51 protein-coding genes and 1 tRNA gene (2 of these 52 running past the window's edge) are annotated in these 57,671 nt (G+C 60.0%); 29 read left to right on the top strand and 23 right to left on the bottom strand.

Features of this window, described 5'->3' with window-relative positions; all coding sequences use genetic code 11:
• The 5 genes from OH720_RS01300 to OH720_RS01280 all read left to right on the top strand — a co-directional run.
• Positions 1-536, top strand: the 3' portion of a protein-coding gene (locus tag OH720_RS01300; protein WP_008058481.1) for an ABC transporter permease. Its footprint begins 160 nt before the window's first position; only the last 536 of its 696 coding nucleotides appear in the window; its start codon lies beyond the left edge, outside the window; the stop codon is at positions 534-536.
• Complete coding sequence (locus tag OH720_RS01295; RefSeq protein WP_272604270.1) at positions 533-1,222, top strand: ABC transporter permease; 690 nt, start codon at positions 533-535, stop codon at positions 1,220-1,222. The genes OH720_RS01300 and OH720_RS01295 overlap by 4 nt, the downstream gene beginning before the upstream one ends.
• Entirely contained in the window at positions 1,203-2,432 is a 1,230-nt protein-coding gene (locus OH720_RS01290) for a methyltransferase (RefSeq protein ID WP_272604269.1), read from the top strand. Before OH720_RS01295 ends, OH720_RS01290 begins: the two co-directional genes overlap by 20 nt.
• Before the next feature lie 315 nt (positions 2,433-2,747).
• Positions 2,748-3,275 (top strand): serine acetyltransferase, encoded by a 528-nt coding sequence (locus OH720_RS01285; protein ID WP_272606389.1) that lies wholly within the window; start codon positions 2,748-2,750, stop codon positions 3,273-3,275.
• A gap of 104 nt (positions 3,276-3,379) precedes the next feature.
• Positions 3,380-3,455: transfer RNA gene (locus OH720_RS01280), tRNA-Thr, on the top strand.
• Between the two features lie 65 nt (positions 3,456-3,520).
• Here OH720_RS01280 and OH720_RS01275 read toward each other — a convergent pair.
• The 4 genes from OH720_RS01275 to OH720_RS01260 form a co-directional block, all read right to left on the bottom strand.
• On the bottom strand, positions 3,521-4,231 hold the full coding sequence (locus OH720_RS01275; protein ID WP_272604268.1) for an SDR family NAD(P)-dependent oxidoreductase: 711 nt from the start codon (positions 4,229-4,231) through the stop codon (positions 3,521-3,523).
• A gap of 42 nt (positions 4,232-4,273) precedes the next feature.
• Positions 4,274-4,930, bottom strand: a complete 657-nt coding sequence (locus OH720_RS01270; protein WP_272604267.1) for a DsbA family oxidoreductase — start codon at positions 4,928-4,930, stop codon at positions 4,274-4,276.
• Complete coding sequence (locus tag OH720_RS01265) at positions 4,927-5,145, bottom strand: tautomerase family protein (protein WP_095192344.1); 219 nt, start codon at positions 5,143-5,145, stop codon at positions 4,927-4,929. Before OH720_RS01265 ends, OH720_RS01270 begins: the two co-directional genes overlap by 4 nt.
• Before the next feature lie 737 nt (positions 5,146-5,882).
• Positions 5,883-7,169, bottom strand: a complete 1,287-nt coding sequence (locus OH720_RS01260; protein ID WP_008058461.1) for an OprD family porin — start codon at positions 7,167-7,169, stop codon at positions 5,883-5,885.
• A 443-nt stretch (positions 7,170-7,612) separates the two neighbouring features.
• Here OH720_RS01260 and OH720_RS01255 point away from each other — a divergent pair, with 443 nt between their 5' ends.
• Positions 7,613-9,706, top strand: a complete 2,094-nt coding sequence (locus OH720_RS01255; protein ID WP_272604266.1) for a TonB-dependent receptor — start codon at positions 7,613-7,615, stop codon at positions 9,704-9,706.
• Positions 9,707-9,915: 209 nt separating this feature from the next.
• Here the strand turns inward: OH720_RS01255 and OH720_RS01250 are convergent, their stop codons facing one another.
• The 4 genes from OH720_RS01250 to OH720_RS01235 form a co-directional block, all read right to left on the bottom strand.
• Entirely contained in the window at positions 9,916-10,101 is a 186-nt protein-coding gene (locus OH720_RS01250; RefSeq protein ID WP_272604265.1) for a hypothetical protein, read from the bottom strand.
• 242 nt (positions 10,102-10,343) lie between these two features.
• Entirely contained in the window at positions 10,344-11,450 is a 1,107-nt protein-coding gene (gene aguA, locus OH720_RS01245) for an agmatine deiminase (protein ID WP_272604264.1), read from the bottom strand.
• Positions 11,451-11,455: 5 nt separating this feature from the next.
• Complete coding sequence (aguB, locus tag OH720_RS01240; protein WP_008058457.1) at positions 11,456-12,334, bottom strand: N-carbamoylputrescine amidase; 879 nt, start codon at positions 12,332-12,334, stop codon at positions 11,456-11,458.
• Between the two features lie 273 nt (positions 12,335-12,607).
• Entirely contained in the window at positions 12,608-15,520 is a 2,913-nt protein-coding gene (locus OH720_RS01235; RefSeq protein WP_272604263.1) for an aminotransferase, read from the bottom strand.
• Positions 15,521-15,699: 179 nt separating this feature from the next.
• On the opposite strand from OH720_RS01235, the gene OH720_RS01230 reads away from it, so the two are divergent.
• Genes OH720_RS01230 through OH720_RS01220 form a run of 3 tightly spaced genes read left to right on the top strand, consistent with a single transcriptional unit; the run spans position 15,700 to position 19,392 of the window.
• Positions 15,700-17,508 (top strand): sensor histidine kinase, encoded by a 1,809-nt coding sequence (locus OH720_RS01230; protein ID WP_272604262.1) that lies wholly within the window; start codon positions 15,700-15,702, stop codon positions 17,506-17,508.
• The gene (locus OH720_RS01225; protein WP_272604261.1) at positions 17,505-18,899 is read left to right on the top strand and encodes a sigma-54-dependent transcriptional regulator; all 1,395 of its coding nucleotides are present in this window, start codon (positions 17,505-17,507) and stop codon (positions 18,897-18,899) included. Before OH720_RS01230 ends, OH720_RS01225 begins: the two co-directional genes overlap by 4 nt.
• Before the next feature lie 37 nt (positions 18,900-18,936).
• A complete protein-coding gene (locus tag OH720_RS01220; protein WP_180203831.1) occupies positions 18,937-19,392 on the top strand; it encodes a YiiD C-terminal domain-containing protein in 456 nt (151 codons plus the stop codon).
• A 42-nt stretch (positions 19,393-19,434) separates the two neighbouring features.
• Here OH720_RS01220 and cysQ read toward each other — a convergent pair whose 3' ends face one another.
• Both cysQ and nudE read right to left on the bottom strand, forming a co-directional pair.
• The gene (gene cysQ, locus OH720_RS01215) at positions 19,435-20,262 is read right to left on the bottom strand and encodes a 3'(2'),5'-bisphosphate nucleotidase CysQ (RefSeq protein WP_272604260.1); all 828 of its coding nucleotides are present in this window, start codon (positions 20,260-20,262) and stop codon (positions 19,435-19,437) included.
• Complete coding sequence (gene nudE / locus OH720_RS01210) at positions 20,259-20,825, bottom strand: ADP compounds hydrolase NudE (RefSeq protein WP_008058441.1); 567 nt, start codon at positions 20,823-20,825, stop codon at positions 20,259-20,261. Before nudE ends, cysQ begins: the two co-directional genes overlap by 4 nt.
• A gap of 90 nt (positions 20,826-20,915) precedes the next feature.
• Here nudE and yrfG point away from each other — a divergent pair, with 90 nt between their 5' ends.
• Positions 20,916-21,578: a GMP/IMP nucleotidase gene (gene yrfG / locus OH720_RS01205; RefSeq protein ID WP_272604259.1), complete on the top strand. Its 663-nt coding sequence runs from the start codon at positions 20,916-20,918 to the stop codon at positions 21,576-21,578.
• Positions 21,579-21,705: 127 nt separating this feature from the next.
• Here the strand turns inward: yrfG and lysM are convergent, their stop codons facing one another.
• Positions 21,706-22,155: a peptidoglycan-binding protein LysM gene (gene lysM / locus OH720_RS01200; RefSeq protein ID WP_008058429.1), complete on the bottom strand. Its 450-nt coding sequence runs from the start codon at positions 22,153-22,155 to the stop codon at positions 21,706-21,708.
• A gap of 129 nt (positions 22,156-22,284) precedes the next feature.
• On the opposite strand from lysM, the gene OH720_RS01195 reads away from it, so the two are divergent.
• From OH720_RS01195 to OH720_RS01180, 4 genes are all read left to right on the top strand, one after another.
• Positions 22,285-23,172 carry a LysR family transcriptional regulator gene (locus OH720_RS01195; RefSeq protein WP_272604258.1) on the top strand — a complete coding sequence of 296 codons (888 nt, stop codon included), beginning with the start codon at positions 22,285-22,287 and terminating at the stop codon, positions 23,170-23,172.
• Positions 23,173-23,264: 92 nt separating this feature from the next.
• Positions 23,265-24,104: a formate dehydrogenase accessory sulfurtransferase FdhD gene (gene fdhD, locus OH720_RS01190; protein ID WP_272604257.1), complete on the top strand. Its 840-nt coding sequence runs from the start codon at positions 23,265-23,267 to the stop codon at positions 24,102-24,104.
• The gene (locus OH720_RS01185) at positions 24,101-26,449 is read left to right on the top strand and encodes an FdhF/YdeP family oxidoreductase (protein ID WP_272604256.1); all 2,349 of its coding nucleotides are present in this window, start codon (positions 24,101-24,103) and stop codon (positions 26,447-26,449) included. The genes fdhD and OH720_RS01185 overlap by 4 nt, the downstream gene beginning before the upstream one ends.
• Positions 26,450-26,804: 355 nt before the next feature.
• Positions 26,805-27,290, top strand: a complete 486-nt coding sequence (locus tag OH720_RS01180) for a glycine zipper domain-containing protein (protein WP_272604255.1) — start codon at positions 26,805-26,807, stop codon at positions 27,288-27,290.
• Between the two features lie 65 nt (positions 27,291-27,355).
• On the opposite strand, the gene OH720_RS01175 is transcribed toward OH720_RS01180, so the two are convergent.
• The 3 genes from OH720_RS01175 to OH720_RS01165 all read right to left on the bottom strand — a co-directional run bounded on the left by OH720_RS01175 (position 27,356) and on the right by OH720_RS01165 (position 31,132).
• Positions 27,356-27,775 (bottom strand): acyl-CoA thioesterase, encoded by a 420-nt coding sequence (locus tag OH720_RS01175; RefSeq protein ID WP_272604254.1) that lies wholly within the window; start codon positions 27,773-27,775, stop codon positions 27,356-27,358.
• 79 nt (positions 27,776-27,854) lie between these two features.
• Positions 27,855-29,081, bottom strand: coding sequence for a 3-hydroxyacyl-CoA dehydrogenase (locus OH720_RS01170; RefSeq protein WP_272604253.1), 1,227 nt, complete (start codon positions 29,079-29,081; stop codon positions 27,855-27,857).
• A 122-nt stretch (positions 29,082-29,203) separates the two neighbouring features.
• Positions 29,204-31,132: a RecQ family ATP-dependent DNA helicase gene (locus OH720_RS01165; protein ID WP_272604252.1), complete on the bottom strand. Its 1,929-nt coding sequence runs from the start codon at positions 31,130-31,132 to the stop codon at positions 29,204-29,206.
• A 385-nt stretch (positions 31,133-31,517) separates the two neighbouring features.
• Here OH720_RS01165 and OH720_RS01160 point away from each other — a divergent pair, with 385 nt between their 5' ends.
• From OH720_RS01160 to OH720_RS01150, 3 genes are all read left to right on the top strand, one after another.
• Complete coding sequence (locus tag OH720_RS01160; protein ID WP_272604251.1) at positions 31,518-31,811, top strand: hypothetical protein; 294 nt, start codon at positions 31,518-31,520, stop codon at positions 31,809-31,811.
• Between the two features lie 97 nt (positions 31,812-31,908).
• Entirely contained in the window at positions 31,909-32,262 is a 354-nt protein-coding gene (locus OH720_RS01155; protein ID WP_272604250.1) for a DUF1493 family protein, read from the top strand.
• 43 nt (positions 32,263-32,305) lie between these two features.
• The gene (locus tag OH720_RS01150; RefSeq protein WP_272606388.1) at positions 32,306-33,160 is read left to right on the top strand and encodes a DMT family transporter; all 855 of its coding nucleotides are present in this window, start codon (positions 32,306-32,308) and stop codon (positions 33,158-33,160) included.
• Positions 33,161-33,220: 60 nt separating this feature from the next.
• Here the strand turns inward: OH720_RS01150 and OH720_RS01145 are convergent, their stop codons facing one another.
• The 3 genes from OH720_RS01145 to OH720_RS01135 form a co-directional block, all read right to left on the bottom strand.
• Positions 33,221-34,762: a phosphoenolpyruvate carboxykinase gene (locus tag OH720_RS01145; RefSeq protein WP_008057583.1), complete on the bottom strand. Its 1,542-nt coding sequence runs from the start codon at positions 34,760-34,762 to the stop codon at positions 33,221-33,223.
• A 179-nt stretch (positions 34,763-34,941) separates the two neighbouring features.
• Positions 34,942-35,844 carry an Hsp33 family molecular chaperone HslO gene (hslO, locus tag OH720_RS01140; protein ID WP_272604249.1) on the bottom strand — a complete coding sequence of 301 codons (903 nt, stop codon included), beginning with the start codon at positions 35,842-35,844 and terminating at the stop codon, positions 34,942-34,944.
• 214 nt (positions 35,845-36,058) lie between these two features.
• A complete protein-coding gene (locus OH720_RS01135; RefSeq protein ID WP_272604248.1) occupies positions 36,059-36,463 on the bottom strand; it encodes an RNA-binding S4 domain-containing protein in 405 nt (134 codons plus the stop codon).
• A 216-nt stretch (positions 36,464-36,679) separates the two neighbouring features.
• On the opposite strand from OH720_RS01135, the gene rimB reads away from it, so the two are divergent.
• Both rimB and rimK read left to right on the top strand, forming a co-directional pair.
• On the top strand, positions 36,680-37,159 hold the full coding sequence (gene rimB / locus OH720_RS01130; protein ID WP_008057587.1) for a retropepsin-like aspartic endopeptidase RimB: 480 nt from the start codon (positions 36,680-36,682) through the stop codon (positions 37,157-37,159).
• Positions 37,156-38,061 carry a 30S ribosomal protein S6--L-glutamate ligase gene (gene rimK / locus OH720_RS01125; RefSeq protein WP_020795792.1) on the top strand — a complete coding sequence of 302 codons (906 nt, stop codon included), beginning with the start codon at positions 37,156-37,158 and terminating at the stop codon, positions 38,059-38,061. The genes rimB and rimK overlap by 4 nt, the downstream gene beginning before the upstream one ends.
• A 40-nt stretch (positions 38,062-38,101) precedes the next feature.
• On the opposite strand, the gene OH720_RS01120 is transcribed toward rimK, so the two are convergent.
• Both OH720_RS01120 and ompR read right to left on the bottom strand, forming a co-directional pair.
• On the bottom strand, positions 38,102-39,415 hold the full coding sequence (locus tag OH720_RS01120; protein ID WP_272604247.1) for an ATP-binding protein: 1,314 nt from the start codon (positions 39,413-39,415) through the stop codon (positions 38,102-38,104).
• Between the two features lie 116 nt (positions 39,416-39,531).
• Positions 39,532-40,272, bottom strand: coding sequence for an osmolarity response regulator transcription factor OmpR (gene ompR / locus OH720_RS01115; protein WP_008057590.1), 741 nt, complete (start codon positions 40,270-40,272; stop codon positions 39,532-39,534).
• Between the two features lie 360 nt (positions 40,273-40,632).
• Between ompR and OH720_RS01110 the strand changes: the two genes are divergently transcribed.
• The 9 genes from OH720_RS01110 to OH720_RS01070 all read left to right on the top strand — a co-directional run bounded on the left by OH720_RS01110 (position 40,633) and on the right by OH720_RS01070 (position 50,841).
• Positions 40,633-42,954 carry a Tex family protein gene (locus tag OH720_RS01110; protein WP_272604246.1) on the top strand — a complete coding sequence of 774 codons (2,322 nt, stop codon included), beginning with the start codon at positions 40,633-40,635 and terminating at the stop codon, positions 42,952-42,954.
• Complete coding sequence (locus tag OH720_RS01105; protein WP_272604245.1) at positions 42,954-43,337, top strand: PaaI family thioesterase; 384 nt, start codon at positions 42,954-42,956, stop codon at positions 43,335-43,337. The genes OH720_RS01110 and OH720_RS01105 overlap by 1 nt, the downstream gene beginning before the upstream one ends.
• A gap of 166 nt (positions 43,338-43,503) precedes the next feature.
• Complete coding sequence (gene gshA / locus OH720_RS01100; RefSeq protein WP_272604244.1) at positions 43,504-45,087, top strand: glutamate--cysteine ligase; 1,584 nt, start codon at positions 43,504-43,506, stop codon at positions 45,085-45,087.
• Positions 45,088-45,306: 219 nt separating this feature from the next.
• Positions 45,307-46,284, top strand: a complete 978-nt coding sequence (gene tauA / locus OH720_RS01095; protein ID WP_272604243.1) for a taurine ABC transporter substrate-binding protein — start codon at positions 45,307-45,309, stop codon at positions 46,282-46,284.
• A gap of 16 nt (positions 46,285-46,300) precedes the next feature.
• Complete coding sequence (gene tauB, locus OH720_RS01090) at positions 46,301-47,095, top strand: taurine ABC transporter ATP-binding subunit (protein ID WP_272604242.1); 795 nt, start codon at positions 46,301-46,303, stop codon at positions 47,093-47,095.
• A complete protein-coding gene (gene tauC / locus OH720_RS01085; RefSeq protein WP_272604241.1) occupies positions 47,092-47,925 on the top strand; it encodes a taurine ABC transporter permease TauC in 834 nt (277 codons plus the stop codon). Before tauB ends, tauC begins: the two co-directional genes overlap by 4 nt.
• Positions 47,926-47,982: 57 nt before the next feature.
• Positions 47,983-48,825, top strand: a complete 843-nt coding sequence (gene tauD, locus OH720_RS01080) for a taurine dioxygenase (RefSeq protein WP_272604240.1) — start codon at positions 47,983-47,985, stop codon at positions 48,823-48,825.
• 327 nt (positions 48,826-49,152) lie between these two features.
• Positions 49,153-49,635, top strand: a complete 483-nt coding sequence (locus tag OH720_RS01075) for a hypothetical protein (protein WP_272604239.1) — start codon at positions 49,153-49,155, stop codon at positions 49,633-49,635.
• Positions 49,636-49,638: 3 nt separating this feature from the next.
• Positions 49,639-50,841 (top strand): helix-turn-helix domain-containing protein, encoded by a 1,203-nt coding sequence (locus tag OH720_RS01070; RefSeq protein ID WP_272604238.1) that lies wholly within the window; start codon positions 49,639-49,641, stop codon positions 50,839-50,841.
• Positions 50,842-50,922: 81 nt separating this feature from the next.
• Here the strand turns inward: OH720_RS01070 and mgrA are convergent, their stop codons facing one another.
• From mgrA to OH720_RS01055, 3 genes are read right to left on the bottom strand one after another with little or no spacing between them, the layout of a single operon-like run.
• The gene (mgrA, locus tag OH720_RS01065; protein WP_272604237.1) at positions 50,923-51,960 is read right to left on the bottom strand and encodes an L-glyceraldehyde 3-phosphate reductase; all 1,038 of its coding nucleotides are present in this window, start codon (positions 51,958-51,960) and stop codon (positions 50,923-50,925) included.
• Positions 51,961-51,980: 20 nt separating this feature from the next.
• The gene (locus OH720_RS01060; RefSeq protein ID WP_272604236.1) at positions 51,981-53,324 is read right to left on the bottom strand and encodes an LLM class flavin-dependent oxidoreductase; all 1,344 of its coding nucleotides are present in this window, start codon (positions 53,322-53,324) and stop codon (positions 51,981-51,983) included.
• A gap of 2 nt (positions 53,325-53,326) precedes the next feature.
• On the bottom strand, positions 53,327-55,573 hold the full coding sequence (locus tag OH720_RS01055) for a TonB-dependent receptor (RefSeq protein ID WP_272606387.1): 2,247 nt from the start codon (positions 55,571-55,573) through the stop codon (positions 53,327-53,329).
• Between the two features lie 206 nt (positions 55,574-55,779).
• Between OH720_RS01055 and OH720_RS01050 the strand changes: the two genes are divergently transcribed.
• The gene (locus tag OH720_RS01050) at positions 55,780-56,820 is read left to right on the top strand and encodes a LacI family DNA-binding transcriptional regulator (RefSeq protein WP_272604235.1); all 1,041 of its coding nucleotides are present in this window, start codon (positions 55,780-55,782) and stop codon (positions 56,818-56,820) included.
• A 25-nt stretch (positions 56,821-56,845) separates the two neighbouring features.
• Here OH720_RS01050 and OH720_RS01045 read toward each other — a convergent pair whose 3' ends face one another.
• Positions 56,846-57,671, bottom strand: partial view of a LysR family transcriptional regulator gene (locus OH720_RS01045; protein ID WP_272604234.1) — the 3' portion only. 65 nt of this gene lie beyond the right edge of the window; 826 of the gene's 891 nt are visible here — the last part of the coding sequence; the start codon falls outside the window, past its right edge; it ends in the stop codon at positions 56,846-56,848.

Below are 57,671 nucleotides of genomic sequence, written 5' to 3'. Positions count from 1 at the left end.
CTTATTCGACACTGGTTCGCGGCATCCCGGAACTGCTCTGGGTGCTGTTGATCTACTTCGGCACGGTTAACCTGATGCGCGCCCTGGGCGAGTTTTTCGGTAACCCCGACCTTGAACTCAATGCCTTCGCCGCGGGCGTGATCGCCCTGGGCCTGTGCTTTGGCGCCTACGCCACGGAAGTGTTTCGCGGCGCGATCCTCGCCATCCCCAAGGGCCATCGTGAGGCCGGCGTAGCCCTGGGCCTGTCGAAATGGCGCATCTTCACCCGCTTGATCATGCCGCAGATGTGGCGCATCGCCCTGCCGGGCCTGGGTAACCTGTTCATGATCCTGATGAAGGACACCGCGCTGGTGTCGGTGATCGGCCTGGAAGAGATCATGCGTCACGCACAAATCGGCGTGACCGTGTCCAAGCAACCGTTCACCTTCTATATGGTCGCGGCGTTCATGTATCTGAGCCTGACGATTCTGGCCATGACCGGCATGCACTTCCTGGAAAAACGCGCCGCTCGCGGCTTCGCGAGGAGCACCCAATGAACTGGGAAGTCATCATCAAGTGGCTGCCGAAACTGGCCCAGGGCGCAACCCTGACCCTGGAACTGGTCGCCATTGCTGTGATCGCAGGCCTGCTGCTGGCGATTCCGCTGGGTATCGCGCGCTCATCCCGCCTCTGGTGGGTGCGGGCGTTTCCCTACGCTTACATCTTCTTTTTCCGCGGCACGCCGCTGCTGGTTCAACTGTTTCTGGTCTATTACGGGCTGGCGCAGTTTGACGCGATCCGTAACAGCTCGATGTGGCCCTATCTGCGCGATCCGTTCTGGTGCGCCACGGCGACCATGACCCTGCACACCGCCGCCTACATCGCTGAAATCCTGCGCGGCGCGATCCAGGCGATTCCGCCGGGTGAGATCGAAGCGGCACGGGCTCTGGGCATGTCGAAAACCAAGGCGCTGATCTACATCATGCTGCCGCGCGCGGCGCGCATCGGCCTGCCGGCCTACAGCAACGAAGTGATCCTGATGCTCAAGGCCAGCGCCCTGGCCAGCACCGTGACCCTGCTGGAACTGACCGGCATGGCGCGTACCATCATCGCCCGGACCTACCTGCCGGTGGAGATCTTCTTTGCCGCCGGCATGTTCTATCTGTTGATGGCCTATGTGCTGGTACGCGGCTTCAAGCTGCTGGAGCGCTGGTTGCGCGTCGATGCCTGCCAAGGGCGTTGATCCTCGGGTGCTGACGGGCGAGGAACTGCTCGCCCGTTTCACCGCACTGGACACCTTTCTGACAGCGCATCAGGCGCTGTGGAAACCTCGGCCCTTCACGCTTCTGCAACTGCCCTGGGAAACCTCCTACCCCGAGCTGGCCGCCTGGCTGCGCGGGCGGTCGCTGGAAGATGCGGAAAACGCACACAACCAACCCGCCCTTTTGGATGCGCCGGAACCTTTTGCAACCTTGGCGACGATGTCCCTTGCGCTGAGTACCGTGGATGAATTGCCCGCCCATGCGCTGGAAGCGGCGGGTCATCGATTGAACGTCGACGTACCTGGGCGCAAGTGGCAGCAAATAGAAACCTTTGCCAGTCGATTGAACTTCGCCGATACGCCCATGCATTGGCTGGACTGGTGCTCGGGCAAAGGGCACTTAGGAAGACGCTTGCTGCAAACCGGCCAACAGCTGACTTGCCTGGAATATGACCCGACACTGGTCGCCAGCGGTCAGGCTCTGAGTCAGCGCCATCAGCTGCATGCGCTGCATGTCGAGCAGGATGTGCTCGCTGTCGATGTAGCCGCGTTATTAAACGCCGAACACACCCCCGTCGCACTGCACGCCTGCGGCGATCTCCACGTGCGATTGATTCAACTCGCCAGCGCAGCAGGCTGCAAACAACTCGCCATTGCTCCTTGTTGCTACAACCGGATCAGTCTTCCCCGGTACTCGCCACTTTCCTCGGTCGCCATGGCCTCCAACTTACAGCTGTCTCTGGATGATCTGGCGTTACCGATGAGCGAAACCGTCACCGCCGGTGCACGCGTCCGACGCCAACGCGACACCTCCATGGCTCGACGCCTGGCCTTCGACCTGCTGCAGCGGCAACTGCGTGGCGTTGACGAATACCTGCCAACGCCATCCCTGCCCAGCGCCTGGCTGGACAAGCCCTTTGCCGATTACTGCCATCATTTGGCCCAACTCAAAGAGTTATCCACAATCGGCCCGCAGGATTGGCAGGCTCTGGAAACCGTCGGTTGGCAACGTTTGGCTGAAGTGCGCAATCTGGAGCTGCTGCGCGGACTTTTCCGACGCCCACTGGAGCTTTGGCTGGTGCTCGATCGAGCACTTTTCCTGCGCGAGCAGGGCTACAAGGTTCGTCTCGGCACGTTCTGTGACACCAAACTCACACCGCGCAATTTCCTGATGTTGGCAGAACGCGCCTAACGCCCCCAACCTGTGGATAAGTCTGTTGATGGAATATCATGGATCCAATATTTTACAGCTGTTTCAGGGGTGAAACGTCACTGTACAGTTTTCGTACACTTGGATAAAAAACCAGAAAAACAGTGATTTGCGAACAGTTGAGAACGGATCCACAAATTCGTCATATACCTCGCGCATTGCGAATCCCGTTGTGCATAAGCATTTGAGCAAAAGACATATCTGTTGAAATTTGGGCAGAAAGTGAGCGTAGGAATCGTTATAGCCAGCAGCTACTATCGAAGGCCTCACAACACAAACAATCAACAGGGCTATGTTTTGAATCTGGACACCTTGGTAGAACATTGGCGGTCGGAAGTCTCGAACAAGAAAAAACGCGGAAGCCGCACAGGGTTCATCAGCAACGTCCTCAAGCGGACTCGCAAGAGCAACGTCCTGCGCTACTTGTTCATGTTTCGACTGGCCCAGTACTTTAATTCCGGAAACGGTCTGGCGCGCTGGTATGCCAAGCGTCTTGAGAGAAAGCTCAACCTCAAGTACGGCGTCGACATCAGCATCGACGCCCAAATAGGCTCAGGCTTTCGCATCGGCCACCTGCCGGGCGTAGTGATCACCGGTGAAGTCAAAATCGGCCGCAACTTCTTCATCCGGCAAAACACCACGATTGGCATCAAGACCCTGGGACTGGACAGCTACGATCTGGTCATTGGCGACAATGTCAGCGTGGGCGCCAACAGTTGCATCATCGCGGACACCCTGACAATCGGCGACAACGTCACCATCGGTGCCATGTCGTTCGTCAACAAAGACATCCCCTCGGGCGCCACGTTTTACAACGCTCGATGAGGCTCAACGCACACCAGAAATCCTGGACAGAGCCCTGCGCAAAAATAGTCAGAATTCAGGGGTTTACAGAACCGTCCCAATCGCTATAATCGTCGCCCTGACACGCCGGTATAGCTCAGATGGTAGAGCAACTGACTTGTAATCAGTAGGTCCCGGGTTCGATTCCTGGTGCCGGCACCATACAAAACAAAGCCCTCGTAGAAATACGAGGGCTTTGTTGTTTCTGCCGTTTGAAAACCCGGATCTTAGTGACCCGCGCTCTGCCCGCCATCAACGTGGAGGATTTCGCCGGTAACAAACTTGGCGTTGTCCAGGTACACGACAGCCTGGGAGATGTCATCAATGTCGCCCATGTGCCCGACCGGGTGCAGAGCGCCCAGTGCGGCGTGGGTTTCTTCGCCGTGCATCGGGGTCTTGATGATGCCAGGGCTCACTGCGTTGACCCGAATGCCGCGCTTGGCGTATTCGATGGCCAGGGATTTGGTCGCCGCGTTCAAGCCACCCTTGGTCAGCGAGGCCAATACTGATGGCACGCCGTCAATAGCGTGGTCGACCAGGCTGGTGGTGATGTTGACGACGTGACCGCTACCCTGTTTTTCCATCTCGGCGATGGCCAGTTGAGTGATATAGAAGAAGCCGTTTACGTTCACCGACAGCACATTGGCGTAGTCTTCAGCGGTGTACTGGGTGAACGGCTTGGCGATGAAGATACCGGCGTTGTTGACCAAAGTGTCGATACGGCCGAAACGTGCGATGGCTTCACGAACTACGCGTTGAGCGGTCGCCGGTTCACCGATGTCGCCAGCCACGGTGAGGATGTCCGGATCGGTGGACGGTTTGATCGAACGCGAGGTGGCGACGATCTGGTAGCCGAGTTCGCGGAAGGCCTTGACCATGCCGTCGCCGAGACCTTGGGATGCGCCAGTGATTACGATAACTTTTTTCGAATTACTCATGATGTATACCTCTAACAATGATGGGGTTTGAAATTCGATAAATCAGGCGTCAGCAGGGGCCGTCGCCATTTGTCTCAACATCTGTTCGTAGTACTCGACCGATTGCGAACCGGACACCAGGTGACGGCCGTTCAACACCATGGCCGGGACCGAATTGATGCCGTGCTGCTGGTAAAACGCCTCAAGCTCACGCACTTCCTCGGCAAAGGCGCCCGATGCCAACACCTCGCGTGCACGGGCCTCGTCCAACCCGGCTTCACCCGCCAGCCGCACCAGCGCCTGCTGATCACTCGGGTTCTGGCCTTCGCTGAAGTAAGCGCGAAGCAGGATCTTCTTCAGCGCCACCTGGCGTCCTTCTTCCAGCGCCCAAAGCAACAAACGGTGGGCGTCGAAGGTGTTGTAGAAGTGCGTGCGCTTCTCCAGGTCGAACTTGAAGCCGATGGCTTCGCCGCGTTCGATCTGCATCTTTTTGCCGGCGGCGACGTCTGCGGCAGTGCGCCCGTATTTGCGCATCAAGTGGTCGACGGCTTTCTCGCCTTCGGCCGGCATGCTCGGGTTCAGTTCGAAAGGCTTGTAGGTCAGCTCGACCGACACCTCACCCGCCCCGTTCTCGATCGCCTGCTCCAGCGCCGTCGCCCCCAGTGCGCACCATGGGCACACCACATCGGAGACGAAATCGATGGTCACCGACGCCGTCATGACTGCCCCTCTTGCGCCAGCTGTTTGCGGTATTGAGTGGTGGTGATACCGGCGTAACCCCAGTTATCGGTGTCGACTTCTTCGATCACGATGTGAGTCAGGTCAGGGCGTTTATTGAGGACGCGCTCCAGTGTTTCAGTGATCTCGGCAATCACCTGAGCTTTCTGCTCAGTGGTAACGCCATCGCGGGTGATGCGTACGCTTACAAAAGGCATGAGGGAAACTCCAGTGACCTTCCCGTCGGGATGATGGGAGAGGCGTTGGAGCTCAATGTAGGGAGTTCGCTGGAGGGGATAAAGGTGGGGGCGGGAACATCATTAATTACGTGATGTAATTATTTACGCGGTTACTTTGCCGTTTTTTCCACGTCGGTGCGTTACGTTAACCAGGTTGACATAAGCATCGGTGGTCGAAAATCGGCCCAAGAGCGCGAAACCGACTGCCTTCAGGTGGCAATAGTCGGCGTTAGGAACCCCGTTGATTACCTGAAAATCAGCGCTCGGGTGAGACCTCTTCTCCCCCGCTTGAGGGAGCATAATATCAAGCGACCTTTTCAGAAAAAGCAGCCTGTTCAGGCTGCTTTTTTATTTTGGGATGGGATATCGGTGATGTGCCAGCTTTCCATGCCGATCTAGACATGACGCCTTAACGTGTAGCAATTTTTCACTTTTTGCGACACGTCCTCGGTACATGTCGCCGCGGACGACACGCAAAAAAAACCCGAACCAGTCGGTGATGCTGTTCACTTTAGCGGCTCGATGTGGAAAGAAAATCAAAAACCAAAGCGAGGCGGCCTGACAGCCGACCTGATTGCAGGTCTGTTCGGGATCTGATCGTTCCCACGCTCTGCGTGGGAACGATCAATCAACATTCGAACGCGCAAAAAAGCCCCGAACCAGTCGGGGCTTCTTCTTTTCGGCCTTGAATCAGGCCTCGATACCGCAACCCATCATCAGAAAACGTTGATCGGGTAATCCACGAACACACGCACTTCGTTACCGCTGACGTTGTACTCGCTCGACTTCTGCGACACGCGCAGGATCGAGCTGCGCAGCTTGATGCTCAGGTCTTTGGCCGGGCCGCTTTGCACGACGTACTTGAACTGGTTGAAGATTTCGCGCTCGGTACCGCCTTCGCTGGTGGAGGTGGTGATGTTGTCACCGCGTACGTAGGCGAAGTTGTAGCTCAGGCCCGGAACACCGAAGGTGCTGAAGTCCAGGCCGTAGCCCAGTTGCCAGCTGCGTTCGTCTTCGGCGTTGAAGTCGGACCAGTAGGAGTTGGCCAGGTAGATGGTGTTGCCACCGTCACCGACGCGACCTTGATCCTTCTGGTAGCCGCCGTAGGCGTAGCCCAGGTTGCTGTCGCCGGTGCTGCGCTGGTGCGCCAGGGTGAACGAGTGTGGGCCGGTGGCGAAGGTGGCTGCCAGGCTCCAGATCTTGTTGTCGTCGCCGGTGACGTTGTTGTCGCGAACGTAGGAATCTTCCAGCTTGGTGCGATAGCCGTTGAAGTCCAGGGTCAGGGACTGATCCTTGTCGATCGGGAATACGTAATTGGCGTTCACGTATTGCTTCTTCAGCACGTCTTCGACGTCGGAGGCGTACAACGCGGCCTTGAATTGTTCGGTGAACTGGTAGCTACCACCCAACACGTTGATCGACTTCAGGCCACCGCTGTCATGACCTTCGGCGCTTTTACGCGATTCGGCGGTGAAGCGACCGGCGTTCAGTTCCAGGCCCTTGATCTCCTTGGAGGTGATCAGGGTACCGGTGTAGCTTTCCGGCAGCAGACGACCGTTGTCGTAGCTCAGTACCGGCAGGACCGGCATTTGGTCGCCGTAGGTCAGCGTGGTGCTGGACAGGCGGAATTTGACCGCTGCGCCAGCCTTGGCCAGGTCGTCAGCCGGTTCGCCGCTGGCACCCTTTTTGAAAAAATCGATGCCTTGGGCGCCGCTGCGGTCTTCATTGCGTTCCAGATTGAGCGCGTACAACCCAAAGGCATCCACGCCCACACCGATGGTGCCTTGGGTGAAGCCGGACGAGAATGTACCGATGGCCGCTTGGCCCCACTCGGATTTGTCCGGGTTGCCGTCTTTGAAGTCACGGTTCATGTAGGCGTTGCGCAGCAGCACTTTGAGGCTGCTGTCTTCAACAAATCCCTTGGATTCGGCCTGGTCGTTAGCCATGGCCTGCGTAGCGCTCAAAATCCCCAGAGCGATCAGGCTGATTCGCTTGTTCAACATGTTGTTTTCCTTATTACGGGTTGAAACGCGCTGTGTCGAACAGCCGGAAACGGCGCTATCGCGCTCTTTTTTCATGTCGCAAACAAAAAGGCCCGCCCACGATCAATCGCGGCGGGCCTTTTAATTATTATTTGGTCATGGCGGTCTGCCACAGGCGTTGGACGGATCGTAGCCGCGCTTTTAACGGTGTGTCAATTTCATGAATCGTCTGTAACCAGGCGAAATTCGTCTAAGAAATGAATTTACTTGGCAGAAAAATTCAACTCGCGCACAGGTTTGACGTCATCCAATGGCGTCGGAAACCTGAAAGTAACAATTGCGACACAATTGGAAACAAACCATCAAGAGCCACTCTCAAGAATAATTAACACAAGTAAATAGCAAGCATTATCATTCGCGCCGTTCTTGTTGCACCCCTAAAAATCCTACGGATGCGTTCTTCAATGCCTGCCCCTTTTCGCCTTACGCCCTTCAGCCTTGGGCTTTCTGCACTGATATCTGCCGGTTTTTCCTACGCTGCTCCTACCACCTTACCTGCCACGTCCATCAGCGCCGAAGCCGAGGCCGATGACCCGCGAGTGAAGGAAACCAACACCGCGACCCGCACCAACACACCGGTGCGCTACGTGCCCCAAGCCATCGACTCGATCAAGACCGCCAACGTTGTCGACTACGGAACCAACGATCTGGGCACCGCACTCAGTGGCATCCCCAACGTCAGCAGCGGTGCTGACACCCGCTTTGACAGCCTGCGCATCCGCGGTTTTGACGCCAGCAACGACTTCTATCTCGATGGCATCCGCGACGACAGCCAATACGTGCGCGACTTGCACAACATCGAACGCATCGACGTGCTCAAAGGCCCAGCCGCCGTGCTGTACGGCCGTGGCAGCCAGGGCGGGATCGTCAACCGGGTGAGCAAGCTGCCGGAGTTCGGCCGCCGCTCGACCCTCGAGGCCCAGGGCGGCAGCGATGATCTGCGCAGCCTGTACGCCGACCTCAGCACCGACCCATCCGAGAACATCAGCCTGCGCCTGAACATGGGCAACATGGACCAGAACAGTTTCCGCGATGGCGTGAGTGGCAATCGCCAGTTGTTCGCGCCTTCGATGAGCTGGCAACTGACACCGGACCTGAACTGGCTGGTGCAGTACGAATACAGCCGTTACAACCGTACGCCGGATCGCGGCATTCCCGGGGTTAACGGCCGCCCGGCAGATGTCGGACGCGATACCACCTATGGCAGCGAGCACGATTTCATCGACGACAAGTCGCAATCCCTGCGCTCCAAACTCACCTATGAGCTCAGCGATAACTGGCAATTGCGCCAGACCCTGGGCGTGTTCAAGCTCAACAGCGATTTCGACAACACCTACCTCACCGGCTACAACCCGAGCACCAACAAGGTCACACGCCAACACTGGCAACAGGACCTGACCACCCGTAACGTCTACAACAATGTTGAACTGGAAGGCGGGTTCGATACCTTCGGCCTGGAGCATCGCCTGCTGACCGGCATCGAGATCGGCAGCCAGCGCCGCGATCCGACCTTGTACACCGCCGCCACTTCAGGGCCGGGCAGTTCACCGGTGCCGCCCCTGGACCTCAACAACCCCAATCGGGACTTGCGCCACACCGGACGCATGCAGGTCTCCAGCAGCTTGCACACCGAAGTCGAAAGCCGTGCGGTGTACGTGCAGGATCAGCTGCAACTGAACGATCAATGGCAACTGCTCGCCGGTTTGCGTTACGACAGGTTCGACATCGAGTCGACCAACAAGCTGCGGGACATTTCCGAAGACCGTGACAGTCACAGCACCAGCCCTCGCGTAGGACTGGTGTGGACCCCCCTGCAGAATCATTCCTTCTATGCCTCCTGGTCGAAGACGTTTTCTCCTGTCGGTGGTGGTTTGATCGGAATTACCCCGGGTGCGGCCGGCAACACCAACGACCTGAGCCCGGAGCTGACCAGGCAGAAAGAAATCGGCGTGAAAAGCGACTGGCTGGACGATCGCCTGAGCACCACGCTGGCGATCTACGAGCTGGAGCTCTACAACCGCCGTACCAGCGATCCAAACAACCCAACGATTACCTTGCTGACTGGTAAGCAACGTTCGCGCGGGATCGAGTTGACCGCCTCCGGCAAAGTGACCGGCAACTGGTATGTGCGCGGCGGCGTAGGTCTTCAGGACGCAACGATCGAGAAAGACAACAACGGCTTTGAAGGCAATCGCATCAGCAACGTGGCCAAGCATAACGGCAGTCTGTTCCTGACCTGGAAACCGGAGATGGGCTGGTACGCCGAAACCGGTGTGACCTTGGTCGGCGATCGTTATGCCGACAACCTCAACACCACCGTGTTGCCGGGTTATGGCCGCTGGGATGCCTTGGCCGGCTTCAGGCACAAGGATTGGGATGTGCGCGCGGCGCTGAACAACATCAGCGACAAGACGTACTACGAGTCGGCTACCAGTGCGGCGCAGATTCAACCGGGTGAGCCGCGTAGCGTAGTTGTTACAGGAACCTACAGCTTCTAAGGTTCACACCGATCCACTGTGGGAGCGGGCTTGCCCGCGATGAGGCCAGCAAGTCCAACATTTTCGTCGAATGACACACCGCCATCGCGGGCAAGCCCTCTCCCACAGGGTTTGGTGGTGTTGATTAGTCCCTATTCCAATCAATCGTCCATAAAAAAGCGCTGCCATCCCGGCAGCGCTTTTTCTTTATCAATCCGTTGTTTTTCTTCTTATCCTTCCATCACATCCCACAACGCATCCAGTTCCGCCTCGCTGAATAAACCAGCAGGGTAACGCTCGATCATCATCCGGCGCGGATCAGTCTGGCTGATCTGACACGTTCCATTGGACTTGAACCAGTGCGCCAGGACCTGCAGCGATTCGCTGTCGCTTGCCACATTCACTTCGGCGTTCATTTCAACGCTCTCTCCTGGTTTTTGAGCGGCTAACTTATCCAAGGTTTATGACAGAACATCGAAGCTCTCCCCTCCCCCTTACCCCCCGACAGATACAAGAGCTATGCCAATGTTTTTCATTTACCGACCGACGGATACAAAAAAGCCCGTAATCCTCAAGGACTGCGGGCTTTGCATGGTGCGGCGTGCGAAAGCGCCAGCCTGAATTTTTTTGCTGTTAACTCAAGCTGTTACAACTGCACTCACTCTTTGTGCGGAGCTGGCTGTTGTTGGGTAAGGCAGTGAATGTTACCGCCTCCCAGTAACAGTTCACGGCCAGGCACCATAACCACTTCGTGCTGCGGGAACAGTGTCTGCAAGATCTCTCTTGCCGGACCATCCAGCGGGTCGTCGAAACTTGGGGCAATAATGCCGCCGTTAACGATCAGGAAGTTCACATAAGAGCCGGCCAGGCGAACGCTCGGGTTACGCTCCTGAGTCCCGTCGACCGGATCGACACCGGCACATTCTTCCTCAGTCGCATACAGCGGCCCCGGAATCGGCATCTTGTGCACCGTGAACGGGCGCCCCTTGGCGTCGGTGCTGTTTTGCAGCACCTTCATGGCCGCCTGGCAGCGTGGGAAGTTCGGATCCTGTGGGTCATCTGTCCAGGCCAACAGCACTTCACCCGGACGCACGTAGCAGCAGAAGTTATCCACATGGCCATCGGTTTCGTCGTTGAACAAGCCATCCGGCAGCCAGATGATCTTATCCACAGCCAGATTGTCTTTCAGCACCGCTTCGATTTCCGCACGATTCATGTGCGGGTTGCGATTGCGGTTGAGCAGGCATTCTTCGGTGGTGATCAGCGTGCCTTCGCCATCGACGTGAATCGAACCGCCTTCGAGCACGAAGCCCTCGGTGCGATAGCGCGAGCTACGCTCGATCTCGAGGATCTTGCCGCCCACCTGCGAGTCGCGGTTCCACGGCGAATACAGGCCGCCGTCGAAACCACCCCACGAGTTGAAGTCCCAGTTCACCCCCCGGACTTCGCCGCTGTTATTGATGACGAACGTTGGGCCGGTGTCCCGAACCCACGCGTCGTCGCTGGACATCTCGACCACGCGGATATTCGGCACGTCCAGGCGGGCACGGGCGTTTTCGTATTGGCCGGCGGACACCGCCACGGTGACCGGTTCGAAACGGGCGATGGCCTTGGCCACCGCTACGTGTGCGGCTTGCGCCGGTTTGCCGCCCAGGCGCCAGTTGTCCGGGCGCTCGGGCCAGATCATCCAGGTCTGGGTTTGGGGTGCCCACTCGGCCGGCATGTAGAAGCCGTCTGCGCGAGGGGAGCTGTTCAAAGTGGTCATGGCAGTCAGGACTCCAGGGATCCGTCGAGGGTTTTGATAGCACCATACAGGTTCGGACGGCGATCGCGGAAGGAGCCCCATGCACTGCGTGTGTGTTCGAGTTTGTCGAGGTCGAAGGTGTGAACCAGGATGCCTTCTTCGGTTTCATTGAGTTCCTGCACCTTCTCGCCGAACTGGTTGGCGATGAACGACGAACCGTAGAAGGTGATGTCGTAGCCGTCCTGTTCTTCGTTGCCGATGCGGTTACTGGCGATCAGCGGCATCAGGTTGGCGCCAGCGTGGCCCTGCTGTACGCGTTGCCAGTGATCGCGGGACGAAATGGTCTTGTCGTGCGGCTCGCTGCCGATGGCAGTCGGATAGAACAGGATTTCCGCGCCTTGCAGCGCCATGCTGCGAGCGGCCTCGGGGAACCACTGGTCCCAGCAGATGCCCACGCCGATCTTCGCGTATCGGGTGTTCCACACCTTGAAGCCGGTATCGCCCGGGTTGAAGTAGTACTTCTCGTGGTAGCCAGGGCCATCCGGGATGTGGCTTTTACGATAAATCCCGAGGTTGCTGCCGTCGGCATCGATGATCGCGATGCTGTTGAAACGTGCGCGGCCTGCCAGTTCGTAGAAGCTGATCGGTAACACGACTTGCAGCTCCTTGGCGACTTTCTGGAAATGCTTGATGGCGACGTTGTCTTCCACCGTCGTTGCCAGTTGCAGGTAATCCGGGTTCGGCTTCTGGCAGAAGTACGGTGCCTCGAACAATTCCTGGATCAGGATGATCTGCGCGCCTTTGGCCGCGGCTTCGCGGACCAGTCTTTCAGCGACCTCGATGTTGCCTTCAAGGTCCCAGGAACAGGCCATTTGCGTGGCAGCGACAGTAACGTTACGGCTCATGAAGCATCTCCGGGCAAGTGCGTGACGGTCGGGCATGGTTCATCCACGCCCTGGCAATGATGACTTTATATCCGATAAAAATCGGCTTTTGAAGCGACAACTATGCCTTTCGTCTAAATTTACTCACTTAATCCCGATAACAATCGATGTTTGCAGCGTTTGTGAGGACGCTTTCGCGGGCAAGCCTCGCTCCTACGGTTTCAGGTCGTACGCATGTTCGCAAACGACACTAATCCGTAGGAGCGAGGCTTGCCCGCGAAAGCGATTTAAGGGTTACAAACCCTCGCTCATTACTTTCGAAAGCATGTCCACAAAGAAATCCACGCTCTGGCGCGACGTCACCATCGGCGGTTTGATCTTAAGCACGTTCAAGTAATCGCCCGTCGGTTGCATGAAAATCCCCAGTTCGCGCAAGCGATCGCACAACGCGGTGGTTTCTTCGGTGGCCGGCTCCAGGGTTGCACGGTTGCGGATCAACTCCACTCCCAGATAAAACCCGGAACCATGCACGGCGCCGACCAACGGATGAATATCGATCAGCGCTTCCAGTCGCTCCTTGAAATACCCGCCGACGACCTGGGCGTTTTCCCAGAGTTTTTCCTCCTCCATCACATCCAGCACCGCCATGCCGATCTGGCAGCTGACAGGGCTGCCACCGGCGGACGAGAAGAAATACCCCTCGGCCTCCAGCGCTTCGGCGATTTCCCGGCGGGTGATCACCGCGCCCAGTGGCTGGCCGTTACCCATGCCCTTGGCCATGGTGATGATGTCCGGTACCACGCCCTGCTCTTCAAAGCCCCAGAAGAAATGGCCCATGCGCCCGTAACCCACCTGCACTTCATCGGCGATGCACACGCCACCTTGGGCGCGGACCATGGCGTAAACCTGCTGCAGGTAACCCGGCGGCAGCGAGATGCCACCGGCATTGCCATACACCGGTTCGCAAATGAAACCGGCCAGTTGACGTTTTTGCCCGGCGATTTTCGCCAGGTTGTGTTCGACGCTGCGCACGTAGTCCGGCGTGCTGTCAGGGCCGCGGAATTCGCCGCGATAGGTGTTCGGCGCGGTCACCGGGTGCACCCAGTCCGGGCGGCTGCTCAGGGCCTTGGGGTTGTCGGCGATCGACGTCGATACCGCATCCGCGCCGACTGTCCAGCCGTGATAGGCCTCCAGTACGCTGAGCATGTCGCGTCCGCCGCTGTAGGCCCACGCCAGGCGAATGGCCAGATCGTTGGCCTCGCTGCCGCTGTTGACCAGGAACACCCGATCCATGCCCTCCGGTGACAATTTCAACAGCCGCTCGGAGAATTCGGCCACGGCCGCATAGTTGAACCGCGAGTTGGTGTTGAGCAACGACCACTGACGGCTGGCGACCGCTGCCATGCGCGGATGGCCGTGGCCGAGTACCGCGACGTTGTTGAGCATGTCGAGGTAAGAGCGGCCCTGCATGTCGATCAGGTGGTTGCGCCAGCCGCGCTCGATGCGCGGCGGGTCGACGTAATAGTGTTTTTGCGTGCGGGCGAAACTGGCATCCCGACGGGCCAGCAAGGTCTGTGAATCGAGTTCCTCTGGCGCATCGCAAGCCAGCCCCAGCAGCACCGCTGGCGACGGGCACAGCGCTTGCCAGGCGCCAGCACGTGAAGGTGTGCAAAACAACGGTGCGGTAAACGACGCCCCTCGGCACAACTGCACGATCAACGGCCCGCTGACCGAACCCAACACCTGACCCTTGACCAGCGCTGCGCCGCTATCCAGCGATGGCGTGACACCCAACAACCGCACGCTCAGTTGCGGACCGTCCAGTTGCAGCAGCCCGGGCATCGGCTGGTGCACCACCCCGGCAAACGGCGCTTCGACTGTCGTGCCGTGGGGCACGCGCAACTCGACGTGCAAGGGACAGGTGTCCGGCTCGCCGGCAGTGTCCGGGCGTGTGCGGGACAAACGGTATTGCCCATAAAGACTGGCTGCCAGACCGTGGACGGCGGCGGCTTCGTCCAGCAGGCGCTGATCGATGCCTTCCTGCTCCCAGTTACCGGCCTCGAAATGCGGGCTGAGCACACCCAGGTCGATCAACGCGAACTCTCGCCCCACCAGGCTCGGCAGCAGCGGTGCGAAGCCTTCGCCGCCAATGCCTGGCAGGTTCTGCCCGACGGCCGACAGGATGGCCGCTTCCATCAGCGCCAACGGCACCGATGTGGCCACCCGGAAGATTTCCCACTCGTGGACCAGGTTATCGCGGCTATAGGTATTGCCCGGATCGATGCTGACCTGCTGTTCGCCACTGAGCACCAGCACCGCCGCACGGGCGACGATCAGCGGCCACAATGCCAGCAGTTCTTCATGCTGCAACGGATTGACCGCGTGATACGCCTGCACCGCTGGCAAAATGCAGAACGGATCGCCTTCACCATGGTGCAGCAATGCTGCGCAGGTCACCGACAGGTCGGTAATGCGCCAGGTGCGGACCAAGTCGCCGAAATCGATCACACCTTGCAGTTGCCAATGGCGCTGCGCATCTCGCTGCCAGACCACGTTGTCGTCGGTGATGTCCATGTGAATGGCTTGCACCGGCAACTTGTCTTGCAGGGGCAACAGATGGCGCTCGGCCTGTTCGGACGCTTCAATGATCAGTCGGCGCTGGGTTTCATCCTTGATGACCGGCAGCAAATGCGCGATCAGTGCATGGGCGTGGCGCGCGTCCCACTGCAGGGTTCGCACCAGCCCCGGATGATCAAAATCGGCCAGTGCCAGGTCCATTTCACCGCACAACCGCCCGAAACCGGCCACCACCTTGCGATTGAAGTATTCGAGGTGCGTCAGGGACTGGCCCTCGATGTAATCCAGCAAACGCACATGCACCGCTTGGCCAGCGACCTCCAGGGACAACAGATCCGCACCGTTTTTTGCCGCAATCACGCGCGGCACGTGCACGTCAGGATGTTCCGCCAGATGCTTGAGCCCGGCATGCTGGGCTTGCAGCTCCAGCGCCGAATAGTCGCCCCGGCAGATTTTCAGGACAAAGCGGCCTTGGTCACTGTCGACGCGGTAGTTCAAATCCTGCTGGCTGCCAAGGGCCTGCAACGTTCCGCCAAACCCGTAATGTTCCTGCAACAGCTCAAGCGCTTGCTCCGCAGACACTTGCGGGCTGGGCAAACTGGCGCGATGAATCAACGTGGCGAGCGGCATGAAACAGACCTCTTCAATGAAGGTGTTAAATTTATTAGGCGCCTATATCGCCACTGCACGAGCCGATACGCAACCCCCCTCTCACCGGTCCGATGAACAACCGGCGCGTATCAACGGTGCGCAGACTGCGTCGGCAAGCCTAGGCATAATGCACCTGTACCCACTGGCGCTCGATGCTCATGACTCCGACCCTTCCCCGCAGACCCCGCTGGCGCAGCCTGGCCCTGCTCGCGCTGTGCCTGGCGCCGTTGCTGTGGCCCCTGGAGCACCTGGCCGAGCGCTATTACCGCAGCGAACTGGCTGGCCAGAATCGCCAGACCCTCGACCTCTACGTCGCCAACCTGCTGGGCACCCTGCACCGCTATGAAGTGCTACCGCAGATCCTCGGCGACCTGCCGGCCCTGCGCGCCGTGCTTGGCGCGCCGGACGATGGCGTCACCCAGGGCAACGCCAATCGCCTGCTGAAAAACATCAGCACCCAGACCGGCGCCGAAGTCATGTACCTGATGGACACCACGGGCAAGACCCTGGCCGCCTCCAACTGGGACAAGCACGACAGTTTCGTGGGCCGCAACTTTGCCTTCCGGCCGTACTTCAGCGAAGCCATGGCCGGGCGGCTCGGGCGATTTTTCGGGCTGGGCACCACGTCCGCCAAACGTGGCTACTTCTTCGCCGCCGCCGTGCGCGCGGGGGAGAAAATCACCGGCGTGCTGGTGGTCAAGGTCGACCTCGACCACACCGAGAGCCTGTGGGGCAAAACCCCGGAGCAACTGCTGCTAACCGATCACAACGGCGTGGTCATCCTCACTTCGCGGCCGGAATGGCGTTTTCGTTCGACCCGGGAGTTGAGCGAAGAAGAGCGCAAGGCCATCACCGCGATCCAGCCCTACCCCACCCGCGAGCCCAAGCCGCTTAAGCTCAACCCCAACGCCTGGCTGACCCAGACCCAGGCGATCGCGGAAACCGGCTGGAACGTCAGCATCCTCGCCCCGCGAACCCTGATCGATCGCCCGGTGCGCACGGTGGTCGCCATCGGTGGCGCGACGCTTTTGGTGTTGATGCTGTTGCTCGGCCTGATGATGCAACGCCGCCGTCACTACCTGGAACGGATCGCCTTCGAAGCCAAGGCCCGGCGCGAACTGGAGGGACGGGTGGCCGAGCGTACCAGTGACCTTGAAGGCCTCAACCGCCGGCTCAAGCAGGAAGTGCTGGAGCGCGAACAGGCCCAGCAAGAGCTGGTTCGTGCCCAGGATGACCTGGTGCAGGCCGGCAAGCTCTCGGCCCTGGGAACGATGTCGGCGAGCATCAGTCACGAACTCAACCAACCTTTGGCAGCCATCCGCAGCTACGCGGAAAACGCCGAAGTGCTGCTCGACCACCAGCGCACCGACGATGCCCGTGGCAACCTCAAGCTGATCAGTGAATTGACCGGGCGCATGGCGTCGATCATCGCTCACCTGCGCGCCTTTGCCCGGCGCGACCGCCACGCCCCGGAAAGCGTCGCCCTGCAGCCGGCGCTGGACGATGCCCTGGCCTTGCTGGCCAAGCGCCGACGCAGCATGGAAGTCGAGCTGATTCGCGACTTGCCCGCCGCCACTTTGTGGGTCGAGGCCGGGGAAACCCGCCTGCGCCAGGTGCTGGGCAACCTGCTGGCCAACGCTCTGGATGCCCTGACGGAAAAAGGCCCGCCACGTAAACTCTGGCTCAGTGCCCAATCCACGGCCGAGGGCGTCAACCTGTACATTCGCGACAACGGCCCCGGGTTCTGCCTGGAGGCCCTCGGCCGCGCCAGCGAGCCCTTCTACACCACCAAGACCCGTACCCAGGGCCTTGGATTGGGGCTGGCGATCTGCGAGACCCTGATGCGCGCCTTCGGCGGCGAACTGTCGTTCGCCAACCACAAGGAGGGCGGCGCCTTGATTACCCTGAAGCTACGCGCAGGCGCACCGGGTGTGAGCCTGCAACCGTCCGAGGACCGAAGTGCATGACCATCGACAACCGCATCCAGGTCGTGTTGATCGACGACGATCCCCACCTGCGCCAGGCCTTGAGCCAGACCCTGGACCTGGCCGGCCTGAAGATCCTGCCGCTGGCCGAAGCCAAGGGCTTGGCCGCGCAACTGGAGCGCGACTGGCCGGGCGTGGTCGTCAGCGATATCCGCATGCCGGGCATGGACGGCATCGAACTGCTGACCGAACTCCACGCTCAGGACCCAGAACTGCCGGTGCTGCTGATCACCGGTCACGGCGATGTGCCACTGGCGGTGCAAGCCATGCGCGCGGGGGCCTATGACTTTCTGGAAAAGCCCTTCGCCAGCGACGCCCTGCTCGACAGCGTGCGCCGCGCCCTGGCCTTGCGCCGACTGGTGCTGGACAACCGCAGTCTGCGCCTGGCCCTGAGCGATCGCAATGAATTGAGCACACGCCTGGTGGGGCAGTCACCCTCGATGCTGCGCCTGCGCGAACAAATCGGCGCCCTGGCGGCGACCCGGGCGGACGTGCTGATCCTCGGTGAGACCGGGGCCGGTAAAGAAGTGGTCGCCCGCGCGTTGCATGACCTGTCGAGTCGGCGCAATGGCCCGTTCGTGGCGATCAACGCCGGGGCACTGGCCGAATCGGTGGTCGAAAGCGAGTTGTTCGGCCATGAGCCAGGCGCTTTCACGGGCGCGCAGAAACGTCGCATCGGCAAGTTCGAATTTGCCAACGGTGGCACGTTATTTCTCGATGAGATCGAAAGCATGAGCCTGGACGTCCAGGTGAAATTGCTGCGTTTGCTGCAGGAGCGTGTGGTCGAACGCCTGGGCGGCAATCAACTGATCCCGCTGGACATCCGCATCATCGCCGCCACCAAGGAAGATCTGCGCCAGGCCGCCGATCAGGGCCGATTCCGCGCCGACTTGTACTATCGCCTGAACGTCGCGCCATTGCGCATTCCACCACTACGCGAACGCGGTGAAGATGCGCTGATGCTGTTCCAGCATTTCGCCGATGAAGCCAGCGCCCGCCACGGCTTGCCGCCCCATGAACTGCAACCCGGGCAACGCGCCCTGCTGTTGCGCCACACCTGGCCCGGCAACGTGCGCGAACTGCAAAACGCTGCCGAACGTTTCGCCCTGGGCCTGGAACTGGCGCTGGACAGCAACGAGGTGCAAGGCACGGCTGGCACGACAGTAGAAATGGTCAGCGGCGGATTGAGCGAGCAAGTGGAAAACTTCGAAAAAACCCTGATAGCCGCCGAACTGGCGCGCTCGCACAGCTCCGTGCGCAGCGTCGCCGAAGCGCTGGGCATTCCACGCAAGACCTTGCATGACAAATTGCGCAAGCACGGCCTGAGCTTCGCCGACAGCGGCGCCTCCACCCACGGCGACGACCTCGATTGAGTCGCGCCCACTCCCACTTCAAACAAGAGGCCGCTGAATGAGCCGCGACAGTCGTCAACTGGAATCCGTCCTCCATCACGACATTCCCCTCACCCGGGACATGGGCCTCAAGGTGCTCGACTGGCACGATCAACAACTGCGCCTGTACTTGCCCCTGGACGCCAACGTCAACCACAAGAGCACCATGTTCGGCGGCAGCCTGTACTGCGGCGCGGTGCTGGCCGGTTGGGGCTGGCTGCATCTGCGCCTGAAAGAAGAAGGGATAACCGACGGACACATCGTTATCCAGGAAGGGCAGATCAACTACCCGTTGCCAGTGACCGGCGATGCACATGCCATTTGCCAGGCGCCGAGTGCGCAGGTGTGGAAGAAATTCCTGGCGATGTACCAGCGCTACGGGCGGGCGCGGTTGGTCCTGCATACGCGAGTGGTGAACGCGGGCAGCGATGAGGATGCGGTGAAGTTTGTCGGGCAATACGTATTGCACCGGTAACGCAAAAGATCGCAGCCTGCGGCAGGCAGCGATCTTTCGATCTTAACTTCGCGCCAGCGCCAACAACTGTTCCCGCCACGCAGCCTTGGCCGGCAGTGCCAGGAAAAATTCGTTCAGCAGCGATTCCCGCGCCGGATAACTGAACGGTGCGCCATTCAGATCCAGCACCTCGCCACCTGCCCCTTCCAGCACGCCTTGCGCCGCCGCCGTGTCCCATTGCGAAGTCGGCGCCAGCCGTGGATAACAATCCGCCGCCCCTTCGGCCAACAGGCAGAACTTCAGGGAGCTGCCGATATTGGCCAGTTCCAGTTCACCCAGGCTGGCGCTCAAGCCGGCCAGCAAGCGCTCCTGTTCCGGACTGGAATGGCGACGACTGGCAACCACTGTGAACGATTGCCCGGGGCCCGGCACGTCACGCACCTGAATCGCCACGGGCATACCACCCTGATCGCAACGCCACGCGCCGAGCCCGGCACCCCCGACATAGAAACGCCCGTTAGTCGGCATCGACACCACGCCAAACACCACGCGCCCCTGCTCGATCAGCGCGATGTTGACGGTGAACTCCTCGCTGCCGGAAATAAATTCCTTGGTGCCGTCCAGCGGGTCCACCAACCACCAGCGCTGCCATCCGGCGCGCACGCTCTGCGGGATGTTGGCGTCTTCTTCGGACAACACCGGAATGCTCGAGTCCAGTGCGGTGAGCCCGGCCAGAATCACATGGTGGGCGGCGAGGTCGGCGGCGGTGACCGGCGAATCGTCTGCCTTGGCGATCACCGCAGTGCCAATGCGCCAGAACGGCAGGGTCGCCTCGCCGGCCTTCAATGCCAGCTCGACCACCGGCGCCATCAATGGATGGGGAAAATTCATGGCTGGAACACCCCGCGCTGGATCAGCAGATCACGGGCCAGGTACAAGGCCGCCAAGGCTCGGCCTTCGGTGAACTTCGGGTTCTGCGCCAGCGCCGACAACTCGCGCAGGTTGACCTTGTCCATGCCCATCGGCTCCGGTTCGTCACCTTCCAGGCGCTCTTCGTACAGGTCAGTGGCCAACACCACCTGGATTTTCTGGCTCATGTAACCGGGTGACAACGACAGCTCGGTCAGATGTTCCAACTGCCGCGCGCCATAACCGGCTTCTTCCTTGAGCTCACGCTCGGCGGCCGCCAAAACGTCCTCGCCCGGCTCGATCAAGCCTTTGGGCAGGGAGAATTCGTATTCATCGGTACCGCCGCAGTATTCCTCGACCAGTACGGCGTGGTCGGCATCGAGCATCGCCACGATCATCACGGCGCCATAGCCTGCGCCCTTGCCGACCAACCGCTCATAGGTGCGCTCCACGCCATTGGAAAAACGCAGCTTCAGCTCCTCGACGCAGAACAAACGGCTGGTGGCGACAATCTCGCGGGCGAGGATGGTGGGTTTCTGGCGCATGAGCGGCTCCTGGGCGATAGCGGGTTACTATACCCGGCCTATCCTGATTGTTGTTCCCGGATACCTTTTTTACCGCTGGAGAAGTTTTTTATGTCCCTGCTGCCCTGGCACGACATCGATACCGTTCTGCTGGACATGGACGGCACGCTGCTGGACTTGCACTTCGACAACCATTTCTGGCTGGAGCACCTGCCCCAGCGCTACGCCGAGCTGCACGGGGTGAGCCGGGCCATGGCCGAGATGGAGTTGCACCCCCTGTTTGAACGCAATGCCGGTCAACTGCAGTGGTACTGCCTGGATTTCTGGAGTGCCGAACTGAAACTGCCTGTGCGCGAACTGAAACTGGAAACCGCCCACCTGATCGCCCTGCGCCCGGATGCGGACACCTTTCTGGCAGCGATCAAGCGCGCAGGCAAACGCGTGGTGCTGATCACCAACGCGCATCGCGATTCGCTGTCATTGAAGCTGGAACGAATCGAGCTGGCACCGTATTTCGAGCGTTTGATCAGCTCCCACGATTACGGTTTCCCCAAGGAAAACCCGCAGTTCTGGGAGGCCTTGCAGGCCGACATCGACTTTGACCCGGCGCGCAGCCTGTTTATCGACGACACCCTGCCGATCCTGCGCAGTGCCCGGGCGTTCGGGGTGGCGCATTTGTTGGCGGTGAAAGAGCCGGACAGCCGCAAAGGGCCCAAGGACACGGCGGAGTTTGCGGCGGTCGGAGATTATCGGGATTTGATTACCGGGCTTTGAGACCGTGTTGACTGCTTCGCGGGCAAGCCTCGCTCCTACAGGATCCATGTCGTTCACGAAAATGCAAACGACATGGATCCTGTAGGAGCGAGGCTTGCCCGCGAAGGCCATCCCACGGACTTAAGGATTACTCAGGAATCCGCAACACCTGGCCTGGATAGATCTTGTCCGGATGCTTGAGCTGAGGTTTGTTGGCCTCGAAGATTTTTTGATATTTGTTCGGATCGCCATACACACGCTTGGAAATCGCGCTCAGCGTGTCGCCTTTCTCGACCGTTACGAACTTCGCGGCCGGAGCCACGCCACCGGTCACCGTGATCTGATCGTCAACACCGCTGACCCCGGCAACGTTGCCCAGCGCCAGGAGGATTTTTTCTTTCTCTTCCTGACTGCTCGCCTCACCGGTGGCGATCACTTTATCGCCCTCGACCTTGACTTGAATCTTGGATGTATCGATCCCCGTCAGCGCACTCTGCACATGCTTGGTGAGCGCTTCGCTGTTGGCTTCGGCCTTGTCCGGCGTCAACGCGTCGAGGATTTTTTCACCGGCTTCTTTTAGAAAACTGAACAGGCTCATCGTTTCGCTCTCCTTGGGTTTCGGGTTCCAGACGCAAAAGCCTAGACCACGGCGCTCATTTGCCAATCCAACCCGACCAATGACGCCGCTTGCGATAGAATCTGTCCCTTCCCGCACCCAGGAGCGAAGATGGACATCAAGCAGCTGAAATTCCTAATCGCTCTGGATGAAACCCGCCATTTCGGCCAGGCCGCCGCACGCTGCCACATTACCCAGCCGACCCTGTCCATGCGCTTGCGCAGCCTCGAAGAAGAGCTCGATCTGCCGCTGGTCAATCGCGGCCAGCGCTTCGAAGGCTTTACGGCACCTGGCGAGAGGGTGCTGGCCTGGGCGCGCACCGTCCTGGCGGCCTATGACGGCTTGTACGCCGAGGCGGCTGCCTGTCGCGGCAACCTGGTCGGCACCTTGCGCCTGGGCGTGGTGCCACTGTCCAGCTTCGATCCCCTGCCGCTGCTGCAACGCCTGCACGCGGAACACCCGAACCTGCGCTTCGAACTTTCGGCGCTGAGTTCCGAGCAGATCCTCGAACAGCTGGCGAACAACCGCCTGGACCTCGGCGTGTCCTACCTCGAACGCCTGGATGCCGAGCGCTTCGATTCCCTGGCCTTCAGTGAGACCCGCATGGGCCTGCTCTACGATCAGCGCTTCTTTACCTTCGGCGAAGCGCCGCTGAGCTGGGAATCGTTGATCGAGTTGCCACTGGGCATGCTCACCAGCGGCATGCACTTTCGCCAGTCCATCGACCACAACTTCCATAGCCGTGGCCTCAACCCGCAGCCTTTGTTGCAAACCGATGCCGTGCATCAACTGTTACAAGCTGTACATGGTGGCTTGTGTTGCGCCGTGATGCCGCTGGACGGAGGCCTGGAAGAACTGACCGATCATTTACGCCTGCAACCGATCGAAAACGCCCAGACCCTCGGTCGGCTGGGGCTGATCATGCGGCGCAGCGCGCCACGTTCGGCCCTGGCGGAAGCTTGTTTCGCGATCTATCAACAATCATTGACCGGCGCTTGATCGACGGTATCTATCGGTAGATCAGTAATAGCGATTAGACGTGACAAGTTGTCACGCCTAGTCTTAAAGCTGATCAAACCCTCGGTGATGCCATGAACACCAAGCGCCCAGCCTGCGCGGCGCCTGCCCTCGAAACGCCTGCGCCCGACGCCAGTCAGATATACAGCTACAGCAACCTTGAGCACTCGGAGTCAGCCAGCACCGCGCTGGCCGAGGAAGTCGCGCTGGCGATTGCCTTTAACGGCATCAGCCAGGCGGTGATGCTGGTGACGCCCACGGACCTGGAAGACTTCATCGTCGGCTTCAGCCTGGGCAGCGGCATTATCCAGGACGCCTCGGACATCTATGACCTGCAACTCAGCGGCTCGGGCTCGGCGCAGTACGCGCAAGTGACCATCGCCAATCGCGCGTTCTGGAATCTCAAGCAACAGCGTCGGCAACTGGCCGGTACCAGCGGTTGCGGGCTTTGCGGCGTGGAAGCGGTCGAGCAGGCATTGCCCGAGCTCAAGGTATTGCCCGGCGCGCCCCTGCCACCGGCCGAATGGCTCGAGGGCCTGCGTCAGCGCATCGGTGCGTTCCAGCCGCTTGGCCAGCACAGCGGGGCGGTGCACGCGGCCGTGTTCATGAACGACCAAGGCCAACTGTTGCTGGGGCGCGAAGATATCGGTCGGCACAACGCCCTCGACAAATTGATCGGTGGCTTGATCCGCCAAAACATTCCGACGACTGGCGGGCTGGCGATTGTCACCAGTCGATGCAGCCTCGAATTGATCCAGAAAGTCCTGCGCGCCGGCATCCAGACCCTGGTCAGCCTGTCGTCGCCTACCGGGCTCGCCGTGCAATGGGCCCGTCGCCACAACCTCAATCTCATTCATCTGCCACAAAAGAATGCGCCGCGGGTCTACAGCCCAGCGTTGGAGAACCAAGCGTGAGTCAACACCGTCAAGCCGACCAGAAACCCGTCCCTCGCTACAAGCCTTACAAAGGCGCGGCCGGAGGCTGGGGCGCACTGATCAGCGTCGCCCAAGCCTGGTTGACCAGCGACAACGCGCTGAAAAACCTGCGCATGATGCTCAAGACCAACAAGAACGGCGGCTTCGACTGCCCCGGCTGCGCCTGGGGCGATTCCAAGGAAGGCGGCATGGTGATGTTCTGCGAGAACGGCGCCAAGGCGGTGAACTGGGAGGCGACCAAACGTCGCGTCGACGCCAAGTTTTTCGCCAAGCACAGCGTCACTTCGCTGCTGGAGCAAAGCGACTACTGGCTTGAGTATCAAGGCCGGCTGACCGAGCCGATGAGCTATGACGCCGAGACCGATCGCTACAAGCCGATCAGCTGGGACGCCGCCTTTGCGCTGATCGCCAAACACCTGAACGGCTTGTCGAGCCCGAATCAGGCCGAGTTCTACACCTCGGGCCGGGCCAGTAACGAAGCGGCTTTCTTGTATCAGCTGTTCGTGCGCGCCTACGGCACCAACAACTTCCCCGACTGTTCGAACATGTGCCACGAAGCCAGCGGCGTGGCATTGGCACAGAGTGTCGGCGTCGGCAAAGGCACCGTGACCTTCGACGACTTCGAACACGCCGATGCAATTTTTGTCTGGGGCCAGAACCCCGGCACCAACCATCCACGGATGCTCGAACCGTTGCGTGAAGCGGTGAAACGCGGCGCCCAAGTGGTGTGCATCAACCCGCTGAAAGAGCGCGGCCTGGAGCGCTTCCAGCACCCGCAACACGCGATCGAAATGCTCACCAACGGCGACAAACCGACCAACACCGCGTACTTCCGTCCGGCACTGGGTGGCGACATGGCGATCATGCGTGGCATGGCGAAGTTCCTGCTGCAATGGGAGCGCGACGCCCAGAAAGCCGGCGAGCCTGCGGTGTTCGATCACGCCTTCCTCAATGAACACAGCGTCAATGTCCTGGACTACCTGGCCGCCATCGACGAAACCCCATGGCAACAGATTGTCGAGCAGTCCGGCCTGTCTCTGGTGGAAATCGAGCGAGCGGCGCGCATGTACGCCAAGGGCAAGAACGTCATCATGTGCTGGGCCATGGGCATCACCCAGCATCGCCATTCGGTAGCGACCATCCAGGAAATCGCCAACCTGATGTTGCTACGCGGCAACATCGGTCGGCCAGGCGCCGGCCTGTGCCCGGTGCGTGGCCACAGCAACGTGCAGGGTGACCGGACCATGGGCATCAACGAACGGCCACCCGTGGCATTCCTCGATGCCCTCGAACGTCGCTTCCAGTTCAAGGTACCGCGCGAAAACGGCCACAACGTGGTCGAGGCGATTCACGCCATGGCCGAAGGTCGGGCCAAGGTTTTCATCGGCCTGGGCGGCAACTTCGCCCAAGCCACCCCGGACAGCCCGCGCACCTTCCAAGCCCTGCGCAACTGCGACCTGACCGTACAGATCAGCACCAAGCTCAACCGCAGCCACCTGACCCACGGTAAAGATGCCCTCATCCTGCCGTGCCTGGGCCGCACCGACATCGACATCCAGACCGAAGGCGCGCAAGCGGTGACCGTCGAAGACTCGTTCAGCATGGTCCACGCCTCCAACGGCCAGTTACAGCCGCAGTCGAACCAGATGCGCTCGGAACCGGCGATCCTGGCCGGTATCGCCGCGGCGACCCTGGGCAGCCATCCGGTGGACTGGAACTGGCTGGTGGGCGACTATGACCGCATCCGCGACCTGATTGCCGACACCATTCCAGGCTTCAAGGACTTCAACCAGAGGGTCAAGCACCCAGGCGGCTTCTATCTGGGCAACAGCGCCGGTGCACGCAAGTGGAACACCGCCTCCGGTCGCGCCAACTTCCGTGCTAACGCGCTGCCCAAGGACCTGGTGCACGAACGCACTCGCGCAACCGGTGTGTTGCCCGACCTGATCATGCAATCGATGCGCTCCCACGATCAGTACAACACCACGATCTATGGCCTTGATGACCGTTATCGCGGAGTGAAGGGGCAGCGTGACGTGCTGTTCGTCAACGAAGCCGACATCATTCGCCTGGGCTTCAAGCCGGGACAGAAGGCTGACATCGTGTCGATCTGGGATGACGGACTTGTGCGTCGGGTGAAAGGCTTCACATTGCTGGCGTTTGATATTCCGGCGGGACAAGCCGCAGCGTACTATCCGGAAGTGAACCCGCTGGTGCCGCTGGAAAGCACCGGGGATGGCAGCCATACGCCAACGTCGAAGTTCGTGGCGATCCGGTTGGAAGCGGCGAGTGAGTCTGGGTTGATCTTGGCCAAATCGGCTTGACGCGACATCTGGTCCGACCTCTTCGCGGGCAAGCCTCGCTCCTACAGTGTCATGTCGTTCACGAAAAATGCGCACGGCATAAACCGTAGGAGCGAGGCTTGCCCGCGAAGGGGTATGACCTTGCAGCACCTGTCCCGGCCATGATCAACCACCTTTCAAACGCCCACAAAAAAGGCCGTTTTCTCATGAAAACGGCCTATCCGAAGTAGTAAAAGACCGGCGAAAAACCATTAAGTTCCGCCCAAAAAACAGCAACTTATAGAAATGTGCTTAAGTCGTGTTATTCGTCGGATTTCGATTGTCACGTCCATGGCACAGCCTCAGGATCGCGTCGTCATCCCCTTGAGGTTCCTCCATGAAGTTCTCCTCGATTCTCTTGTTGTCCCTTGGCCTGGTCAGTGGCATGGCCTCCGCTGGCGGCACCACCGAAGCAGGTGTGGGCGGCGCATTGGGCGGGGTTCTGGGCTCGGTCGTCGGCCAATCGCTTGGCGGCAGTACAGGTTCCACCATCGGCGCGGCCCTGGGCGGCGCGGGTGGTAGCGCAGTCGGCGCAGACAAACGCAGCCGTGGCGAAGCAGCCATTGGTGGCGCGTTGGGCGCAGCAGGCGGTAACGTGGTCGGCCGCAGCATGGGCGGCACCACTGGCAGCCTGATCGGCTCCGCGGCAGGCGGCGGTGCCGGTGGCGCGCTGGGTAACTACATGGGCAACAAAGCTGATGACGACGACGATGATGATCATCGCCGCTCCTATCGTGACAACGACCGTCGTTACTACCGTGACGGCCACCCGGGTCGCGGTCATGCCTATGGCCATCGCAAGCATCGCCATCATCGTCACTGAGACCGGCAAGGTTTAAGTGGCAGATAAAAATCGCAGCCCGAGGGCTGCGATTTTTTTTGCCTGCTTCAAACCAGCAGTCGCTCCATCGCACTGCGCAAACCGGCCGGAATCGCCACTGGCTGATTCGACGCCCGGTCGACAAACACATGCACAAAGCGCCCGGCTGCACAGGCCTCATCTTCCCCGACCTTGAACACCGCCAGCTCATACTGCACCGAGCTGTTGCCAAGCTTACCCACTCGCAGGCCGATCTCGATCCGGTCCGGGAACGCGATGGAAGCAAAGTAATCGCAGGCCGAACTCACCACGAAACCCACCACCTCGCCATCGTGGATATCCAGGCCGCCCACTTCGATCAGGTAGGTGTTCACCGCCGTGTCGAAGAAGCTGTAATAGGTGACGTTGTTGACGTGACCGTAGGCATCGTTGTCGTGCCAGCGTGTGGTGATGGGTTGGAAGTGCGGGAATTCGGAGCGTTGGGGCATCTGTGTTGGTTCCTGAGTTGGCTCGCCATCCGAGGCGACACCGAGTTATCGTTTCTTCGCGGGCAAGTCGCCATATCAATCAGCGGTCAGCAAACCCTTTGCCCACCGCCGCCAAATCCCCAATCAACCGTGCCGGGCTCCAGTGATCACCCTGGCGGGTCTCCAGCGCCAGCAGGCGTTGATGAATATCCGCCAACCCCTGCTGATCCGCCCAGGCCATCGGACCGCCCTTGTCCGCCGGGAACCCGTATCCGTTGAGGTACACCAGATCGATGTCGTGGGCCGATACGGCGATCCCTTCCTGAAGAATCTTCGCGCCCTCGTTGACCAATGCCAGCAGGCAGCGCTCCAGAATTTCCTCCGCAGTTATCTCTCGGCGATGAAAGCCCAGCCCTTCGCTGACTTCCAGCACCAGCGCATCCACCTGCGGATCGTGTTCAGCCTGACGACTGCCCGGTTCATAGTGGTAGTAGCCGTTGCCGCTCTTCTGACCGAAACGGCCCTGTTCACACAGACGGTTATCCACCTGCACCTCTGGTGCATCCTGCCCCACCCCGGACAGTTGCCGTGCGCGCCATTGCAGATCGACGCCAACCACGTCGAACATACGGAATGGCCCCATGGCAAAACCGAAGCCTTGCAGCGCCGCATCGACCTGGTAAGGGTAAGCGCCCTCCAGCAGCATTTTTCGGGCTTCCAGCACGTAGGTATTGAGCATGCGATTGCCGATGAAGCCGTCGCAATTGCCCGACACCACGCTGACCTTTCCCATACGCTTGCCCAGCGCCAATGCCGCATCGATGACCGCTGGTGCGGTCTTGGCACCCCGGACGATTTCCAGCAGTTTCATGATGTGCGCCGGGCTGAAGAAGTGCAGGCCCAAGACCTGATGTGGGCGGCCAGTCACGGCGGCGATGGCGTCGATGTCCAGTGCCGAGGTGTTACTGGCCAGAATGGCTTCAGGTTTGAGCAAGCCGTCCAGTTCGCGGAAAATAGCCTGCTTGAGTTCGAGGTTTTCGTAGACGGCTTCGATAACCAGATCGACATTGGCAATAGCCGCATAATCGGCGGCCGCCGTGACCCGCGCGATGCGGGCATCGGCCTCGACCTGATCGATGCGTTCCTGCCGAACACTGTGGGCATAGGTGTCCGCTACGGTGACCAGTGCCTGTTCAAGCATCTGCGGATTGTTATCGACCCATTGCACCGCCACCCCGGCGTTGGCCAGGCACATGACGATGCCTCGACCCATTGTGCCCGCGCCGATGACGGCTGCGCGCTGAATATTGAACGGTGTCTGGCTCATACTTTGTTCTCTTGTTGGCGATCCAAAGACAGCCCTCACCATAGTCAGCCGCCACGCCTTTTTGAAATTTATTCCTGTGATGAGCAACATTCAGCGGATGGATGCGCTCCGCCAGACTCCGATTAGAGGTGTGCCTGGGCCCACCCTCGCACCTCGGCATACGGATAATCCTCCAAGACCGCAAACCCCGAAATAGTCCGCACCTTGAGCTTGGTAAACAGCGGCACACTGATTCCGCACAGAAACCGCGTCACGCGCTCCGCCGACGGCACCTCCCCAGTGTGTTGTTGATGCCTGTGGATAAAACCGCTACACAATGCCTCGAAGTTTTTATCCACAAGCGCAGGTAATGCCGGCGGTGCAGGCAGCCGCGCCACCTGCCCGTGGCAAACCGAGCAATGCCCGCACTGGCGAGGCACATTTTCGTCACCGAAGTACTCGGCCAGGCGATAGCCCAGGCAGCGATCAGTGGCGAACAGATCCAGCATGGCGTGAATCCGCGCAACCTCGGTCTGTTCATGCCGAGTGAAACCGGTGTGCAGCTCTTCACTCAACGCGGCACTGTCGAAACCGCTTTGCAGCAGGCTGTAGACCTCGGTCATCTGCTTGCTTTCCAGCTCGACCCAGCCCTTTTCCTGGAAATAATCCAGCGCCTTGACCACCCGACTGCGCTCGGCCCGGTGCTGCTCATAGAGCGCATCGAAATTCACCGTGGCCCAGGTACGTGCACGGCTGGACGTCTGGATGATCGCCGCGACGAAATCCCTGCGCTCGCCCTCGAAGCGGGCCAGCAATGCCTCTGGCTCCTGCAGGTATTTGAACCGGTATTCGGCGTAATAGGCATAACGCGGAGCGATCAAGCCACGAAGCTCCAGTTGAACCAGCAAGGTCTTGAGCGGCAGCTGGCGGATGTTGCTCTGGTCCGCCAGAGGCCCCAGCAGAAACTCCCATTGCCCCTCGGGCGCGGCGGCCTGCATCTCGTCAAGCACATGGCGGATACCGTCCAGTTCAGGTGTGTCGCCGTAGACGAAGTTTTCCAGCACGTTGAGGCTGTCGCGATTGGCCAGCACCAGGCAGTCCGATGGCTGGCCGTCACGCCCGGCACGGCCGATTTCCTGGCTGTAGTTTTCGATGGATTTGGGCAGGTCGAAATGCACCACGTTACGGATGTCGCTCTTGTCGATGCCCATGCCGAAGGCGATGGTGGCGACGATGCAATTGGACTGCCCGCCCATGAAACGCTTCTGGATGCTCTCGCGCTGGTCGTGGGGCAAGCCGGCGTGATAAGCCTCGGCCTGAATGCCATTGCGCTGCAGATGCTCGGCAATGTGCTCGGCGGTTTTCTGCAAGGTGACGTAGACAATGCTCGGCTGGCCGGGTCGCTGACTCATCCACTCCACCAGGCGTCGGCGCTTGTCCTGGCCGCGAACCGGCTCCACCCACAGATTGAGGTTCGGCCGATAGAAACCGGTGGTCACCACGTCGCCAGGTTCGATGGCGAATTTCGCCTGCATGTCGGCGATCACTTTCGGAGTCGCGGTGGCGGTCAGCAATAACGCCTGGGGGATGTTGAACTGGCGCTGATAGTCCGGAAGCTTGAGGTAGTCCGGGCGAAAGTTATGCCCCCATTCCGAAATGCAATGCGCCTCATCCACCACCAGCAGCGAGATGGGCACCTGCTGCAGGAAATTTCGAAAACGCTCGTTCTTCAGACGCTCCACGGAGACCATCAGGATTTTCAGTTCGCCGGACCTGGCGCGGGCCATGACATCGCTGGCGTCGTCACGACCCTGAGCCGAATCGATGCTGCCCGCGGCAATGCCGTGTCGCTCCAGGAACGCCAACTGATCCTGCATCAGCGCCAGCAATGGCGAGACCACCAGCGTCAAATGCGGCAGCAATACCGCCGACAGCTGATAGCAAAGGGACTTGCCGGAACCGGTGGGGAAAATCGCCGCCGCCGAGCGCCCCGCCAGCACCGCGCTGACCACCGCCTCCTGACCGGGCCGAAACTGTGGATAACCGAAAACCTGTTCCAGGGTGTTGTGCATAAGCTGTCACTCCGTTGACTGCTGCGATGAGCAAAGCCTAGCCGGCGATCGCAGCGAGTCGAGAAAAGGTCGGGGGCAAAAACGATACGGGATGATACAGCGTGTTGATGTCGATAAATCCTACAGCTTCTGATGCCCTGCCTACCGAGACTTGCCAAACAACACCTGACAAACCCGTAGGCCTTTTTACCGCGAACCGTTTCGCGCACAAAAATCAACGTCAACGCGTAGTCCGGTCCTCAAAAAGCGATAAATACCCTACAAAACCTGTCCATCACAGCCGTCTTGTCGCACGGTAATACGCGCCTCTATAGTTTCCGGCGCAGCTGAAAAAGTGTCTCTGCCTGCCGGGCGCACTTGCCGATTTCGCACAGGAACCACCTCGATGAACAACGCCGATCCACTGACCGACCGCTATCACCTGCTCCGGTCCAGTAACAGCGAAACCCCGGTACTGGTGATCGACACCGAGGCCGATCCCCTGGAAATCCTCGACGCCGCCCGCCAACGCATCCGCGCCGCCAGCGGCCTGCTGGAAACCTTGTACTGCCTGTGCTTCAAACAGGCCGACACCAGCGACATCCCCAACATCGTCAACGCGCTGTACCTGCTGACCCAGGATGGCAACGACCTGCTCGACATCGCACGGCAACGTCTGCTCAAAACCACCGTTGCCTGAAGTGAACGGGGTTCTGCGGGATGAACGTCGGTTTCAATCCTTCCACTCTAGTCCGACGACCAATAAGATTCGTCCAAGCCCCACCGGACACCCCGCAATGAACCTCGCCCCCGATTTCCCCGACGACTCCACAATGCATCTGCTGATGCAGCTACTACACGAAGAACTCGGCCTCCCCGAACGCAAAACCATCAGCCTCAACACCTCGATCAATTTCGACCTGAACTGCAACGGTGTCGATGCACAACACTTGATCGAAACCCTGGAAGAGCACTTCGCCATTGATTTCGTGGATTACGACAGTTATCGCTATTTTCACCCCGAAGGCTACGATGTATTTCTCAAGCGCAAAGCCAAGGGTCGCGGCGTCAAGGAACCATTGACCATCGGCATGCTCTACCGAGCGATCAAGGCTCAACGCTGGGACACCCGGGAGCTCGAAGGCCTGTAGCGTCCGCGGCGCATAACAATAAGGAAATTGCGTGGACGTATTGATGGGCTTGTTGGCCGCCTTGCTGTGGGGCGGCACGGATTTTCTGGTGGGTTTGAACGCCCGTGCGGTTGGTGTCAAACGTGCCGTGTATTTCGGTCAGGCGCTGGGTTTTACCATCATGAGCCTGCTGCTGATCGCCTTCCCCGTGTTCATTCTCAGGTCCATGGCCGCACCGCTTGATGTCTGGTTGATCGGCGTCGCTGCCGCTGTGCTGACCGTGTCTGGCGCGCTGGCCTTGTCAAAGGCCTTCGCCCAGGGGAAAGCCTCCATCGTGGCGCCGCTGGTGACCTCTTACGGCGTAGTGACCACATTGTTGTCCTGGGCTGGCGGTGAGCAGATCAGCCTGCTCCAGTTGCTGTGCATCGCGCTCTGCGTCATAGGCGTGGTCCTCTCCAGCATTCATTCCGACCCGAAGGTGCCACACACCACGCAGGCGAGCAGTTCCATTGCCTATTCGCTGCTGGCGGCGGTGTTCTACGGCACCAGTTTCTGGTTGCAAGGTCGCTTCGTGTTGCCCGTGCTGGGTCCAGTGACGATGCTCTGGCTCGCGTATCTTGTCGGGCTGATCGTGCTGGTTGGCATCGTGCTCAGGATCGACGACGGCCTGAAATTCCCACCTCTGAAAAATTGCCTGACACTGACCGGTGCCAGCCTGATGAACCTCGGTGGGTTTTCCTCATTCGCCTGGGGTGCGGTGGCGGGATCGGTTTCGGTGGTGACGGTGATCAGTACATTGTCAGGCGGGATTGCGGCGATTCTGGGGTATGTATTTTTCAAGGAGCGCCTAGGCAAGGTGCAGGTGCTGGGGGTTGTGCTGGTGTTGGTCGGGGCGTTAGTCCTGCATCTGAAAACCTGAAATGCCACGCACAAAAAAGCCGCCCCGAAGGGCGGCTTTTCGATTGCATCAAACCAACACTTACAGCTTAGGACCCGCAGCCTTGATCGCGTCGCTCACTTCGAACTTCTTGAAGTTCTCGATGAACAGGCCGGCCAGTGCTTTGGCGGCTTCGTCGTAGGCGGCTTTATCGGCCCAGGTGTTGCGTGGGTTCAGCAGGCCAGTCTCAACGCCCGGTACGGCCAGTGGCACGTCGAGGTTGATGGTGTCCAGGTGCTCGGTTTCGGTACCGATCAGCGCGCCGCTCTGGATCGCTGCGATCACCGCGCGGGTGGTCGGGATGTTGAAGCGTTTGCCGACGCCGTAGCCACCGCCGGTCCAGCCGGTGTTGACCAGGTAGACCTTGGAGCCGAAGCCGCGGATGCGCTTGATCAGCAGCTCTGCGTATTCGCCAGCCGGACGCGGGAAGAACGGTGCGCCGAAGCAGGTGGAGAAGGTCGACTTGATGCCGCTGCCCGAACCCATTTCAGTCGAGCCCACCAGAGCGGTGTAGCCGGACAGGAAGTGGTAAGCCGCTTGCTCTTCGTTGAGGATCGACACTGGCGGCAGTACACCGGTCAGGTCGCAGGTCAGGAAGATTACAGCGTTCGGCTCGCCACCGAGGTTCTTCTCGGAACGCTTGGCAACGTGCTCCAGCGGGTAGGCGGCGCGGCTGTTCTGGGTCAAGCTGACATCGGCGTAGTCGGCGTGCTTGGCATCGTCGATCACGACGTTTTCCAGGACCGCGCCGTGCTTGATGGCTTTCCAGATAACCGGCTCGTTCTTCTCGGACAGGTCGATGCACTTGGCATAGCAACCGCCTTCGATGTTGAACACCACGCCCTCGCCCCAGCCGTGCTCGTCGTCACCGATCAGGTAACGGCTTTCGTCGGCGGACAGGGTGGTCTTGCCAGTGCCGGACAGACCGAAGAACAGGGTCACGTCGCCCTCTTCGCCGATGTTGGCAGCGCAGTGCATTGGCAGTACGTCGGCGGCCGGCAGCAGGAAGTTCTGCACGGAGAACATGGCTTTCTTCATTTCACCGGCGTAACGCATGCCGGCGATCAGCACTTTCTTCTGCGCGAAGTTGATGATCACGCAACCGTCGGAGTTGGTGCCGTCACGCTCTGGATCACATTCGAAGTTGGCAACGTTGAGCACTTGCCACTCTTCACGGCCAGCCGGGTTGTACTGGGCCGGGTTGATGAACAGGCAACGACCGAACAGGTTCTGCCAGGCAGTCTGGGTGGTCATCTTCACGGCCAGGTAGTGCTCGGAAGCCGCACCTACATGCACGTGGGAAACGAAGTGCTCTTGCGCGTTGTTGAACGCCTCGACGCGGTTCCACAGGGCATCGAACTTGTCAGCCGGGAACTTGCGGTTGATCGGGCCCCAGGCGATAGCGCCTGTGGTGGTCGGCTCATCAACGATGAAACGATCGACTGGCGAACGGCCGGTACGGTGACCGGTGCGAACAACCAGTGCGCCGGTATCGGCAAGCTCGCCTTCACCGCGGTTGAGGGCTTCTTTAACCAGATCATCAACACTCAGATCGGTGTACACGGCGTTATTGGCTTGCGTCATGAGGTTCCCCGTCGGCCAGTGGCCGAGTGCTCCAAACGTTTTGTAGTAGAAAGTCGTGCACTACTACCGCGAAAAAAGTGGGCCGGATTATGCCAGAAAAGCCCAAAAAGAGTAGGGCCCTCCCGTCGTAACGGCGCTATTGCGGTACTTTCCAGTGAATTTACCTGCGCTGAACCGTTTTAGTGCCGGGTATCTGACGGCGTCTCGACACCCGCTCCGGCGAACAATTGGGTGACATCGGCGGCGTCGAACAGGTACTGCTGGTTGCAGAACTGGCAATCGATCTCGATGTTACCACCGTGTTCGAGCACGAGATTTTGCGCATCTTCCATACCCAGACTGACCAGCGCATTGGCTGAACGTTCGCGCGAGCAGCTGCAACGGAAGCGCAGTTTCTGTACATCGAACAGACGAACCTGCTCTTCGTGATAGAGACGATGGAGCACGGTTTCGTTGTCCAGGCCAAGCAATTCATCGGCCGTCAGGGTGGTGGCCAGCGCAGTGAGGTGTTGCCAGCTGGCGGCGCGTTCTTCCTCGTCTTTCAGGCGATCGGCGGGCAATTGCTGCAGCAACAGGCCACGGGCGCGGCGGCCGTCGGCGCAGAGCTTGATGCGAGTGCCAATCTGCTGGGACATGACGAAGTAGTTGGTGAAGCAATCGGACAAGGTTTCGCCGGCCAGATCGACGACGCCCTGGTAGCGCTGACCCTGCTTCGGGTCGATGGTCAATGTCAGCGAGCCGTCCGGCATCAGGTCGGCCAGGGTGGCGTCGGGGGCAATCCGGTCAGCCTCGTAACGGGCCAGGCCACGGATGTCGCGCTCGCTGGAGCACTCGATCATCAGCAACGGAATCGGGCCTTCGGAGCGGGCCTGAAGGATCAGCAGGCCATCGAACTTCAAGGTGCCGACCAGCAACGCCGCGGCCGCCATCAGTTCGCCGAGCAGTTGCGCAACCGGCTCCGGATAGGCGTGTTTGGCCAGGACTTCAGCGTAGCTGAGTTCCAGCGAAACCATCTCGCCACGGGTGTCGCTGTCATCGAAGATGAAGCGTTGGGTGAAGTCGTTATCCGGTAAGTCGGTCATAAGTCTGGTATCTGAATGGGTGACAAAAGTGGTTACAGAACGAGGTTACGCCTTGGCTATAGCGTATGGCTGCCGGGTTGTGGCCTGAAGCCCGGTGGCTGTGTGCGCTTTACGACGAACGGCACATGCACGGCAGACTAATTACCTCATATGGCTACGCACCGACGCAATTACAAGTCCTGGCCCGACAGGCGCGATCGGTGGCGCCGGTCAATCATTCGTTGCTGCTGCCACGGAACTTGAACAGATCCCGTCGCTGTTTCTTGCTCGGCTTGCCATCGGTGCTCACGCCCAAGGCACCTGCCTTGCGCTCGGCCGCCGCATTTTCGCGCTTGGCGATGCTGGCTTCGGTTTCGGCATACAGCGTCTGCGCTTCGGGAGCACCACGGCGCACGATCGACAGCGCCTGGACCACCACAGTGCGCTCCTCGAAACCGGTGCGAATCACGAATTCATCGCCAATGTGCGGCTCTTTACCGGGTTTGCAGCGTTCACCCCGGCAGTGCACCTTGCCGCTTTCGATCGCCGCCTTGGCCAACGCACGGGTTTTGTAAAAGCGCGCCGCCCACAACCATTTATCCAGCCGGACTTTGTCATCCTCGTCGTTTTTTTGTGCCATGGGATTTCCTCGTCCTGAAATATTGATGAACTGTACTACCGTTTCTCTCGTACCAAGAATTACGCCGTCTCGGATTACAATGCAGGCATTCCAGAACCTCCCCGCAGGGCTGGAAATCCGGGCCGTAGATATCTGTCGCCTTTTAACCATTATTCTGCGTGAATACCGCGAATTCGGCCGCTTGCGGCCAGAGCGGTTTCTACCGGTTGAGCAACTTTGAAGACATTTGACCATTTGACCGTTGTCGGTCTGCGCGAGTGGGTGGCGCTCCCTGATCTGGGAGTCGCGGGCCTTCGGGCAAAAATCGACACCGGTGCCAGCACCTCCAGCCTGCATGCCACCGACATCGAGACTTTCGACCGTGACGGCGAGCAGTGGGTGCGCTTCACCGCGCACCTGGGCACGGTGGTGCAGCTGCGTCACCGGCGCTGCGAAGCACCGCTGGTGACGCGAAAAACCATCAAGAGCTCTAACGGTCACGCGCAGGTGCGTTACGTGATCAGCACTACCCTGGCCCTCGGCGATCGGGTGTGGCGGGTCGAGTTCACGCTCGCCTGCCGCAAATCCATGCGTTATCGCCTGCTACTCGGTTCCAAAGCCCTGATTGACGGCCAGTTGGTCGTCAATCCGGGCATCAAATATGTACAAGACAAGCCGGTGTTCCCGGTATCTACCTCCTCCACAGGTGTTGCATGAAGATCGCTGTGCTGTCGCGTAACCCGCGTCTGTATTCCACCCGCCGCCTGGTCGAAGCCGGTACCGAACGCGGCCATGAAATGGTGGTGGTCGATACCCTGCGCGCCTACATGAACATTGCCAGTCACAAGCCGCAGATCCACTACCGCGGCAAGCCACTGGAAGGCTTCGACGCGGTGATCCCGCGAATCGGTGCTTCGGTTACTTTTTATGGCTGCGCGGTGTTGCGCCAGTTCGAAATGATGGGGGTTTTTCCGCTCAATGAATCGGTGGCCATTGCTCGCTCGCGGGACAAGCTGCGTTCGCTGCAGTTGCTCTCACGTCGGGGCATCGGTTTGCCGGTCACCGGCTTTGCCCACTCGCCAGACGATATTCCCGACCTGATCGAAATGGTCAACGGTGCACCCCTGGTGATCAAGGTGCTGGAAGGCACCCAGGGTATCGGCGTGGTGCTGTGCGAAACCGCCACGGCGGCGGAGTCGGTGATCGAGGCATTCATGGGCCTCAAGCAGAACATCATGGTCCAGGAGTACATCAAGGAGGCTGGCGGCGCCGACATTCGCTGCTTCGTGGTGGGTGACAAAGTCATTGCAGCCATGAAGCGCCAGGCCAAACCCGGGGAGTTTCGCTCCAACCTGCATCGCGGTGGCAGCGCCAGCCTGATCAAGATCACCCCGGAAGAACGCATGACGGCATTGCGCGCGGCGAAGGTCATGGGGTTGGCCGTGGCAGGGGTGGATATCCTGCGTTCCAATCATGGGCCACTGGTGATGGAGGTGAACTCGTCGCCGGGCCTGGAAGGGATCGAGACCACGACCAGCAAGAACGTGGCGGGGATCATCATCGAGCACCTGGAGAAGAATGGCGGGCCGAATATGACGCGGACCAAAGGAAAGGGTTAACACACCGATCGTTCCCACGCTCTGCGTGGGAACGATCGGGTTAGACGGCATCCCTCGGCAGCATCAATCCCAACGGCAAGCGCACTCGCGCTTCCAGGCCGCCACCAGTACGGTTGCGCAATTCAACATTGCCACCATGCATCGAAGCAATTCGCTTCACGATCGCCAACCCCAACCCCGTGCCCTTGCCGCCCCGGGCGCGGTCGCCTCGGGTGAACGGGTTGAAAATCGCTTCCAGCTCCGATGGATCTATCCCGGCGCCACGGTCCATGACACTCAGGACGACATAAGGCGCACTGGTATCCCCAGACACATACGCCGCCACTTCAACGCCGCTGCCCGCGTGATTCAACGCGTTGCCAATCAGGTTGTTCAACAGCCGCTTCATCGACACCCGACGTAACGGGAAGGGTTGAATCGGTTCAAGACGCAAGCACACCTTTTCTTCGTTCTGGTTGTACGGCGCGGCGACTTCACGGACGAGATCGCTCAGGTCCACCTCCTCCACCGACTCGTCACGCCCATCGCGAATGAACGCCAGGAACTGATCGAGAATGGCGTCCATGTCCTCGATATCGCGCACCATGGCGTCCGTCAGGTCGTTATGGTCGCCCATCAGCTCCAGCGACAGGCGCAACCGGGTCAACGGCGTGCGCAGGTCATGAGAAACCCCGGCCAGCATCAGTTCGCGTTCGCGGCCGGCCTGTTCGACGTCTTCGGCCATCTGGTTGAAGGCGCGATAAACCTCGGTCATTTCACTCGGTGTATCACTGATCGGCAAGCGCACGCTGCGCCCCTGGCCGAGTTGCCGCGCGGCATACACCAGGCGCTTGAGGGGTTGGTTGAGCTGGCTGACGAAGATCCACGCCGAGGCGGTGGACAGCAGGCCGATGGCTAGAAACCAGCCGAGCACATTCCAGATTTTCTGGCCACGCAACGGGTGCGGATACAGTGGCACTTTCAGCCAGCCATCGCCCAGGCTGGGTGCCCTGACCCACAGCGCCGGTGGCGAGTGCATGCGCAAGCGCACCTCGGTATCGGCCCCCAGTTCGGCTTGCATTTGCCGCTGATAGATCTCGCTGTAGGGCCAGTGTTGTTCGCCCTCAGGCACACCGGCGCCCACCACCCGGATCAGGGTTGCGGCTTCGGCGATCTTTTCGCGATTGTTTTCATCGGCCGCCCAGTAGGCGCGCAGCGTCAGGGCGACGCCATGGCTGTATTGGCGATCCACCAGCACGTCTTCGTTCATCAGCAGATAAACCAGGGTCAGCGCCTTGGAAAACAGGACAACGATCAGCACCAGCCAAAGGGTGCGGGAGAAGAAACTCTGGGGGAACCAAACCGGGGTTTTCATGGGTAACCGTTAAACACGTGCAGGAGCGAGCGATGCTCGCACATTGCCGGCCGCGAGTCTGCGGGCAAGGCCATCCGGCCCGTTACCCGCACAAACCCGCGCCTACAAATCGCCGATCACTTGGTGGCGGCGCCATCCGGAACAAATACGTAGCCCACACCCCAGACAGTCTGGATGTAACGCGGCTTGGACGGATCAGGTTCGATCATCCGGCGCAGACGGGAAATCTGCACGTCGATGGAGCGCTCCAGGGCATCCCACTCACGACCACGGGCCAGGTTCATCAATTTGTCCCTGGTCAATGGCTGACGGGCGTTCATCACCAACGCCTTGAGCACCGCGAATTCGCCTGTGGTGAGCATGTGCACTTCTTCACCACGCTTGAGTTCGCGGGTGGCCAGCGACAGCTCGTAGTCACCGAAGGTCACGCTTTCGTCTTCGCTGCCTGGTGCGCCAGGCACTGGAGCCGACTGACGACGCAGCACGGCTTTTACGCGGGCCATCAGCTCGTCCGGGTTGAACGGCTTGGCCAGGTAGTCGTCGGCGCCCAGTTCGAGGCCCTTGATCCGGCTCAGCTCATCGCCCTTGGCGGTCAGCATGATGATTGGAATCTGGTTGTTTGCGCCACGCAGGCGGCGACAGGCGGTCAGGCCGTCTTCGCCAGGCAGCATCAGGTCGAGAACGACCAGGTTGAACACTTCACGCGCCAGCAGGCGGTCCATTTGTTCGGTGTTCGGTACGGCGCGGGCACGGTAGCCCTTGCTGACGAAAAAACGCTCCAGCAGGCTGCTTAGCCCAGGATCGTCGTCAACAATAAGAATTTTTTCGCCTTCAGCATTGTTTGCAGTGCTGCTCATTGGATGCTCCTTTGATCTCGGCACGCATTATGGCGTAGCTGCCGTTATACGTACCGTGTGCATTGTTAGCAGATTTTTCCTTCACCGCCAGGAATCCGGGGATTATGCCTACAACCTGCGATGCCCCCGAAGGGCGCAACGCTGGTTATAATGCGCGGCCTTTTGTGTCAGGCAACGTCTGATCGTTACGCTGGTTGGCCGCTTTTTATTTTCATGGCGCCGGCAGTAATTGTTCGATTTCACGGGTCAACGGGATACCTTTGATCCAGGTAGCGGCGCAGGCCAGGCCGCTCAACCAGACTCGCCAAGGCCTTATCGTTGCGCCTGCGAGCCTGCTTTCACAATTTGTCAGGTGGTTTTATGGACAGCATCAACAGCCGCATCGCCGAGGAACTCGGTGTACGCCCACAACAGGTCGAAGCGGCCGTCGCGCTACTCGATGAAGGTTCTACCGTTCCCTTCATCGCCCGTTACCGGAAAGAAGTGACCGGCAGCCTCGATGACACCCAACTGCGTCACCTGGAAGAGCGTCTGCGCTACCTGCGAGAACTCGACGAACGGCGCATCAGCATCCTTGCCAGCATTACGGAGCAAGGCAAGCTGACCCCTGCGCTTGAACGCGACATCAAGCTCGCCGACACCAAGACCCGCCTCGAAGACTTGTACCTGCCGTACAAGCAGAAGCGCCGCACCAAGGGCCAGATCGCCCTGGAAGCCGGCCTCGGCGAGTTGGCTGACGGTCTGTTCAACGACCCGACCCTGAGCCCGGAAACCGAAGCCGCCCGCTTCATCGACGCCGAAAAAGGCGTGGCCGATGTGAAGGCCGCCCTCGAAGGCGCCAAGTACATTCTCATGGAGCGCTTCGCCGAAGACGCCGGCCTCCTGGACAAGCTGCGCAATTACCTGAAGCAGGAAGCCACCCTCAGTGCCCGCGTGATTGCCGGCAAGGAAGAGGAAGGCGCCAAGTTCCGCGACTACTTCGAGCACGACGAACCACTCAAAAGCATGCCGTCGCACCGGGCGCTGGCGATTTTCCGTGGCCGCAACGAAGGCATTCTCAGCTCCGCGCTGAAAGTTGGCGATGAACTGCCGGGCACCATGCACCCGTGCGAGGGCATGATCGGCCAGCAGTTCGGCATCCAGAACCAGAACCGCGCCGCCGATAAATGGCTGGGCGAAGTGGTGCGCTGGACCTGGAAGGTCAAACTCTACACCCACCTGGAAACCGACCTGCTGGGCGAGCTGCGCGACGGCGCGGAAACCGAGGCGATCAACGTGTTCGCCCACAACCTGCACGACCTGCTGCTGTCGGCCCCGGCCGGCCCACGCGCGACCCTGGGCCTCGACCCGGGCCTGCGCACCGGTTGCAAAGTCGCGGTGGTCGATTCCACCGGCAAGCTGCTCGATCACGCCACCGTTTACCCGCACGTACCGCACAACAAGTGGGACCAGACCATCGCGATTCTCGCGGCCCTGTGCGCCAAGCATTCGGTAGACCTGATCGCCATCGGCAACGGCACCGCCAGCCGCGAAACCGACAAGCTGGCCGCCGAGCTGATCAAAAAATACCCAGCCATGAAGATGACCAAGGTCATGGTTTCCGAAGCCGGTGCATCGGTTTATTCGGCATCGGAACTGGCCTCGAAGGAATTCCCGGACCTGGATGTGTCGATCCGTGGCGCAGTATCGATTGCCCGTCGCCTGCAGGACCCGTTGGCCGAACTGGTGAAGATCGATCCGAAATCCATCGGTGTCGGCCAGTACCAGCACGACGTGTCGCAGCTGAAACTGGCGCGCGGCCTGGACGCTGTCGTCGAAGACTGCGTGAACGCCGTGGGCGTCGACGTCAACACCGCCTCAGTAGCGCTGCTGGCGCGGATCTCCGGCCTCAACGCCACCCTGGCGCAGAATATCGTCAGCCACCGCGACGAACACGGTGCGTTCAAGACTCGCGCTGCGCTGAAGAAAGTCGCACGACTTGGCGAAAAAACCTTCGAACAGGCCGCCGGTTTCCTGCGCGTCATGAACGGCGAAAACCCGCTGGATTCGTCGGCGGTGCACCCGGAAGCCTATCCGCTGGTACAGCGAATTGCCGCCGAGACCGACCGTGACATCCGCTCGCTGATCGGCGATGCCGCGTTCCTCAAGCGCCTGGACCCGAAAAAGTACACCGACGAGACTTTCGGTCTGCCGACCGTCACCGACATTCTGCAAGAACTGGAAAAACCCGGCCGCGACCCGCGTCCAGAGTTCAAGACCGCCGAGTTCCAGGAAGGCGTCGAAGACCTCAAGGACCTGCAGCTGGGCATGATCCTCGAAGGCGTGGTGACCAACGTGACCAACTTTGGTGCATTCGTCGATATCGGCGTGCATCAGGACGGTTTGGTGCACATCTCCGCACTTTCGGAGAAGTTCATCAAGGATCCTCGCGAAGCGGTGAAGGCCGGCGACGTGGTGAAAGTGAAGGTCATGGAAGTCGACATCCCGCGAAAACGCGTGGGCCTGTCGATGCGCATGAGCGACACCCCTGGCGAGAAAATCGACGGCGCCCGTGGTGCGCGTCCGGGTTCGGCGCCACGCCAATCCCAGAACACCGCTCCGCGCAAGGAAACCACGGCCGCGCCGAGCAACAACGCCATGGCGTCGCTGTTCGCCAACGCCAAACAGCTGAAGAAGCGTTGATGGACATTCCTGCCGGGTACACCGAAAGCGCATTTTTCAAGCTGCTGGGCTGCCGTTTGCACAGCCTGGAAACCGGGGTGGCGCAAGTCGCCCTGGCGCTTGAGCCGCAACTGCGCAATCGCGCCAACAAGCTGCACGGCGGGGCCTTGTTCAGCCTGGTGGACATTGCCATGGGGCTGGCCTGTTCCAGCACCCACGGCTTTGACCAGCAGAGCGCGACCATCGAGTGCAAGATCAACTACATCCGCGCCGTCGAAGGCGGCGAGGTAATGTGCACGGCGCGGGTGATCCACCCGGGCCGCCGCACGCTGGTGGTCGAGGCCGACGTGATGCAAGGCGACAAACTGGTCGCAAAAGCACAAGGCACGTTCGCTGTCCTGTAGCTAGCCGTCATCGATTTGAGGTAATTTCGGCGCTGTGACCGCAGCGCCGCGATCCCCTGTGGCGATCAGTCCGAAAACCAGGCGAAAACGCCAGTTTTAACTTCACCCTTGTAGACCGTCTTGCCCACCCCCATATTGGGGCGACTGACGCGTGAAGGAATCCAACTTGAGCGAACTTCTCAACCGCCGCCTGGCCCTGCTCGGCGAGCGCGCTAACCTCTCTCTGCTCGAACAGTGCCTTCACGGCATCGAACGTGAATGCCTGCGCGTGACCGATGAAGGTCGCCTGGCGCAAACGCCGCACCCCGAAGAATTGGGTTCCGCGCTGACCAACGAACAGATCACCACCGACTATTCCGAGTCGCTGCTGGAGTTCATCACCCCGGCCCTGCCCGACCCGGCGGATACGCTGGCGAGCCTGGACAGCATTCACCGTTTTGCCTACAGCAAGCTCGGTACCGAGTACCTGTGGAGCCCCTCGATGCCGTGCCCGTTGCCGGCCGAGGAAGACATCCCGATCGCCTACTACGGCACGTCCAATATCGGTCAGCTCAAGTATGTCTACCGCAAGGGCCTGGCGCTGCGCTACGGCAAGACCATGCAGTGTATCGCCGGCATTCACTACAATTTTTCCCTGCCGGAAAAACTCTGGCCACTGCTCAAGCAGGCCGAAGGCTTTACCGGCACCGACCGCGATTATCAGTCGTCGGCCTATATCGCGTTGATCCGCAACTTCCGCCGCTACAGCTGGCTGTTGATGTACCTGTTCGGTGCGTCGCCGGCGCTGGACGCCGGGTTCCTGCGCGGTCGTTCGCACCAGTTGGAACAGCTGGATCCGGACACCCTCTATTTGCCGTACGCCACCAGCCTGCGCATGAGCGACCTGGGTTACCAGAGCAACGCCCAGGCCGGCCTGACGCCGTGCTACAACGACCTGAACAGCTACACCGATAGCCTGCGCAAAGCGGTGGCAACACCCTATGCGCCGTATGTCGAAGTAGGCACCCACCAGGACGGTGAGTGGGTCCAGCTCAATACCAACATCCTGCAGATCGAAAACGAGTACTACTCCAACATCCGCCCGAAACGCGTGACCTACACCGGCGAGCGGCCGATCCAGGCGTTGATGGCCCGCGGCATCCAGTACGTCGAAGTACGCTGCCTGGACATCAACCCGTTCCTGCCGATGGGCATCGACCTTACCGAATCGCGCTTCCTCGACGCCTTCCTCTTGTACTGCGCGCTGAACGACAGCCCGTTGCTGACCAACACCAGCTGCACCAATGCCACCTCCAACTTCCTCAGCGTGGTCAAGGAAGGCCGTCGCCCGGGCCTGCAATTGCAACGCGACGGGCACCCGGTCGACCTGAAAGAGTGGGCTGGCCAATTGTTGGAGCAGATTGCCCCACTGGCCGCGCTGCTTGATCAGAGCCATGGCGGCGATGCCCATAGCAAAGCGCTGGACGCGCAGATGGCCAAGGTCCAGAACCCTGCCCTGACGCCATCGGCCCAGGTACTGGCGGCAATGGCCGAGCACAAGGAAAGCTTTGCCCAATTCTCCCTGCGTCAGAGCCGGGTACACGCGGAGTTTTTCCGCAGCGAGCCATTGCCGGCAGAGCAACAGACCAGGTTTGAAGAGCTCGCGCGTTCGTCGCTGGCCCAACAGGCTGAGCTTGAGCAGAACGAAGTCGGTGATTTCGATGTGTTTGTCGGGGCGTACCAGGCGAGCATTCTGGCGATTAGTAACTAGTCTCTGAAGGTCCTGCGGACCTTATCGCGGGCAAGCCTCGCTCCTACAGGATTTACGCAGTCCCTGTGGGAGCGAGGCTTGCCCGCGAAGGCTGCCCTGCGATCCGGCTTAGAATTTTCCGCTCATAAGCTAATTCGAAAAAGTTATTTATTTTCGTATTCTTATATCATTTAGTCTCCTTTCACGCCGACTCTCGGTCGCCTGACAAGGAGCTTCTCGATGAAACTGAATTTCCCCCTTCGCTTGCTGGCGGCCGCCTCCCTGGCGGCGGCGAGCTTTCTTGCCCAGGCAGCCGACGTGACTGTCGCTTACCAGACCACCGTAGACCCGGCGAAAGTCGCCCAGGCCGACGGCGCGTACGAAAAAGCCACCAAGGCCGACATCAATTGGCGCAAATTCGACAACGGTGCCGACATCATCGCCGCCATCGCCTCGGGTGACGTGCAGATCGGCTACCTCGGTTCCAGCCCGCTGACAGCAGCGATCACCCGCAAGGTGCCGGTGGAAACCTTCCTGATCGCGACCCAGATCGGCGCCGCCGAAGCCCTGGTGGCCCGCGACGGTTCCGGGATCAAGACCCCGCAAGACCTGATCGGCAAGAAAATCGCCGTACCCTTCGTTTCCACCGGCCACTACAGCCTGCTGGCCGCGCTGAAGCACTGGAACATCGACCCATCGAAAGTCACGGTGCTGAACCTGGCTCCGCCGGCGATCATTGCCGCCTGGAAACGCGGTGACATCGACGCCACTTACGTTTGGGACCCGGCACTCGGTGTGGCCAAGGAAAACGGCAAGGTGCTGATCACCTCCGGCGAACTGGCCAAGTTCGGCGCGCCAACCTTCGATGCCTGGATCGTGCGCAAGGACTTCGCCGAGAAGCACCCGGAAATCGTCACCGCGTTCGCCAAGGTGACCCTGGATGCCTACGCCGATTACCGCAAAGACCCACAAGCCTGGCTCGCCAATCAAGGCAACGTCGACAAGCTGGTAAAACTGTCCGGCGCCAAGGCCAGCGACATTCCACTGCTGCTGCAAGGCAACGTCTACCCGCTGGCAGCCGATCAAGTGATCACGCTAGGCGCACCGACCACCAAGGCCATCACCGACACCGCCGTGTTCCTCAAGGAACAAGGCAAGGTTGATGCTGTGCTACCGGACTACGCGCCGTACGTCAGCGCCAAATTCATCACGGATTGATAGGGAGTTAATGGCGATGGCATTGCTACAGCTGGAGCGCATCAGCGCACAGTACCCCGGTAGCCCTACACCGGTACTGGCGGATATTTCCCTGACCCTCGGGCCCCAGCAGTTGCTGGTCGCCCTCGGCCCGTCCGGCAGTGGCAAGACCTCGCTGTTGAACCTGATTGCCGGTTTCGTCGAACCCAGTGCCGGGCGCATTACCCTCGACGGCGTGCCGGTCAAAGGCCCGAGCGCCGAGCGCGGCGTGGTGTTCCAGGACGACGCCCTGCTGCCCTGGCAGGACGTGCTGGCCAACGTCGGCTTTGGCCTGGAACTGGCCGGCGTTGCTCGGGACAAACGCGAAATCCGCGCAAGGGAAATGCTTGCACTGGTGGACCTTGCCGGTTTTGAAAGCCGCCGGATCTGGCAACTCTCGGGCGGCCAGAAACAGCGGGTCGGCCTGGCCCGCGCGCTCGCTGCCGATCCGCGTGTATTGCTGATGGACGAACCCTTCGGTGCCCTCGACGCCTTCACCCGCGAACAGATGCAAGAGTTGCTGCTGCAAGTCTGGCGGCGTACCGCCAAACCAGTCTTCCTGATTACCCACGACATTGAAGAAGCGGTGTTTCTCGCCACGGATCTGATTCTGCTGGCACCCAATCCCGGGCAGATCGTCGAGCGCCTGCACCTGGATTTCGGTCAGCGTTACGCCGCCGGTGAATCGGCACGGTCAATCAAGTCCGATCCGCGCTTTATCGAAACCCGCGAACACGTGCTCGCCAAAGTGTTCTCCCAACGCAGCGCCGCCCAGCGGCAGGAGCACGCATGAGCAGCTACGAAATTCCCGCCGCGGCGGTCAAACCAGGCACTACGGTCATTCCACTGCGCCGCAGTTTGAGCACCCGCTGGATCAGTGTGCTGACGCTGGTCGCGCTCGTTGTCATTTGGTGGGCCGTCACGGCGACTGGCTTGATCGAACCTCTGTTCCTGCCGCCACCGTCCGCCGTGCTGCAAAAAGGCTGGCTGTTGGTCACCAGCGGCTACATGGATTCGACCTTGTGGCAGCACTTGGGCGCGAGCCTCAGCCGCATTGGCTTGGGGCTCGGCTTTGCGGTGCTGACCGCCGTGCCGGTTGGCATTGCCATCGGTGCCAACCGTATTGCCCGAGGCGTGCTGGATCCGTTGATCGAGTTCTACCGCCCTATTCCACCGCTGGCTTACCTGCCGCTGATCGTGATCTGGTGCGGTATCGGCGAGTTGTCGAAAGTGCTGTTGATCTACCTGGCCATTTTCGCCCCGATAGCCATCGCCACCGCCACTGGTGTGCGAACCGTCGACCCGGCCAAATTGCGCGCCGCGCAGTCACTGGGCGCGACCCGCGCACAACTGATCCGCCATGTGATTCTGCCGAGCGCCTTGCCGGACATCTTGACTGGCGTGCGCATTGGCCTGGGCGTGGGTTGGTCGACGCTGGTGGCCGCCGAATTGATTGCCGCCACCAGCGGCCTGGGTTTCATGGTGCAGTCGGCTGCGCAGTTCCTGGTCACCGATGTGGTGGTGCTGGGGATTCTGGTGATCGCGCTGATTGCCTTCGCCATGGAGATGGGCCTGCGTGCCCTGCAACGCAAACTGGTGCCATGGCACGGCCAGGCTCACTGACACATTCAGCACTGACTACGCCGACATTTCGGCGCCCCCGGATTGAAGAGAACCACCATGAGCCACCTGACCATCGTCCCCCTAAGCTCCGCCCTCGGCGCACAAATCAGCGGCGTCGACGTCAGCCAGCCGCTGAACCTGGAACAACGCGACGCCATCGAGCAGGCGCTGCTCAAGCACCAGGTGCTGTTCTTCCGTGACCAGCCGATCACCCCGCAGCAGCAGGCGCGATTCGCCGCCAATTTCGGCGACCTGCACATCCACCCGATCTACCCGAACGTACCGGAACAGCCAGAGGTGCTGATCCTCGACACCGCCGTCACCGACGTGCGTGACAACGCGATCTGGCACACCGACGTGACCTTCCTGCCAACCCCGGCCATGGGCGCGGTGCTCAGTGCCAAGCTGCTGCCGGAGTTTGGCGGCGATACCCTGTGGGCCAGTGGCATCGCCGCCTATGAAGCCTTGTCGGCACCCTTGAAAAGCCTGCTCGAAGGGCTGACCGCCACCCACGACTTCACTCGCTCGTTCCCGCTGGAGCGCTATGGCAACACGCCTGAAGCATTGACCCAGTGGGAAGAGACTCGGCGCAAGAATCCGCCGCTGTCACACCCGGTGATCCGCACACATCCAGTGAGCGGACGTCGCTCACTGTTCGTCAACGAGGGCTTCACCTCGAAGATCAACGAGTTGTCGGAAACCGAGAGCGAGGCGATCCTGAAGTTCCTGTTCGCCCATACGACCCGCCCGGAATTCACCATTCGCTGGCGCTGGCAGAAAGACGACATAGCGTTCTGGGACAACCGCGTGACCCAGCATTATGCGGTCGATGATTACCGGCCAGCGCGGCGGGTGATGCAGCGGGCGACGGTGTTGGGGGATGTGCCGTTTTTTCGATGACCCCTAACATCGAAGTAAGTTTGATTTACCCCACCACTCGTCTGGCAACCTGTACAAAAAAACAGGTTATGCCTTCCATAACGAATAAAAATGAAGTAAAAATCCGCTTACCGAATAGTGAGTGGTGGAACGCATGGTCACAAAGGAAGAGATTCAAGGTTTCATTCGTGCGCAAGTCGATCGAGAGTTTTTTGAGAACTGGGCGTCCTGATTCCTCAAACCTTTCAAAAAGCTACGAAAGTCGTAGAGGACCTCCTGATTCATACCCCTCATGAAGATCTACGAGGGCACTTACGCCACTCACTTGCTCAGGATGCCTTGGCAGGCATGAAGCGCTGGAATCCGCTCGTAAAATCAACCGACCCCAAAGGGCACAATTACGTGCTATTGGAGTTGGGAAAGCTGCGCATTACGTCTGTTGTTTTGCCTTGGCAAAAAGAAGTTCGCGCTGCGAAACACCGCAATGAACTGAAAGCGCTGAACGAATCGTTAGCTTCAATTCAGATGGATTGGATCGATGGACTGTCCCACACCGTTTCCGAACAATTGATCCATGCGCTTGTCGTAGTCCATGCTCCACCTCCACGTACCGCGGATCAATCAGAGCCTTTGGCGATCGTGATGGCCATACCTTATTTCAACGGTAAAGGCTTCCATATGAACTGCACGTTCGAAGAGCTTCTTCAGGGCTACTCTGATAACCAGGCAATTGATCAGAAACCGATTGAATTGGTGAAATTGCGAGATAAGATGCGCCGCGCTGAAGAAATCGAAGACCTAACTGATGATGAGCAAAATTCCAAGAGGTGAAGCATGAGAACTGGAGTCGCGGGCTTTCAGTCCGAGCGTCTCAAACAGTTGCGGCTCACGTGTGGTATCACCCAGACCGCCTTGGCCGAAATGGTGGGACGCGCCTCTGGAAATATTTCTAAATGGGAGAACGGGCTTCAGGTTCCTGAAGCCGATGCTTTTCAGCGGTTATGCGAGGTCTTTGGCGTCAGTGAAAACTGGCTCCTGGAGGAGCAAATCGTAACCAATGAGAACACACCGTTTTTCTTCCGCTCACAAGTGAGTGCCACCGCTAATGCGAGAGAAATAGCGGAGGTACGCTTGGAGTGGCTTCAGGACATCTCATACAAGCTTCAAGAAAGCCTTGAATTCGTCGCCGTTAATGTTCCTCATCTGGAAGAAAGCAATTGCCTGCTGATTTCCGACGAAGAAATCGAACGAATGGCTAGTGAATGTCGTCAAGCTTGGGGCCTGGGAATCGCTCCCATACCCAATGTCGTTCATGTTCTGGAGAATGCGGGGATCGTCTGCGCTCGAACCACGCTAGGCCACCTGAAAATGGATGGTGTATCAAATTGGTATGAGCTGGATCAACGACCTTATGTACTCCTTGTAGCAGACAAGGCAAATGGCATTCGAAATCGATTCGATGCGGCCCATGAGCTTGGGCATATCGTTCTCCACCGGCATGTTTCCAAGGAACAGTACGAATCGAATTACGCTCTGCTTGAATCACAGGCACATCGATTTGCAAGCGCATTCCTAATGCCAGCAGAGAGTTTCCTGAGGGAGATTCGCTGGCCTACGCTGGATACCTTGCTAGCTCTGAAGCCACGCTGGAAGGTGTCTGTGGCAGCGATGGTTCGCAGATGTCTTGACCTAGAGATAATCAACGACACCACGACAACGAGATTGTGGAAAGCCAGGTCAGCAAGAGGTTGGGTCAAGGGCGAACCAATGGATGGCGATTATGATTTTGAAAGGCCGCTGTTAATTGCTCAAGGCGTGAAAATGCTCGTGGATAATAAGGTACTTTCCCGATCTCAAGTGAGACAGCTATTGGGGCTGCCTCTACCCATTCTTGAAAGCCTGTGTAGCTTGGATAAGGGTTACTTTACCCTCCCAGATCAATCGCAGGTGATCGACATGCAGTTCAGAAAGAGATCTGCGAGGGATACATTTTTCAACGAAACAGCAGAGATACTTGGCTTCCCAAGCAAAAAATAACTACCGCGTCGCCCTTTAAAGTAAATCAAGAATCCCCTCTTCCTCGAGGGGATGCTTGATCGTTCTTGACCAAGAACGAATTTACTCAGCCGTCGAAGGCTTCTCCCAAAGATTGATCCCCCCCTCCTGGGCAAACCGGTCAATCTCCGCCAACTCTTCTGCGCTAAAGCTCAAATTCTTCAACGCCCCCACGTTCTCGATAATCTGCTCCGGCCGGCTCGCGCCGATCAGCGCAGAGGTCACCCGAGGATCGCGCAGGGTCCAGGCCAGCGCCAGTTGTGCCAGGCTCTGACCGCGACGCTTGGCGATCTCATTGAGCGCGCGCACCTGGGCAATGTTGCTCTCGGACAAATGCGCGGCCTGCAACGAACCACCGCCCGGACGGTTGACTCGCGCATCCGCCGGCACGCCGTTGAGGTACTTGTCTGTCAGCAGCCCCTGAGCCAGCGGCGTGAAGGCAATCACGCCGGTGCCGAGTTCGTCGGTGGTGTCCAGCAGGTCCTTTTCCACCCAGCGATTGAGCAGGTTGTAGGCCGGTTGGTGAATCAACAACGGGACTTTCCACTCTTTGAGCAACGCCGCTATTTCGCGGGTTTTCACCCCTGAATAAGACGAGATACCGATGTACAACGCCTTACCCTGCTGTACGGCGGTAGCCAGGGCACTGGCGGTTTCTTCCAGCGGCGTGTCCGGGTCGAAACGATGGGAATAGAAGATGTCCACATAATCGAGGCCCAGGCGCTGCAGGCTCTGGTCAAGGCTGGCGAGCACGTACTTGCGCGAACCGCCGCCCTGACCGTAAGGGCCGGGCCACATGTCCCAACCAGCCTTGCTGGAAATGATCAACTCGTCGCGGTACTGCTTGAAGTCCTCACGCAGCAAACGCCCGAAGTTGGTTTCAGCACTGCCATACGGCGGGCCGTAGTTGTTGGCCAGGTCGAAATGGTTGATGCCCAGGTCGAACGCCGTGCGCAACAGCGCACGCTGGGTGTCGATCGGCGTGCTGTCGCCGAAGTTGTGCCACAGGCCCAGGGACAGCGCCGGCAGCACCAACCCGCTGCGGCCCACGCGGCGGTAAGGGATGGAGTCGTAGCGGTTTTCGGCAGCGGTGTAAGTCATCGAATCCTCTCTTGTCTGTTTTATCTGAAATCTTCAACCGGTTTTGTCGCAAATCTGTTGGAAGGCCTCGCCAGTCCAAGGTTCTGACGCAGCGTGCGACCTTCGTATTCGGTTCTGAACAATCCGCGCCGTTGCAGCTCCGGTACAACGCCGCGGGCAAAATCCTCCAGACCGTCGGGCAAGTGCGGCACCAGCACATTGAAGCCATCCGCCGCGCCCTGTTCGAACCACTCCTGCAAGCGATCGGCAATCTGCGCCGGCGTTCCCACCAGGCTGTAATGCCCGCGACCGCCAGCAATCCTGCGACCCAGTTCGGCGAGGCTGAGGTGCTCCTGGCCGGCCAGCTCCGTCAGCAATTTTTGTCGGCTTTGCTGACCGCTTTCAGTCAGCGGCAAGTCGGGCAACGGCCCGTCCAGCGGGTACTTCGACAAATCGAAGTTGCCCAGCATACGCCCAAGCAAGGCCACGCCAACCTCGGGTTCGACTAATTGCTGAAACGTTTCATTTTTTTCCCGGGCTTCGCTTTCAGTTTGCCCGACGACCACGAAAACACCGGGCATGATCTTCAGCGAGTCGTCGCTGCGACCGTATCGACTCAAACGCCCTTTCAGGTCGCGATAAAACGCCTGGGCACTGGTCAGCGACGTCTGCGCGGTAAACACCACCTCGGCCGTTTGCGCCGCCAGCTCACGACCGGCCTCGGAAGAACCGGCCTGTACGATCACCGGTTGCCCCTGAGGCGAACGCGCTACGTTCAGCGGGCCTTTGACCCGGAAGTGTTCGCCGAGATGATCCAGCGTGTGGACTTTTTCCGGGTGGTAGTAGGTTCCACTGGCCTTGTCGCGGATAAAGGCGTCGTCTTCCCAACTGTCCCAAAGCCCGGTGACCACCTGATGAAACTCTCGCGCCCGGCTGTAGCGCTCGGCATGCCCAAGATGCTCGGTGCGGCCAAAGTTCAGCGCTTCGGCGGCATTGTCGGACGTCACCAGATTCCACCCCGCGCGCCCTCCTGAGAGATGATCCAGGGAAGCGAACTTGCGCGCGACATGGTACGGCTCGTTGTAGCTGGTGGTGGCCGTGGCAATCAGCCCGATATGCTCGGTCACCACGCTCAACGCCGAGAGCAGCGTCAGCGGTTCAAAATGGTCGGAACGGGCCATGCGACTGGCGATGGCCCCAGTCGCTGCCGCCACGCTGTCGGCGATGAACAAAGCATCGAATTTGGCCGCTTCGGCGATCTGCGCCAGACGCTTGTAGTGGGCGAAGTCCAGGCCGGCATCGGCCGGCACGTGTGGATGGCGCCAGGCGGCGACGTGGTGCCCTGTCGCCATCAGGAAAGCGCCAAGCTTGAGCTGTCGGGTCATGGTCAGAAATCCTTGCGCAGTTGTACGCCGAAGTAGCGCTCGTCGTCCCTTGGAACGGCGCGGTAGATGTAGTTGCCGCCACTGGCCAGCAGCGGTGAGTAGGACTTGTCCGCGAGGTTCTTGCCCAGCAGGGCCACGCGCCAGCCATTGTTGTAGTCGGCCAGGGCGACGCTGGCGTTCCAGATGCCGTAGGCGCCTTGCTTGGTGTCGACGTTCTGGCTGATGTCGTACTGCACTTCGCTCTGCCAGCTGAAGTCGGTGCCCAGTTCGATATCCAGGCCGTTATCCAAGGGGATGCTGTAGTCGGCACGCACGTAGCTTTTCCAGTCCGGGCTGAACGGCAATGGCTTGCCGTTGACGTTGCACGACGCCGCCGCACCTGCCGGGCAGGCGAATTCGTCGATGCGTGCGCGGGTGTAGGCCAGGGCGCCGGAGAACCTCAGTTGTTGGGTGGCCTGCAAGGCGTAATCGAGTTCGACACCTTCGGTGCTGACACTGCCGGCGTTGATCAGGCGGGTCACCACTTGTCCCGCCACGGTATCGAAGAAGTTCGCCTGGTAGTTGTCGTAATCGCTGTGGAACACCGCGACGTTGGTGGTCAGGCGATTGTTCCAGCTCGTGGCCTTGATACCGACTTCCCAGGTGTTGGAGGTTTCCGGCTTGAGCGCCTCGGTGTCCCGTGGCTGCATGTTGAAGAACACGTTGTAGGCCGGGCCTTTGTAGCCACGCGAGTAGGTCAGGTACGTGGTGACGGCATCACTCAAGTCGTACTGCACGCCAAGACGTCCGGACCAGCCGTCCTCATCCACCGATCCGGAGCTGCTGGTGCCAGGCTGAATGCCGCTGACGGCGGTGGCCGAAGTCGATACCCGGCGGTGATCGTATTCCAGATCATCGTGGGTGTAGCGCAGGCCGGCGATGCCGCGAAAATCCGAAGTGAAGTTGAGGGTGCTTTCACCGAACGCCGCGTAGCTGTCGCTGTTGGTGCTGTAATCGGCGACGCCACGGTTGACGCTGGTAGGCGTGGTCAAGGTGCGTTGATAGGTCTCGTCGTCCTTGCCGTGCATGTAGAACAGACCACCGACGTATTCGAGGAATTCGCCTGTTGGTGAAGCCAGGCGCAGCTCTTGCGAGTATTGGTCGAAGGCCAGGTCGCCCTTGTCGGCGGTGCCTGGGAACGCCGCGGTCACCGTGCTCAAGCGGTCGCCATCCTGATACTGGGTGTTGTCCCAACCACGCCAGGCGGTGATCGAGGTCAGGGTGTAATCGCCCAGTTGCCAGTCGAGTTGGCCAGACAGGCCTTTGTTGATGTCCTCGACGTGGGTGCGGGTTTGGGTGTTGATGTCGCGGTTGTCACTGGACGCCCGCACCGGGCTCAAGGCATTGGCGAACGCAGGCGTCAGGGATTTGCTGACCACGCCATTGGGCGCATCGTCGTGGGACTGCATGTAGTCGGCAATCAGCGTAAAGGTGAGGTCGTCATTCGGGGTGAATTGCAGTTTGCCGCGCGCACCCTTGTGGTTGTAACCGTTGACCTCCTGGCCGTTGTACCGGTTATCGACGTTGCCGTCGTAGGTGCCGAACAGCGTGGTGATCGAGCCTATGAGCGTGCCCGGAATCAGACTGCCGCCGAGGCCGAAGCGAGTGCGGCTTTCGTTGCCGCTGTAGTACGACTGATCGATGTAGCCTTGGGTTTCGGCGGTCGGGGCGCGACTGGTGATGTTGAGCACGCCGGCCGAGGCGTTCTTGCCGAACAGAGTGCCCTGCGGCCCACGCAGCACTTCGACGCGCTCCAGATCCAGCAGGTCCAGGGTCGACTGGCCCGGACGGGCATAGACCACGCCGTCGATCACCGTGGCCACGGTCGGCTCGACGCCCGGCGAGGTGGAAATGGTCCCGACGCCGCGAACGAACAGCGAAGTGTCCTTGTTCGACGCGCCGGTACGGAAGTTCAGCGATGGCACTTGCTGGACGATGCTAGACACGCTGGTGCGATTGTCGCGCTCCAGTTGTTCGCCATCGAGCACGGAGACCGCTACCGGGATTTTCTGCAGCGACTCTTCGCGGCGAGTGGCGGTGACCGTCACGGACTCGAGGGTAGGCGCCTGATCGGCGTTGTCGGCGGCGAAAGCGCCCGGCACGGGCAACGCCGCCAATCCGGCGAACAGCCAGCCAAGGTACGTGCGACGTGGTGTGGCGGCGCGAATCGATTGCGCCAGTTTTTGTGATTCCCCAAAGGTGAAGTGCATGGTCTGCCCGCTCGAAAATTGCCCTGAACCGCTGCCGTTCTGCGACGACAGTGCGAGTGAAGTTGTCTTGGGCATTCGCTCGAGCGAGTAGCAGACAGAACGCTTTGTTAGCGCTAACATCATCAGTATTGGCAACCCCCACATAGAGCGTCCAATACTGAAAAATTACTTTTATATGCCTTTTTGTTTTTAAGAGGGATCGCCCGTTGAGTGAAGACAAGCCCCGCAAACGCCGTGGCGCCGGACGCGTCACCCTGAACACCGTGGCTCGGCAGGCGGGTGTTTCGGCGATCACAGTGTCGCGCTACTTCAATCAGCCAGACCAGGTGTCACCGGAACGCCGCGAGCGTATCGCCGCCGTGGTCGCGGCGCTGGGTTACGTACCCAACCTGGTGGCCGGGGGGCTGGCGTCGGCCCGCGGCAAGATCGTCGGCATGGTGATCCCGAACATCTCCGGGCCGATCTTCGCCAATACCATCCAGGGCTTCAGCGACACCCTCAGCCGCCACGGTTACCAGCTGTTATTGGCATCGAGTTACTTCGACGCCACACAGGAAGAAAGCGCGGTGCGGGCGTTTCTCGGCTGGTCGCCGGCAGCGTTGGTGCTGACCAGCCACTTCCATAGTGCCGGCACCGAAAAGCTGATCGCCGAAGCGGATATTCCAGTAATCGAAACCTGGGACTACCGACCCGAGCGCGAGCCGCTGCAAATCGGCTTTTCGCATTTCGAGGTGGGCGTGACAGCCGCGCGCTACCTGCATGGCAAGGGTTATCGGCGCATTGCATTCGTACAGAACAGCGCACCGGGAGACTTCAGTGCGCTGGAGCGGCGTGACGGCTACGCGGCCACCGTGCGTGAGTTTGGGCTTGAGCCCTGGGTGTTTGCCCCGGATGCCGATCGCGCCCCGTTCGAAGCCGGCAAGCAAGCCATGCAGGCTTTGATGAACGCCTCACCACGACCCGACGCCATCATTTTCGCCAACGACAACCTCGCCGCCGGTGGCTTGCTGGCCGGGCAACGGGCCGGCCTGAACATTCCCCAGGACTGCGCGGTACTCGGCTTCGGAGATTACCCCTTCGCCGAAATGCTCCTGCCAAGCTTGAGCACCATCAAGCCACCGGCGCTGGAAATCGGTTTACTCGCGGCAACCCGGGTGCTGGAGAGCCTGGGGGTTCTGCCGGTGGAGGATCAGGTCAAGCGCTTGAATCTGCTGGAGTGTCGGGTGATCGAGCGCGAGAGTGCTTGAGCGACAGGCTGCGATCTCTTGATCTTCATCCAGCCCCCGCAAACACCTCCCCCAACCAATCCACAAACACCCGAACCCGTGGCGACATGTGTCGGTTGTGTGGATAAAGCACTGAAACCGGCATGGGTGGCGGCGGTGTTTCGATAAGGACTTCCTTTATCAGCCCTTGGGCGATCTGCGTTTCCATCCGGTAATGCGGGCACTGGATCAGACCCAATCCGGCAATCGCCGAGGCTGAATAGATCTCCGCGCCAAACACCGAAACGGCACCATCGATGGCCACTTCCTTGAGCTCGCCATCGACCATGAATTCGAACGGAAACAACTTGGCCGTCGTGCGCGAGACGTAGTTCACCGCGCGGTGATTTTTCAGGTCGTCGAGGCTTTTCGGTTCGCCGTGTTTACGCAGATAAGCGGGGCTGGCGCAGGTGATCTGGCGCAGGTTCGCTACACGCTTGCCGATCAGCGTGGAATCGCCAAGAGCGCCAGCGCGTAGCACGCAATCGACGCCTTCGGTAATGAGGTCAACATGGCGGTCGGCCTCGCTGATGGACAGCTCGATGTCCGGGTAGCGCGCCATGAATTGCGGCAAGGCCGGGATCACGAAATGTCTGGCCAGGGTTCCGTGCAAGTCGACCCGCAGCCGCCCTTTCGGCGCCACGCCGCGAAACGCCAGTTCGGCCTCTTCCAGCTCCGCCAGCAATTGCACGCAACGCAGGTAGTACGCCTCGCCGTCCAGCGTGGGACGCACCTTGCGCGTGCTGCGCTCGAGCAAGCGTGTGCCGAGCCAGGCTTCGAACTGGTTCAGGGTGTGGGTCAGCGTCGCGCGCGGCAGGTTCAAGTCGTCCGCC

It is taken from the genome of Pseudomonas sp. WJP1 (assembly GCF_028471945.1).
Lineage (GTDB): Bacteria > Pseudomonadota > Gammaproteobacteria > Pseudomonadales > Pseudomonadaceae > Aquipseudomonas.
Note: the sequence above shows the minus strand (reverse complement) of the source record. Positions and strands in the feature narration are given on the sequence as shown.

Coding starts and splice junctions, on each gene's coding strand:
- OH720_RS01150 (WP_272606388.1), top strand. CDS start 32,306: ATGGGCTTGTTGGCCGCCTTGCTGTGGGGCGGCACGGATTTTCTGGTG.
- OH720_RS01060 (WP_272604236.1), bottom strand. CDS start 53,324: ATGACCCGACAGCTCAAGCTTGGCGCTTTCCTGATGGCGACAGGGCAC.
- yrfG (WP_272604259.1), top strand. CDS start 20,916: ATGTCCCTGCTGCCCTGGCACGACATCGATACCGTTCTGCTGGACATG.
- aguB (WP_008058457.1), bottom strand. CDS start 12,334: ATGAGCCGTAACGTTACTGTCGCTGCCACGCAAATGGCCTGTTCCTGG.
- OH720_RS01170 (WP_272604253.1), bottom strand. CDS start 29,081: ATGAGCCAGACACCGTTCAATATTCAGCGCGCAGCCGTCATCGGCGCG.
- rimK (WP_020795792.1), top strand. CDS start 37,156: ATGAAGATCGCTGTGCTGTCGCGTAACCCGCGTCTGTATTCCACCCGC.
- fdhD (WP_272604257.1), top strand. CDS start 23,265: ATGAACACCAAGCGCCCAGCCTGCGCGGCGCCTGCCCTCGAAACGCCT.
- OH720_RS01235 (WP_272604263.1), bottom strand. CDS start 15,520: ATGCCGCTCGCCACGTTGATTCATCGCGCCAGTTTGCCCAGCCCGCAA.
- tauB (WP_272604242.1), top strand. CDS start 46,301: ATGGCATTGCTACAGCTGGAGCGCATCAGCGCACAGTACCCCGGTAGC.
- aguA (WP_272604264.1), bottom strand. CDS start 11,450: ATGACCACTTTGAACAGCTCCCCTCGCGCAGACGGCTTCTACATGCCG.
- hslO (WP_272604249.1), bottom strand. CDS start 35,844: ATGACCGACTTACCGGATAACGACTTCACCCAACGCTTCATCTTCGAT.
- ompR (WP_008057590.1), bottom strand. CDS start 40,272: ATGAGCAGCACTGCAAACAATGCTGAAGGCGAAAAAATTCTTATTGTT.
- OH720_RS01295 (WP_272604270.1), top strand. CDS start 533: ATGAACTGGGAAGTCATCATCAAGTGGCTGCCGAAACTGGCCCAGGGC.
- tauC (WP_272604241.1), top strand. CDS start 47,092: ATGAGCAGCTACGAAATTCCCGCCGCGGCGGTCAAACCAGGCACTACG.
- OH720_RS01260 (WP_008058461.1), bottom strand. CDS start 7,169: ATGTTGAACAAGCGAATCAGCCTGATCGCTCTGGGGATTTTGAGCGCT.
- OH720_RS01180 (WP_272604255.1), top strand. CDS start 26,805: ATGAAGTTCTCCTCGATTCTCTTGTTGTCCCTTGGCCTGGTCAGTGGC.
- OH720_RS01230 (WP_272604262.1), top strand. CDS start 15,700: ATGACTCCGACCCTTCCCCGCAGACCCCGCTGGCGCAGCCTGGCCCTG.
- OH720_RS01265 (WP_095192344.1), bottom strand. CDS start 5,145: ATGCCTTTTGTAAGCGTACGCATCACCCGCGATGGCGTTACCACTGAG.
- mgrA (WP_272604237.1), bottom strand. CDS start 51,960: ATGACTTACACCGCTGCCGAAAACCGCTACGACTCCATCCCTTACCGC.
- OH720_RS01075 (WP_272604239.1), top strand. CDS start 49,153: ATGAAGCGCTGGAATCCGCTCGTAAAATCAACCGACCCCAAAGGGCAC.
- OH720_RS01175 (WP_272604254.1), bottom strand. CDS start 27,775: ATGCCCCAACGCTCCGAATTCCCGCACTTCCAACCCATCACCACACGC.
- OH720_RS01220 (WP_180203831.1), top strand. CDS start 18,937: ATGAGCCGCGACAGTCGTCAACTGGAATCCGTCCTCCATCACGACATT.
- OH720_RS01270 (WP_272604267.1), bottom strand. CDS start 4,930: ATGACGGCGTCGGTGACCATCGATTTCGTCTCCGATGTGGTGTGCCCA.
- OH720_RS01160 (WP_272604251.1), top strand. CDS start 31,518: ATGAACAACGCCGATCCACTGACCGACCGCTATCACCTGCTCCGGTCC.
- OH720_RS01165 (WP_272604252.1), bottom strand. CDS start 31,132: ATGCACAACACCCTGGAACAGGTTTTCGGTTATCCACAGTTTCGGCCC.
- OH720_RS01070 (WP_272604238.1), top strand. CDS start 49,639: ATGAGAACTGGAGTCGCGGGCTTTCAGTCCGAGCGTCTCAAACAGTTG.
- cysQ (WP_272604260.1), bottom strand. CDS start 20,262: ATGAATTTTCCCCATCCATTGATGGCGCCGGTGGTCGAGCTGGCATTG.
- OH720_RS01225 (WP_272604261.1), top strand. CDS start 17,505: ATGACCATCGACAACCGCATCCAGGTCGTGTTGATCGACGACGATCCC.
- lysM (WP_008058429.1), bottom strand. CDS start 22,155: ATGAGCCTGTTCAGTTTTCTAAAAGAAGCCGGTGAAAAAATCCTCGAC.
- OH720_RS01105 (WP_272604245.1), top strand. CDS start 42,954: ATGGACATTCCTGCCGGGTACACCGAAAGCGCATTTTTCAAGCTGCTG.
- OH720_RS01135 (WP_272604248.1), bottom strand. CDS start 36,463: ATGGCACAAAAAAACGACGAGGATGACAAAGTCCGGCTGGATAAATGG.
- OH720_RS01275 (WP_272604268.1), bottom strand. CDS start 4,231: ATGAGTAATTCGAAAAAAGTTATCGTAATCACTGGCGCATCCCAAGGT.
- OH720_RS01145 (WP_008057583.1), bottom strand. CDS start 34,762: ATGACGCAAGCCAATAACGCCGTGTACACCGATCTGAGTGTTGATGAT.
- OH720_RS01255 (WP_272604266.1), top strand. CDS start 7,613: ATGCCTGCCCCTTTTCGCCTTACGCCCTTCAGCCTTGGGCTTTCTGCA.
- OH720_RS01120 (WP_272604247.1), bottom strand. CDS start 39,415: ATGAAAACCCCGGTTTGGTTCCCCCAGAGTTTCTTCTCCCGCACCCTT.
- nudE (WP_008058441.1), bottom strand. CDS start 20,825: ATGCGCCAGAAACCCACCATCCTCGCCCGCGAGATTGTCGCCACCAGC.
- OH720_RS01290 (WP_272604269.1), top strand. CDS start 1,203: ATGCCTGCCAAGGGCGTTGATCCTCGGGTGCTGACGGGCGAGGAACTG.
- OH720_RS01110 (WP_272604246.1), top strand. CDS start 40,633: ATGGACAGCATCAACAGCCGCATCGCCGAGGAACTCGGTGTACGCCCA.
- OH720_RS01155 (WP_272604250.1), top strand. CDS start 31,909: ATGAACCTCGCCCCCGATTTCCCCGACGACTCCACAATGCATCTGCTG.
- OH720_RS01055 (WP_272606387.1), bottom strand. CDS start 55,573: ATGCACTTCACCTTTGGGGAATCACAAAAACTGGCGCAATCGATTCGC.
- OH720_RS01195 (WP_272604258.1), top strand. CDS start 22,285: ATGGACATCAAGCAGCTGAAATTCCTAATCGCTCTGGATGAAACCCGC.
- tauA (WP_272604243.1), top strand. CDS start 45,307: ATGAAACTGAATTTCCCCCTTCGCTTGCTGGCGGCCGCCTCCCTGGCG.
- OH720_RS01250 (WP_272604265.1), bottom strand. CDS start 10,101: ATGAACGCCGAAGTGAATGTGGCAAGCGACAGCGAATCGCTGCAGGTC.
- tauD (WP_272604240.1), top strand. CDS start 47,983: ATGAGCCACCTGACCATCGTCCCCCTAAGCTCCGCCCTCGGCGCACAA.